The organism is [Anoxybacillus] calidus, assembly GCF_013760845.1.
In the GTDB taxonomy this organism is placed as follows: domain Bacteria; phylum Bacillota; class Bacilli; order Bacillales; family Anoxybacillaceae; genus Paranoxybacillus; species Paranoxybacillus calidus.
This window is the reverse complement of sequence record NZ_JACDUU010000001.1, coordinates 1-57671: the sequence shown is the minus strand read 5'-3', so window position 1 is coordinate 57671 and position 57671 is coordinate 1. Positions and strand designations below refer to the sequence as shown.

Annotated in this window: 57 protein-coding genes, 1 other RNA gene and 2 other annotated features (1 of these 60 running past the window's edge); of the genes, 7 read left to right on the top strand and 51 right to left on the bottom strand. The window is 40.0% G+C overall.

Features of this window, described 5'->3' with window-relative positions; all coding sequences use genetic code 11:
• The 3 genes from HNQ85_RS00290 to HNQ85_RS00280 form a co-directional block, all read right to left on the bottom strand.
• Positions 1–47: the 5' portion of a PLP-dependent cysteine synthase family protein gene (locus HNQ85_RS00290; RefSeq protein WP_181535104.1), read on the bottom strand. It extends 877 nt beyond the left edge of the window; only the first 47 of its 924 coding nucleotides appear in the window; it begins with the start codon at positions 45–47; the stop codon falls past the left edge of the window.
• Positions 48–111: 64 nt separating this feature from the next.
• Positions 112–810, bottom strand: a complete 699-nt coding sequence (gene mtnN / locus HNQ85_RS00285; protein WP_181535102.1) for a 5'-methylthioadenosine/S-adenosylhomocysteine nucleosidase — start codon at positions 808–810, stop codon at positions 112–114.
• A gap of 16 nt (positions 811–826) precedes the next feature.
• Complete coding sequence (locus tag HNQ85_RS00280; protein WP_181535100.1) at positions 827–1468, bottom strand: class I SAM-dependent methyltransferase; 642 nt, start codon at positions 1466–1468, stop codon at positions 827–829.
• A 181-nt stretch (positions 1469–1649) separates the two neighbouring features.
• Between HNQ85_RS00280 and HNQ85_RS00275 the strand changes: the two genes are divergently transcribed.
• Positions 1650–1856, top strand: a complete 207-nt coding sequence (locus HNQ85_RS00275) for a YrzA family protein (RefSeq protein ID WP_181535098.1) — start codon at positions 1650–1652, stop codon at positions 1854–1856.
• A gap of 107 nt (positions 1857–1963) precedes the next feature.
• Here the strand turns inward: HNQ85_RS00275 and HNQ85_RS00270 are convergent, their stop codons facing one another.
• From HNQ85_RS00270 to HNQ85_RS00125, 30 genes are all read right to left on the bottom strand, one after another.
• Complete coding sequence (locus HNQ85_RS00270) at positions 1964–2617, bottom strand: YrrS family protein (RefSeq protein WP_246326752.1); 654 nt, start codon at positions 2615–2617, stop codon at positions 1964–1966.
• Between the two features lie 107 nt (positions 2618–2724).
• Positions 2725–4494: a peptidoglycan D,D-transpeptidase FtsI family protein gene (locus HNQ85_RS00265; RefSeq protein ID WP_181535096.1), complete on the bottom strand. Its 1770-nt coding sequence runs from the start codon at positions 4492–4494 to the stop codon at positions 2725–2727.
• A gap of 47 nt (positions 4495–4541) precedes the next feature.
• Positions 4542–5018: a transcription elongation factor GreA gene (gene greA, locus HNQ85_RS00260; RefSeq protein WP_181535094.1), complete on the bottom strand. Its 477-nt coding sequence runs from the start codon at positions 5016–5018 to the stop codon at positions 4542–4544.
• Positions 5019–5139: 121 nt separating this feature from the next.
• Positions 5140–5775, bottom strand: coding sequence for a uridine kinase (udk, locus tag HNQ85_RS00255; protein ID WP_181535092.1), 636 nt, complete (start codon positions 5773–5775; stop codon positions 5140–5142).
• A gap of 7 nt (positions 5776–5782) precedes the next feature.
• The gene (locus HNQ85_RS00250) at positions 5783–7051 is read right to left on the bottom strand and encodes a peptidase U32 family protein (RefSeq protein ID WP_181535090.1); all 1269 of its coding nucleotides are present in this window, start codon (positions 7049–7051) and stop codon (positions 5783–5785) included.
• A gap of 25 nt (positions 7052–7076) precedes the next feature.
• A complete protein-coding gene (locus tag HNQ85_RS00245) occupies positions 7077–8006 on the bottom strand; it encodes a peptidase U32 family protein (RefSeq protein ID WP_181536452.1) in 930 nt (309 codons plus the stop codon).
• A complete protein-coding gene (locus tag HNQ85_RS00240) occupies positions 8006–8656 on the bottom strand; it encodes an O-methyltransferase (protein WP_181535088.1) in 651 nt (216 codons plus the stop codon). The genes HNQ85_RS00245 and HNQ85_RS00240 overlap by 1 nt, the downstream gene beginning before the upstream one ends.
• A gap of 138 nt (positions 8657–8794) precedes the next feature.
• The gene (gene mltG / locus HNQ85_RS00235; protein WP_181535085.1) at positions 8795–9892 is read right to left on the bottom strand and encodes an endolytic transglycosylase MltG; all 1098 of its coding nucleotides are present in this window, start codon (positions 9890–9892) and stop codon (positions 8795–8797) included.
• Between the two features lie 111 nt (positions 9893–10003).
• Positions 10004–10300, bottom strand: coding sequence for a DUF1292 domain-containing protein (locus tag HNQ85_RS00230; protein ID WP_181535083.1), 297 nt, complete (start codon positions 10298–10300; stop codon positions 10004–10006).
• A gap of 15 nt (positions 10301–10315) precedes the next feature.
• Positions 10316–10732 (bottom strand): Holliday junction resolvase RuvX, encoded by a 417-nt coding sequence (gene ruvX / locus HNQ85_RS00225; protein ID WP_181535081.1) that lies wholly within the window; start codon positions 10730–10732, stop codon positions 10316–10318.
• A gap of 3 nt (positions 10733–10735) precedes the next feature.
• On the bottom strand, positions 10736–11002 hold the full coding sequence (locus tag HNQ85_RS00220; protein WP_181535079.1) for an IreB family regulatory phosphoprotein: 267 nt from the start codon (positions 11000–11002) through the stop codon (positions 10736–10738).
• 76 nt (positions 11003–11078) lie between these two features.
• Positions 11079–13715, bottom strand: a complete 2637-nt coding sequence (gene alaS, locus HNQ85_RS00215; protein WP_181535077.1) for an alanine--tRNA ligase — start codon at positions 13713–13715, stop codon at positions 11079–11081.
• 49 nt (positions 13716–13764) lie between these two features.
• Positions 13765–13992 (bottom strand) — a binding site (T-box leader).
• Positions 13993–14036: 44 nt separating this feature from the next.
• Positions 14037–15098 carry an AI-2E family transporter gene (locus tag HNQ85_RS00210; protein WP_181535075.1) on the bottom strand — a complete coding sequence of 354 codons (1062 nt, stop codon included), beginning with the start codon at positions 15096–15098 and terminating at the stop codon, positions 14037–14039.
• 167 nt (positions 15099–15265) lie between these two features.
• Positions 15266–15397 carry a YrzQ family protein gene (locus tag HNQ85_RS00205; protein ID WP_181535073.1) on the bottom strand — a complete coding sequence of 44 codons (132 nt, stop codon included), beginning with the start codon at positions 15395–15397 and terminating at the stop codon, positions 15266–15268.
• 12 nt (positions 15398–15409) lie between these two features.
• On the bottom strand, positions 15410–15601 hold the full coding sequence (locus HNQ85_RS00200) for a hypothetical protein (RefSeq protein ID WP_181535071.1): 192 nt from the start codon (positions 15599–15601) through the stop codon (positions 15410–15412).
• Positions 15602–15615: 14 nt separating this feature from the next.
• On the bottom strand, positions 15616–16089 hold the full coding sequence (locus tag HNQ85_RS00195; RefSeq protein ID WP_181535068.1) for a PRC-barrel domain-containing protein: 474 nt from the start codon (positions 16087–16089) through the stop codon (positions 15616–15618).
• A gap of 26 nt (positions 16090–16115) precedes the next feature.
• Entirely contained in the window at positions 16116–18479 is a 2364-nt protein-coding gene (gene recD2, locus HNQ85_RS00190; RefSeq protein ID WP_181535065.1) for an SF1B family DNA helicase RecD2, read from the bottom strand.
• 22 nt (positions 18480–18501) lie between these two features.
• Entirely contained in the window at positions 18502–19167 is a 666-nt protein-coding gene (locus HNQ85_RS00185) for a tetratricopeptide repeat protein (RefSeq protein ID WP_181535063.1), read from the bottom strand.
• Positions 19168–19241: 74 nt separating this feature from the next.
• A complete protein-coding gene (gene mnmA / locus HNQ85_RS00180) occupies positions 19242–20357 on the bottom strand; it encodes a tRNA 2-thiouridine(34) synthase MnmA (RefSeq protein ID WP_181535061.1) in 1116 nt (371 codons plus the stop codon).
• Positions 20358–20372: 15 nt separating this feature from the next.
• Positions 20373–21518 (bottom strand): cysteine desulfurase family protein, encoded by a 1146-nt coding sequence (locus HNQ85_RS00175; protein ID WP_181535059.1) that lies wholly within the window; start codon positions 21516–21518, stop codon positions 20373–20375.
• Positions 21519–21549: 31 nt separating this feature from the next.
• Positions 21550–21966 (bottom strand): cysteine metabolism transcriptional regulator CymR, encoded by a 417-nt coding sequence (cymR, locus tag HNQ85_RS00170; protein WP_181535057.1) that lies wholly within the window; start codon positions 21964–21966, stop codon positions 21550–21552.
• Positions 21967–21976: 10 nt separating this feature from the next.
• Positions 21977–22648, bottom strand: coding sequence for a YczE/YyaS/YitT family protein (locus HNQ85_RS00165; protein ID WP_181535055.1), 672 nt, complete (start codon positions 22646–22648; stop codon positions 21977–21979).
• Between the two features lie 102 nt (positions 22649–22750).
• Positions 22751–24043: a replication-associated recombination protein A gene (locus HNQ85_RS00160; RefSeq protein ID WP_181535053.1), complete on the bottom strand. Its 1293-nt coding sequence runs from the start codon at positions 24041–24043 to the stop codon at positions 22751–22753.
• A 62-nt stretch (positions 24044–24105) separates the two neighbouring features.
• A complete protein-coding gene (locus tag HNQ85_RS00155; RefSeq protein WP_181535051.1) occupies positions 24106–25008 on the bottom strand; it encodes a TetR/AcrR family transcriptional regulator in 903 nt (300 codons plus the stop codon).
• A 137-nt stretch (positions 25009–25145) separates the two neighbouring features.
• Positions 25146–28241 carry an efflux RND transporter permease subunit gene (locus HNQ85_RS00150; protein WP_181535049.1) on the bottom strand — a complete coding sequence of 1032 codons (3096 nt, stop codon included), beginning with the start codon at positions 28239–28241 and terminating at the stop codon, positions 25146–25148.
• A gap of 153 nt (positions 28242–28394) precedes the next feature.
• Positions 28395–29348, bottom strand: coding sequence for an ABC transporter permease (locus HNQ85_RS00145; protein WP_181535047.1), 954 nt, complete (start codon positions 29346–29348; stop codon positions 28395–28397).
• Positions 29341–30255 carry an ABC transporter ATP-binding protein gene (locus tag HNQ85_RS00140; RefSeq protein WP_181535045.1) on the bottom strand — a complete coding sequence of 305 codons (915 nt, stop codon included), beginning with the start codon at positions 30253–30255 and terminating at the stop codon, positions 29341–29343. Before HNQ85_RS00140 ends, HNQ85_RS00145 begins: the two co-directional genes overlap by 8 nt.
• Positions 30256–30957, bottom strand: coding sequence for an ABC transporter ATP-binding protein (locus HNQ85_RS00135; protein WP_181535043.1), 702 nt, complete (start codon positions 30955–30957; stop codon positions 30256–30258).
• A gap of 2 nt (positions 30958–30959) precedes the next feature.
• A complete protein-coding gene (locus HNQ85_RS00130; protein ID WP_181535041.1) occupies positions 30960–31334 on the bottom strand; it encodes a GntR family transcriptional regulator in 375 nt (124 codons plus the stop codon).
• Positions 31335–31339: 5 nt separating this feature from the next.
• Entirely contained in the window at positions 31340–32119 is a 780-nt protein-coding gene (locus tag HNQ85_RS00125; RefSeq protein WP_181535039.1) for a hypothetical protein, read from the bottom strand.
• Positions 32120–32298: 179 nt separating this feature from the next.
• On the opposite strand from HNQ85_RS00125, the gene HNQ85_RS00120 reads away from it, so the two are divergent.
• The gene (locus tag HNQ85_RS00120) at positions 32299–32931 is read left to right on the top strand and encodes an RsfA family transcriptional regulator (protein WP_220129048.1); all 633 of its coding nucleotides are present in this window, start codon (positions 32299–32301) and stop codon (positions 32929–32931) included.
• A 35-nt stretch (positions 32932–32966) separates the two neighbouring features.
• On the opposite strand, the gene HNQ85_RS00115 is transcribed toward HNQ85_RS00120, so the two are convergent.
• The 5 genes from HNQ85_RS00115 to HNQ85_RS00095 form a co-directional block, all read right to left on the bottom strand.
• Positions 32967–33731, bottom strand: coding sequence for a tRNA threonylcarbamoyladenosine dehydratase (locus HNQ85_RS00115; RefSeq protein ID WP_181535037.1), 765 nt, complete (start codon positions 33729–33731; stop codon positions 32967–32969).
• Between the two features lie 148 nt (positions 33732–33879).
• A non-coding RNA gene (gene ssrS / locus HNQ85_RS00110) (6S RNA) lies at positions 33880–34065 on the bottom strand.
• Positions 34066–34124: 59 nt separating this feature from the next.
• Positions 34125–35900: an aspartate--tRNA ligase gene (aspS, locus tag HNQ85_RS00105; protein ID WP_181535035.1), complete on the bottom strand. Its 1776-nt coding sequence runs from the start codon at positions 35898–35900 to the stop codon at positions 34125–34127.
• A gap of 12 nt (positions 35901–35912) precedes the next feature.
• Positions 35913–37184 carry a histidine--tRNA ligase gene (gene hisS, locus HNQ85_RS00100; protein ID WP_181535033.1) on the bottom strand — a complete coding sequence of 424 codons (1272 nt, stop codon included), beginning with the start codon at positions 37182–37184 and terminating at the stop codon, positions 35913–35915.
• Positions 37185–37251: 67 nt separating this feature from the next.
• Positions 37252–37484 (bottom strand) — a binding site (T-box leader).
• A gap of 63 nt (positions 37485–37547) precedes the next feature.
• The gene (locus HNQ85_RS00095) at positions 37548–37724 is read right to left on the bottom strand and encodes a hypothetical protein (RefSeq protein WP_181535031.1); all 177 of its coding nucleotides are present in this window, start codon (positions 37722–37724) and stop codon (positions 37548–37550) included.
• A gap of 155 nt (positions 37725–37879) precedes the next feature.
• Here HNQ85_RS00095 and HNQ85_RS00090 point away from each other — a divergent pair, with 155 nt between their 5' ends.
• A complete protein-coding gene (locus tag HNQ85_RS00090; protein ID WP_181535029.1) occupies positions 37880–39316 on the top strand; it encodes an N-acetylmuramoyl-L-alanine amidase in 1437 nt (478 codons plus the stop codon).
• A 43-nt stretch (positions 39317–39359) separates the two neighbouring features.
• Here HNQ85_RS00090 and dtd read toward each other — a convergent pair whose 3' ends face one another.
• From dtd to recJ, 4 genes are all read right to left on the bottom strand, one after another.
• Positions 39360–39812: a D-aminoacyl-tRNA deacylase gene (gene dtd, locus HNQ85_RS00085; RefSeq protein ID WP_181535027.1), complete on the bottom strand. Its 453-nt coding sequence runs from the start codon at positions 39810–39812 to the stop codon at positions 39360–39362.
• A 14-nt stretch (positions 39813–39826) separates the two neighbouring features.
• Entirely contained in the window at positions 39827–42028 is a 2202-nt protein-coding gene (locus tag HNQ85_RS00080; RefSeq protein ID WP_181535025.1) for a RelA/SpoT family protein, read from the bottom strand.
• A gap of 180 nt (positions 42029–42208) precedes the next feature.
• A complete protein-coding gene (locus tag HNQ85_RS00075) occupies positions 42209–42721 on the bottom strand; it encodes an adenine phosphoribosyltransferase (RefSeq protein WP_181535023.1) in 513 nt (170 codons plus the stop codon).
• Positions 42721–45078 (bottom strand): single-stranded-DNA-specific exonuclease RecJ, encoded by a 2358-nt coding sequence (gene recJ / locus HNQ85_RS00070; protein WP_181536450.1) that lies wholly within the window; start codon positions 45076–45078, stop codon positions 42721–42723. Before recJ ends, HNQ85_RS00075 begins: the two co-directional genes overlap by 1 nt.
• Positions 45079–45516: 438 nt before the next feature.
• On the opposite strand from recJ, the gene HNQ85_RS00065 reads away from it, so the two are divergent.
• Entirely contained in the window at positions 45517–46929 is a 1413-nt protein-coding gene (locus HNQ85_RS00065; RefSeq protein ID WP_181535021.1) for a short-chain fatty acid transporter, read from the top strand.
• A gap of 91 nt (positions 46930–47020) precedes the next feature.
• Here the strand turns inward: HNQ85_RS00065 and HNQ85_RS00060 are convergent, their stop codons facing one another.
• From HNQ85_RS00060 to HNQ85_RS00050, 3 genes are all read right to left on the bottom strand, one after another.
• Complete coding sequence (locus HNQ85_RS00060; RefSeq protein WP_181535019.1) at positions 47021–47260, bottom strand: hypothetical protein; 240 nt, start codon at positions 47258–47260, stop codon at positions 47021–47023.
• 61 nt (positions 47261–47321) lie between these two features.
• On the bottom strand, positions 47322–49568 hold the full coding sequence (secDF, locus tag HNQ85_RS00055; protein ID WP_181535017.1) for a protein translocase subunit SecDF: 2247 nt from the start codon (positions 49566–49568) through the stop codon (positions 47322–47324).
• A 110-nt stretch (positions 49569–49678) separates the two neighbouring features.
• Complete coding sequence (locus tag HNQ85_RS00050; RefSeq protein WP_181535015.1) at positions 49679–49972, bottom strand: post-transcriptional regulator; 294 nt, start codon at positions 49970–49972, stop codon at positions 49679–49681.
• Positions 49973–50079: 107 nt separating this feature from the next.
• Between HNQ85_RS00050 and spoVB the strand changes: the two genes are divergently transcribed.
• On the top strand, positions 50080–51642 hold the full coding sequence (spoVB, locus tag HNQ85_RS00045) for a stage V sporulation protein B (RefSeq protein ID WP_181535013.1): 1563 nt from the start codon (positions 50080–50082) through the stop codon (positions 51640–51642).
• A 220-nt stretch (positions 51643–51862) separates the two neighbouring features.
• Positions 51863–52240 (top strand): TIGR04086 family membrane protein, encoded by a 378-nt coding sequence (locus tag HNQ85_RS00040; RefSeq protein ID WP_181535011.1) that lies wholly within the window; start codon positions 51863–51865, stop codon positions 52238–52240.
• 46 nt (positions 52241–52286) lie between these two features.
• Here the strand turns inward: HNQ85_RS00040 and yajC are convergent, their stop codons facing one another.
• From yajC to ruvA, 6 genes are read right to left on the bottom strand one after another with little or no spacing between them, the layout of a single operon-like run.
• Complete coding sequence (yajC, locus tag HNQ85_RS00035; RefSeq protein WP_181535009.1) at positions 52287–52550, bottom strand: preprotein translocase subunit YajC; 264 nt, start codon at positions 52548–52550, stop codon at positions 52287–52289.
• 27 nt (positions 52551–52577) lie between these two features.
• Positions 52578–53717, bottom strand: a complete 1140-nt coding sequence (tgt, locus tag HNQ85_RS00030; RefSeq protein ID WP_181535007.1) for a tRNA guanosine(34) transglycosylase Tgt — start codon at positions 53715–53717, stop codon at positions 52578–52580.
• Between the two features lie 27 nt (positions 53718–53744).
• The gene (gene queA, locus HNQ85_RS00025) at positions 53745–54773 is read right to left on the bottom strand and encodes a tRNA preQ1(34) S-adenosylmethionine ribosyltransferase-isomerase QueA (RefSeq protein WP_181535005.1); all 1029 of its coding nucleotides are present in this window, start codon (positions 54771–54773) and stop codon (positions 53745–53747) included.
• Positions 54774–54800: 27 nt separating this feature from the next.
• The gene (locus HNQ85_RS00020) at positions 54801–55007 is read right to left on the bottom strand and encodes a DUF2905 domain-containing protein (protein ID WP_181535003.1); all 207 of its coding nucleotides are present in this window, start codon (positions 55005–55007) and stop codon (positions 54801–54803) included.
• Complete coding sequence (gene ruvB / locus HNQ85_RS00015; protein WP_181535001.1) at positions 55004–56005, bottom strand: Holliday junction branch migration DNA helicase RuvB; 1002 nt, start codon at positions 56003–56005, stop codon at positions 55004–55006. Before ruvB ends, HNQ85_RS00020 begins: the two co-directional genes overlap by 4 nt.
• 12 nt (positions 56006–56017) lie before the next feature.
• Positions 56018–56626 (bottom strand): Holliday junction branch migration protein RuvA, encoded by a 609-nt coding sequence (gene ruvA / locus HNQ85_RS00010; protein WP_181534999.1) that lies wholly within the window; start codon positions 56624–56626, stop codon positions 56018–56020.
• Between the two features lie 156 nt (positions 56627–56782).
• Here ruvA and HNQ85_RS00005 point away from each other — a divergent pair, with 156 nt between their 5' ends.
• Positions 56783–57553, top strand: coding sequence for an aminoglycoside adenylyltransferase domain-containing protein (locus HNQ85_RS00005; RefSeq protein WP_181534997.1), 771 nt, complete (start codon positions 56783–56785; stop codon positions 57551–57553).
• Positions 57554–57671: the final 118 nt, after the last annotated feature.

The window sequence follows — 57671 nt, the reverse complement described above, 5'->3', positions numbered from 1 at the left end:
ATTGGGGTGTGTCCGACTAATTCATGAACATTTTTATAAACTTTCATGATGTCACTCCTTATATGTGTACATGGAAAGAGGAAGGATTCTCCTCCCTCTTTTCACGCATATTTAGTTCTTTAATGCTGTTAACATCGATAACACTAAATTTGAGGAATGAAGTGCTGCTGTGTGTAAAAACTGCTCAAAGGAAATGTTTGACTCTTTTCCAGCAATATCAGACAATGCACGAATAATAACAAACGGTACGTTAAATTGCGTACAAACTTGCGCAATCGCCGCCGCTTCCATTTCTACTGCATATAAGTCAGCAAATTTCGTACGCACGAAATCAACGCGAGCTGGATCATTCATAAATGAATCCCCTGTTGCGATTAACCCTTTCACAACTTGAATATTGGTAATTTGTTGCGCACTTTTCTCTGCCACTTCCACCAATTTCTTATCTGCTGTGTAACGTGCTGGCATCCCTGGCACTTGACCATATTCATAACCAAATGCTGTTACATCGACATCGTGATGAGCAACTTCAGTAGAAATAACGATATCACCGACATTTAATGTTTGTAAAAATCCACCCGCAGAGCCCGTGTTAATGACATAATCCGGCTTAAAGCGCTCAAGCAAAATCGCCGTTGACATTGCAGCATTCACTTTTCCAATTCCTGACTTTAATAAAACAACATCCACATCATTAATCTTTCCTGTGTAAAACTCGGAATTAGCGATTACTGTGTCTTCGCGGTTTGCGATTTGTTCCCGTAAAATTGTTACTTCCTCTTCCATTGCGCCAATAATTGCAATTTTCATTTCCTCTACCTCTTTCCTACTGTTTTACAGCCTCCATCAACCAGACGAATTTATTTAAGCGGGTAAATTCAACAGAAAAGCCACCCGCTATAAACATGCGCTCAAGCGCATCAAGCGTTGTATAATACTCTCTTTGCAAATCTTCAGCAAGGTTATGGAATCCGCGCTCAAGCGCTTCATTAATCGTCTGCTGGAACGCCTCCTGGTTCGCAAATGCCGTATCAGCAAACACTATTTTACCACCTTTATGAAGCAACTTTCCATAGTTTACGATGGCTTGTGCTTTTTCTTCGTCTGTTAAATGGTGAAACGCATATGTGCTGACAATTGTATCAATCGTCTCTTTCGGAACAGGGAATTGTAAGAAATCTCCATCTTGAATCGACACACTGTTCCCTAGTTTTTCGAACGCTTTTTCCCTCATTGGTGCTGAAGGCTCTATGCCATACACTGTTTTTCCGGCATCGAGAAGTTTTTTTGTTAAATTCCCAGTACCGACACCAAATTCCAACACTACGTTTCCTGATTTGTTAACAACTGTATTTAAAATCGCTTCATATCCTTCAAATACCTCGCGATATTGTTCGTCATGACCTTCAACGGACTCGTCATATGAATTTGCCCATGTTTCAAATAGCTCAAGAAATTCTCTTCCCATGATGTCACACCTCATAAATATTATAATTCTTATAGATATAGTATGAATTAGTAATAAATCTGTTCTCAATGTATCATAAGTTTTGAGTTTATTCAATCAGAATCTCTTTGCTCTATTGGAACTCAAGTAGGAAATTTGCTACACTTTGCTTGTAAAACGACAAAAAAGTGAGGGGGATACAATGAATTTTACGTTAGACATCATCGAAGATAAAATTGAATTTTTTGAAGCAACTGACATCCAAACGTTAGAGAAAAAAATTAATGAGCAAATTGAGCATAATAAAGCCATTTTGTTAGAAGTTCATCACGTTTCTCATCAAATGCATATCGGACCAAATGGGGAACGTTTTTACAGTGCAGTCGTTCACTTTAAAGCAAAAAAATAAGAGGCTAAGGAAAGTGTCAGACGCCTCACCTCAATCGATCATACATCACGTTTTAGAAACACGTGATATACGGTGGATGACGAGTGAGGTCAGACACTTACTAGCCTCTATTCTCTATTTCGTAATTGTTGAACTTTCACTGGTTTCCAACCTTGCTGCTCCACCCACTCAATATACACTTTATAATTCTGCTGCTTATCCTTCGTGGAAATGGTAGCAACAGCTTTGTTCGGTCCATTATTGCCGATAAACCAAACAATCATTTCTGATTGAGATAGGCGAGTAGCATAGCTGATTGCATCAAGCATTTCTTTCCAGTCAACAGATTCTTTCTCAAAGGTTGTTACATGTGGTTCTGATTGCGTTGTACCAATCGGCTGCCATGATGGGTTGACAATTTCTTGAATAATATTTGAATTTGGATCTCCTTCAATCACGGTTACTTCTTCGTTCGTTTCCTGTTCGCTTTCCTCTTCTAATTCTTCTTTATTGTCGTTTTTCACATTCTCATTAAATTCGACTTTTACGCTTTCTTTGTCCTCTTTCTCCTCTTTTTCTACTGTTTCTTCTTTTTTCTCGTTCACTGGATGGCTCGCTTTCTCTGGTTCTTTGTCATTAGAAAATATTAATTGCCAGCCAAAAAAGAGAATGAGAGTGAACACGAAACCAATTAATGTATTTAAAATGCGGTTTACTTTTCTTCGTTTTGCCCGTTGCTCATAGCGGGCTCCTTGGAAAGATGTTTTTGGTTTTGTCAACAACCTTATCTTACCCCTCTCCTTTTTTAAATCGTTTTCTATTTTATCATTCGTACGTCTCCTTATAAACTATTTCGCAGCAATTCCATATTTATGTCCTATTTAGATATTTATGAATGTTGTTCATTAAACTCATATATCCTCTTGACAACATCATAAAAGACATCATTTGTCACAGCTTTATTGCTCGTTTGTTCTAATTCTACTACAACAAGTGCATATTTCGGTGAATCAGCAGGGAAGAAGCCTGCAAACCACTTATTAATGAGTTCTTCGTCATGAGATGTTATTTTTCCTGTTTCTGCCGTTCCAGACTTCCCCGCAACTTCATAAGGCAATGTTTGAAACCTTCTTCCTGTACCTTCCTCATGAGTCACGACACTTCTCAATAATTTCTGTAATGTTAGAGCCGTATTGTATGAAATAGTTTCATTTGAAAATTTTTGCTCAGGGAAGGAAAAAAATGTTGTTCCATTTTTATAAAGGATTTTGTTTACTGCTCGCACTTGCTTCGCTTCCCCGTTTCTTGCAATGGTTGCCATCATATTGGCTACTGCTAGCGGTGAGATACGAACATCTTTTTGTCCAATTGCTGTCTGGGCCACTGCTAGCGGAACATATTTGTCCTTATTATCATGCCAGATGATTCCCTTTTTTTCTTCCGGAAGCTGCTTAAAATTTTCAAAATGATAAACATGACCTTTCCAACTAACTAGTGGATATAACCCGAGTTTTTGTGCATATTTCTCAATGATGTCTTTATCTTGTTCAACAAGCTCTTTTCCTAACGTCCCGAATGTATTGTTACAGCTTAAGGCAAAACTATCAGCAAAATTAAGCATTCCATAGTTATGATTTTCTTCAGGTTTTCCATCGATTGTTTTACTGCAGTCAAACGTTCGATAAGGAGAGACAAGACCTTGTTCGATCGCCGCAGCAGCAATGACCGTTTTAAAAATAGAGCCTGGAATCTGTGGAAGAATCATCTGATTGCCGGAATCATTATCCGCATAAGGGTCATGTGTATTGATTTCCGGGACGCTGACCATCGCTAAAATATCATTTGTTTCAACATCAAGCAAAACTAGACCACCTTTTTTTAAACCATGTTCTCTAACAACCTCTTGAGCGATTTCTTGTAAATCGCGATCAATTGTCGTTTGAACCGAAACCGGATAAAATGGATTCGCTGGTTCGCTGTACTTCACCTGAAGTCCAAATAAAGGACCGCCGTCACCATCAACATGATATAACAGTCTTGTTTCTCCATCCGGAATTAAAAATTCATCAAAAGCCCCTTGCAGTCCGGAAATGCCGATTTTCGTTTTCGGAGATAAATGCATTTTATCAGGATAACGCGACCGTAACAAATCTGGATTTTCTCTTATTAATCCAATTAAATGTTCGGCATATTTCTTTTCCAGTGGATATTGCTTTTTTACCGCAAATACCCCAGGAATACGTAGCTGATTAATCTTCTTCATTTGTGTCTCCGTTAATCGCAAAGGCTCATTATTCATCATAAAAATAAATGGTTGTTTTTGTTCTTGTAATGCTTGCTGAATCACATTAGCTGAAACATTTATGATCGTAGCTAGTTTTTCAATCGGCCAATCCATTTTTTTTAAAAACGGAAATAAAACTAAAGTTGGAATGTAATCATGCATCAATGGTTTGCCATTTCGGTCAATAAATGTTCCTCGGCCATCATCAAGCACCATTTCTTGGGTTCTTTGTGCGACACTTGCTTCAATGAGATTCACTTTTTCTTTAGAAAAAGACTCCGTGCTGACAAGTTGTATTTGTATAATTCTCCCAATTAATAAAGCGATACCAAGTTGAATAGTAAATAAAATAAACCAGACTCTTTTCGTTAACATAAAAAACACCTCGTCTTCATTTTCGACGAGGTGTCACCGTTTAAAACCTATTTTACTGCTACAATTTTTACAAGCATTTCGCCGCCAGGCGTTTGTACCGTTACTTCATCGCCAACTTGTTTTCCAAGAAGAGATTTTGCAATTGGCGAATCGTTTGAAATTTTTCCTTCAAATGGATCAGCTTCTGCACTTCCTACAATTGTATATGTTTCTTCTTCTCCATCAGGCAGTTCGATAAAAGTTACAGATTTCCCTAATGTAACAACATGTGGATTTTCTGTATCTTCTTCAATAATTTTGGCGTTACGAATCATATTCTCAAGCGTTTGAATTCGCGATTCAACGAATGCTTGCTCATCTTTTGCAGCATCATACTCAGAGTTTTCAGAAAGGTCGCCAAAGCTGCGAGCAATTTTAATGCGCTCAACCACTTCCTTGCGTTTTACCGTTTTTAAATATTCTAGTTCTTGTTCTAACTTTTCCTTTCCCTCCTTCGTCATCGGATACTGTTTTTCTACTGCCATATCCCTTCACTCCTTTAATTTTTTCTACATATGTAAAATGTACGAACAACGAAAACGGTTGTTCGTACGGTTAACATATCAAAACTGTAAACATATTTTATTTTATATCTATGTTATGTTATTACAAAATTGCTTTTTGTTCAAGAATTGTGCGAATTTTTGTTACCATTAAATCAATCGCGACATGGTTATGTCCGCCTTCTGGAATGATAATATCGGCATATCGTTTCGTTGGTTCAATGAATTGGTTATGCATTGGACGAACAACAGAAACGTATTGTTCAATAACCGATTCCAGAGTGCGGCCACGCTCTTTAATATCGCGGAGCAAGCGGCGAATAATGCGAATATCTGCATCTGTATCAACGTATACTTTAATATCCATTAAGTTGCGCAATCGTTCATCTTCTAGTACGAGAATCCCCTCTAAGATGATCACATCTTTCGGTTCTACGTAAATCACTTCATCTGAACGAGTATGCAAAGCATAGTCATATACCGGTTTTTCAATCGGTTCGTAATTAAGCAATTTTTCAAGATGCTCAATGAGCAAGTCATTATCAAAGGCAAGCGGATGATCGTAGTTCGTTTTTAGCCGCTCTTCAAATGGTAAATGGCTTTGATCTTTGTAATAGTAATCTTGCTCTAGCATTAAAATGGAATGCCCTTGAAAATGTTCATAAATCGCTTTTGCTACGCTCGTTTTCCCCGAGCCGGAGCCGCCAGCGACTCCGATGACAACCGGTTTCTTCCCCATGTTAATCTCAATGCCCCTTTCTCATCATGTTGTATGGGAAGACTTCTTTGTCTACTCTAAATTTGACAATTTGCAGCGGATGACGTGCCGCATCTAATTCGTTTCCATCTTCGTCCCAAATTTTCTCAATTTTTTGTGTAAAGTTCTCGATTTGCGGTCCAAAAAATTCTACTTCATCGCCAGGTTTAAAGAAGTTTCGTTGCTGTAATATCACCATTTTTGTTTCCTTGTCGTAGTCTAACACAAGGCCGACAAAATCATAAGTTGTTTTCTTGCTATGAACACCAAACATTTGTTCTTTATAACCAGGAACTCCCTCAAAAAAGGCCGGTGCCGTATCACGATTCGCACATTTGTCAAGTTCCTCAAGCCATTCTTTTTTAATGACGAAATTGTCAGGGTCGGCACAATATGCATCAATCACTTTGCGGTATACACTTACGACCGTTGCCACGTAGTGAATGGATTTCATACGTCCTTCAATTTTTAAACTGTCAATGCCTAATTCAATCATTTTCGGAATCGATTGAATTAAGTTTAAGTCTTTCGGACTCATTGCAAACGGTGCGTCATTCTCATCAAACAAAGCGATTTCTTTTCCAGAATCTAATTTATATAAGTCATAATCCCAACGGCATGACTGACAGCAGCCGCCGCGGTTAGAGTCGCGTGCTGTCATATGGTTACTTAACACACAGCGACCTGAATAAGCAATACACATCGCCCCATGAATAAAGGCTTCAATTTCAATATCGACTTTCTCCTTAATTTCGCGAATTTCTTCTGCGCTTGTTTCCCGTGCTAATACAACGCGCTCTAATCCTTCTTCCTTCCAAAACTGAACAGCTTTCCAGTTTGTTAGAGACTGTTGAGTACTTAAATGCACTTCAAGCTTCGGTGCGATGCGGCGCGCTGTTTCGATAATAAGCGGGTCAGCAACGATAATTCCGGTAACACCGGCTTCTTCTAACCCTTTCAAATATTTATCTAATCCTGGAATGTTTTCGTTATGTGCATAAATATTTGTCGTTACATAAATTTTCGCACCATATTTGTTTGCAAAACGCACACCTTCAGCGATTTCTTCTAATGTGAAGTTATCAGCATTAGAACGGAGACCGTACTCTTGACCGCCGATAAAAACGGCATCCGCGCCATAGAGAATCGCTACTTTTAGCTTTTCTAAGTTGCCGGCTGGAGCAAGCAACTCTGGCTTTTTCGTAATGACGCGCTTTCCGTTAATAATTTCGGAAATTTTATCGTTTTTTACAATCATGTTCTTCTCCTCCTTTTCTTTAAAATTAATAAACCGTCTCTTTAAAGAAAAAGCCTGTATCTAACGGTCGATGCTTCGGCTGAATTTCTTCGATTTCCGCCAGCAATTGATCTTTTACTTTTCGATACTCTTCACGGTTTTCTGCGCATAAATCGATGGCAAGGCGGTATTTTTTCGTTACTTCGGTAATATATTCCCGTTCTTGTAAGATGCCGTCAATTTTAAAGCTATCGATTTCGGCATCAATCATTTCTTCCAATTCATCAATGATACAAATATCATTCGGACTCATAATGTGTGTCCCGTTTTCGTCTTCGAAAATCGGATATTTATTATCGCGCTCTTTATCGTAAAGGAACATTCCTTTTTCATATTTACGTTTTTCAATTTCCATTACTTTTCCTTGATATTCAAAATAGTTACCAATGAGCGAGCGCTTTGATTGGAACATACATGTCATTCCGTGAACTTGCACTTCGATTTCTACTTCAGCATGCTCTTTGATTTCAATGATGGCATCCATGTTAATTTCACGGGCAAGCACAGCGCGTTTTGCCCCTTTACGTCCCCAGTAGTTGCAGGTATACCAGTTCGTCGCTGTTGTTTCTGTGTTCCAATGCAATTTCATATGCGGTGCTACTTCACGCACGGTCATTAAAACAGCTGGATCGCCAAACACGATCGCATCTACGCCCGTATCCGCTAAAAATTTTACATAGTCGCCTAACTCGTCCACTTTATCATTATGGAAAATGGCATTCATTGCTACATACACTTTTACATTATGCTGATGGGCGATTTTCACTGCTTCAACAATATCTTCCCGTTTAAATTCTCCCGCCAAACGCAATCCATAGCGCTGCTCACCGATCATAACAGCATCAGCACCTGCTTCTGCCAAATCGCGAATGTGCGCAACATCAATTGGCGTTACAAGCAATTCTGGTTTTTTCATCATTGTTCACCTCTTTTTCTAGATATCGCTATTCCGTCTCCGAGCGGTAAAATCACCGTATCATAGCTCGGATGAGCCATAAGCCACTCATTGTACTCACGTATCTTCTTTACTAAACTGCGAATCCGCCTCATTTCAATCGGTTCAGCGTGAGCAACTAGACCTTTAAACAATACATTATCGGTAATAATAATCCCGTTTTTGTTTAATAGCGGCTCATACATTTCAAAAAAGCGAAGGTACTGCCCTTTCGCCGCATCGATAAAAATAGCGTCAAAAGGCCCATAATTGGCGACCTCTTCATACAGATGAAGAGCATCGCCAAAGAGTACGTTAATTTGTTTCGCAGTGTTCGTTTTCTCTATATAAAAAAGCGCCTGTTCATATCGTTCTTTGTCACGTTCTAATGTCACAATGTTGGCATTCGGCAACGCTTTAGCCATTCGAATAGCCGAATAGCCAATCGCTGTACCGATTTCTAAAATCTTTGCTGGCTGCACTAATTTTAATATTTGCAACATCGCTTCAATACCGACTAATTCCATGATCGGAACATCATGTTCTTTGGCGTATTCTTCAATTTCCTCTATTTCGTGTTCACGCTTTGGAATGAGCGTTTCTAAATAACTTGTGACTTCCGGTGATAACAAATCGAGTTCCTCCTCGAAAAAATAAGAGTCCAATAACTGAACTCTTGTGAAAAAATGATTCATAACTTTATATATACTATCATAAATAAGATAAGAATGCGAAACTTTTTTCTCTTTTCTAGCCATTCCCTAGCTTTTCTACTGTTTGCCAATATATTTCGCTTTTTCGCGATTATGCTCTTTTAACGTTTTTGTAAAAATCACTTCTCCATTTGGCGTTGCAAGGAAATACATATAATCCGTTTCCGCTGGCTGTAAGGCCGCCCGAATCGACATTTCACCGGCATTGGCGATCGGACCAGGTGGTAAACCGTTATGAATATAAGTATTGTAAGGAGAATTCACTTTTAAGTCTTTATAATAAACGCGATCTTTATGTTTGCCGAGCGCATAAAGAACGGTTGGGTCCGTTTGCAGCGGCATACCTACCCGCAAGCGGTTGTAAAATACGCTCGCAATTTTTTCACGGTCTGTTTTTGCTGTTGCTTCTTCCTCAATGAGCGAAGCCATCGTTAATAATTTATGCGGCGTAAATTCCATTTCTCCCATTTCTACTTCATATTTCATTATGACTTCTTCCGTTTTATCGAGCATCGCTTCGATGATCGTTTCCATTGACGGTTTCTTTTCGTGGAATGAATACGTAGCTGGGAATAAATATCCTTCAAGCGGATAACGAATATTTTTATTTAAAATTTCCTCAGATAAAATCGTCGGATATTTTTTGATTAGTTGTTTTATATAGTTTCGGTCATTCATCTTAGCCATAAATTCCTCTTTTTTGTAACCTGTCTTTTGCGCAACAATTGTGGCAATTTGTGTCAATTGCTTTCCTTCTGGTATCGTAATTTTCAATTTTGTTTCTTTGGCTACCTTTCCGGTCTTCAATGAAGCAATAATCTCTTCTAACGTCATCGCCCGATTGAGTTCATATTCTCCAGCCTGGAAGTCAGCATGATTTTTAAATTTCACATAATAGCGAAAAATGGTTGCATCTTTAATAATTCTTTTTTCTTCCAAAATAGCTGCGATTTCGCTCACAGAAGAGCCGATTGGAATCGACACATGAATCGTTTTTTTATCTTTAGGGTCGACAGGTTTTAAGGCCGATTTTATATATATATAACTTCCACCCACAGCAATCATTAGAAAAAGTAACATCACAGCAGAGACAATCAACACAATTTTCCTGACAAGTTGTGCGTCTTTTTGTTGATTCGTAAACTGATTCACCATCTTCCTCCTCCTCTCACTCGTGATATTATACTACAAATTTTCACATTTTTCGCTATTAGCCGTCTATTTCCTAAAAAAAGGTGACCGTGCGTAACGGTCACCCTTTTCCACTTATTCTTCGTCTCCCTCTTCTTGTTCAGCACAGAACGTATTCCAAACTTCTTCAATCATATCCCATTCTTCTTCTGTTTCGATTGGCTGAAGCTCTCCTTCTTCCTCGCCTTCCCCTGGGATAAAAGCGGAAACGTGAATCTCTGTTTCTTCCTCATCGTCATATTCTGCACCGATTGGGTAGTAAAAAACGTATGATTTTCCAAAGTCTTCAGATTCGAATGTAAAAAGGACCTCACATAATTGTTCATTTCCATTCTCATCGACTACTGTAATATGTTTATCGCCATGTTCCATTATGTTCACCTCAATTTAATTTTTACTATCAAGATAGGACTGCAAAATCATGACTGCCGCCATCTTATCGATCACTTGCTTTCGCTTTTTTCTGCTGACATCGGCGGCAATTAACATACGCTCTGCTGCCATCGTTGAAAGACGCTCATCCCATAAAATCACTGGAAGACCGAATTCTTGTTTTAATATTTCGGCAAATTGCTGACTTGCTTCACCACGTGGACCAACCGTTCCGTTCATATTTTTTGGAAATCCGAGTACAATTGCTTCGACATGATACTCTTCAATAAGCTCCCGAAGTCGCTTAAGACCAAATTGCCCTTGTTCTTCATCAATCTTTATTGTTTCAAGTCCTTGAGCTGTCCAGCCAAGTTCATCACTAATAGCGACTCCTAATGTTTTCGTTCCCAAATCCAAACCTAGTACACGCATATATTAATCCTCTCGGTGCTTGTGTAAATAGGATTTCACTAACTCTTCAATTAATTCATCTCGTTCAATCTTTCGAATGAGCGTTCTTGCATCTCTATGGCGCGGGATGTAAGCTGGGTCGCCAGATAACAAATAGCCAACAATTTGGTTAATCGGATTATATCCTTTTTCTTTCAGCGCTTCGTACACAGTAAACAGCACTTCCTTAATGTCTGTTTCGACTGGCTCCTCTGAGAAGTTAAACTGCATTGTTTTATCAAATGAGCTCATCGCTTTGCACCTCTCTCTCAGATTCGGCAGAATCCGGCATATCCATCTTACATCCATTGTACACCATCTAAGCGAATTATAAAACGGATTTTACCCATTCTTCGACAAATTGAAGAGCTTGATCCACCTTATTTGGATCTTTTCCTCCCGCTTGCGCCATATCCGGACGGCCGCCACCACCGCCGCCGCATCGCGTTGCTACTTCTTTAATTAATTGACCAGCATGATATCCTTTGTCAACTAAATCTTTTGTCACGCCAGCAATCAGATTCACTTTTTCTCCTTGTACAGATGCCAACACGATGACAGCAGAACCTAATTTTTGTTTTAATTCATCGACCATCGTACGCAAATTATTCATATCTGTTGCATTTACTTTACTTGCCAGTACATTTACACCATTTATTTCTTTAGTTTTATTCACAAGATTCGCCGCTTCCATGTTACCTAAGCGGGCAGCTAATGATTCATTTTCGCGCTGCAATTCACGGATTTCGTTCATTAACGTATCAATCCGGCTGACAATATCTTTTGGATTTGTTTTTAATTTTTGTGCCGCTTCTTGTAATAAGGCAATTTGCTCATTCATTAAACGATATGCTGCTTCCCCGGTTACCGCTTCAATGCGACGCGTACCTGCTCCGATTCCAGATTCGGAAACAATTTTAAACAAGCCGATCGCTGCAGTATTTGGCACATGGCAGCCGCCGCAAAGCTCTAGACTGTAATCGCCAACTTTCACAACGCGAACAATATCGCCATATTTTTCACCAAACAGCGCCATCGCTCCCATCGCTTTTGCTTCCTCAAGCGGTTTATAATCAATTTCAACAGTGAGACTGCGCCAAATTTTATCATTGACAATCGCTTCGATTTGTTCTAATTCTTCCGGTTTTACTTGTCCAAAATGAGAGAAGTCAAAACGTAAGCGCTCCGGAGTCACTAAAGAACCAGCTTGGTTAACGTGAACGCCGAGTACATCTTTTAATGCTTGATGGAGAAGGTGTGTCGCTGTATGGTTTTTAATAATATTGGCACGCTTCTGTTCGTTTAGATGCGCTGTATATGTTTCACCTTTTTTGAGCGTTCCTTTTTCGACAATCACATGGTGCAAATGTTGACCATTTGGCGCTTTTTGTACGTCTTTGACATATACTTTCGCTGTATCATTTTCAATCCAACCTTGGTCAGCAATTTGTCCGCCGCTTTCAGCATAGAATGGTGTTACATCGAGAATAATTTGCGCTTCTTCTCCTTCGTTGACTTCATCAACTAATTCGCCGTTTTTCACAATAACTTTCACAACAGACTCCGTGCGAAGTTGATCGTAGCCAACAAATTGGCTTTCCACTCGAATGTCGCCAAGAACGCCGCCCTGTACTTGCATCGAATCGACTTCTTGACGAGCTGCGCGGGCACGTTCACGTTGGCGTTCCATTTCTCGTTCAAAGCCTTCATGATCGACTTTCATACCTTCTTCTTCCGCATACTCTTCTGTTAATTCAACCGGGAAGCCATATGTATCGTATAAGCGGAATACATCTTCACCGGAGATCGTATCGCTACCTCGTTCTTTTTCTTTTTGAATAACGCTTGCTAAAATCGCCAGTCCTTCATGAAGTGTTTCATGGAAGCGTTCTTCTTCATTTTTAATCACTTTTTGAATAAACTCCGCTTTTTCTTTTACTTCTGGATAATAATCGACCATGATTTCTCCGACAACTGGAACTAATTCATACATAAATGGACGGTCAATGTTTAATTTTTTCGCATAACGTACCGCACGGCGCAACAAGCGACGCAATACATAACCGCGACCTTCGTTTGAAGGAAGCGCACCATCACCAATGGCAAATGTCACTGTACGAATATGGTCTGCAATCACTTTGAACGCAACATCTTTGTCAGCATCAACACGATATTTCTCACCAGAAATTTCTTCTGTTGCCTTGATAATCGGCATGAATAGATCTGTATCAAAGTTGGTCGGTACATTTTGTAAGATAGAGCACATGCGCTCTAGCCCCATACCCGTATCAATGTTTTTCTTTGGAAGTGGCGTATATGTACCGTCTGGATTATGGTTAAATTGCGAAAACACAAGGTTCCATACTTCTAAATAGCGTTCGTTTTCACCGCCTGGATATAATTCCGGATCGTTCGGGTCATTTCCGAATTCTTCCCCGCGGTCATAGAAAATCTCTGTATTTGGTCCGCTTGGCCCTTCACCAATATCCCAGAAGTTCCCTTCCAAACGAATAATGCGCTCCTCTGGAATGCCGATTTCTTTGTTCCAAATTTCAAACGCCTCGTCGTCTTCAGGATGAATAGTGACGGATAAGCGATTTGGATCAAAGCCAATCCATTTATCGCTCGTTAAAAATTCCCACGCCCAATGAATCGCTTCGCGTTTGAAATAATCACCGATTGAGAAGTTACCGAGCATTTCAAAGAACGTATGATGACGCGCTGTTTTACCGACATTTTCAATATCATTTGTACGAATCGACTTTTGTGCATTACAAATGCGCGGATTATCTGGAATGACACGGCCATCAAAATACTTTTTTAACGTTGCCACACCGCTGTTAATCCATAATAACGATGGATCATCAATCGGAATTAAAGACGCACTTGGCTCAACTGCATGACCTTTTTCTTTAAAAAAGTCAAGAAACATTTGACGAACTTGCGCAGATGTTAGCTTTTTCATATCCTTTCCTCCTCTTTTCTTTATTTAAAAAAATAAACTCTCATCCCTGCTCAGGGACGAGAGTTTTGCTCGCGGTACCACCCTGTTTATGAACGTAAAAAACGTTCATCACCTCAAAAGCCGTAACGTGACTTCCCCGGCAGGTTTTGCCTGCGCTCTGGATTAGCGTTCTGTTACCCTTCATCTGGAATTTCTTTCAGCCGCGGAAATTCCTCTCTGTGCGCGAACTCGCGCTTTAAGATGGACTGTAACATACTCGATCCTTCATCGCGTTTATGTATCCATTTTCATTCAAATTATAGACAAGTTAAGATTATTTTGTCAATGATTGCTGAACTGTGCTTTCACATGTAATAATGCTACTTTTAAAACAGCTGCGAAAGGTACTGCCAAAATTAATCCTACAATCCCCCCAATTTCCCCACCAAGAAATAACGCAAACATAATGACAAGCGGATGCATGTGAAGACTTTTTCCAACAATAAAAGGAGACAATATATTGCCTTCTAAAAACTGCAGCACAAAAATAATGACAACGACAATCATCACCATCTTAATTGAAATGGTTGCTGCCAAAATCACCGCTGGAACAGCGCCAATAATGGGGCCGAAATACGGGATAATATTCGTAACACCAATAATAATCCCGAGCAATAAAGGATATTTCATTCCGGCAATCCATAAGGCAACAGTGGCAATCGTACCAATAATTAAACAAACAAATAACTGGCCGCGAATATAATTGCCAAGCGACTCATCAACATCTTTTAAAAACGCTATCCCACGAGAACGCCAACGTTTTGGAGTAAGGTACCAGACCGCTTTTTTTATTTGCTCAATATCTTTTAACATGTAAAAGACGATGAACGGGATTAACGCAAAAACCATCGCTGAATTGACGAAACCTTTTAGACTGTTCAAAATCATTGTTAGTAAATTCCCTACTGATTGTTCCGCCTGTACTAATAATGTTTCAATTCGTTCATGAATATCTTCGGGCCAAGCGGATGTCTCATTGTGAATTCGTTTTGTCCATCCTTTGTATGTTTCGATTAATCCCGGCAAATTTTCGCTTAAGTCTCTTAATTGTTGTATAAAAAGAGGAATACCTTTATACAATCCATAGCCAATGCCGCCGAAAAACATGATGTAAATAATTAAAATCGCTAAAACTCTCGGAATTCCTCGTTCATGAATATTTTCAATAAGCGGATGCAGCAAATACGTAATAAATCCAGCAATCGCAAAAGGAGTTATTGCTGTAAATAATAAATCAAATATAGGTACCCAAATCGCTTTTAGGCGAATAACTAAGTAAACCATAACGATGATTAATAAGACTTTCCCTAATCGGACAAATGACAATAACTGTTGTTCGCGCAAAAAATATCCCTCCCACATTATTAGTGTGAGGGAATTCATAACAATTATGCGAATTTCCTCATAAAGCGGGAATTTTATTTAAACTTGAAAAGCGCTTTAACGTATTTTATGATTCACAAACAAAGAGCAGCTGACTTAAAAGCAATAAGTCAGCCGCTGATCATGCTCTAGAAAATCGCTCTTCTTAAACGTCTTCCCATTTTTCTAATTGTTCTGCCGTTGAAGTTATTGCGTTGAGCATATTGATATGCTGCAACACCTAAACCAATCGCCACTAAAGAGGTAACGGTACGGTTCATGCTGCTTCCCCCCTAAAAATTAATGGTCCGTTCATTTTCATCAAATAAATCATCGAGAGAGCTTAAAGTACCGTCTTCTTCCACTTGGTGAGTGTAAATCATTCCTTTAGAAACGGAAAGTTCAATAAAGCAATTCCAGCAATAATACTGATTGACGCCGATTTTTCCTAAGTCTTTACTTTTACAATTTGGGCACTGAAGCACCGAGGCCACTCTCCTTAGACAATTGTGTTCACGATAATCGCTTCTTCCCCGACAGTAAGAGGGACCGTTTGAATCCTTTTTTTCCCTTCCGTTACATCAGCAAAGAAGCCTTCTGTTATCTCATATCCTTCGATTGTGCCCAAATGTTCATGAAAATATACATCATCTAATAACCCAAGTTTTTCGCCTTTAGAAGTAATAACTGGTTTGCCGGCAATCCCTCGGTGCGTATAAAGAGAGTAGCTTTGTTCGGAAAGATTTACATGCTGAATGGCAGAAGAAACGGCGACGATTACCCCGTCTGTTCCTATCGCTGTAATGGCTGACATCGGGATATAACGACAGCGCTCGAAAAATTTTTTGCACTCCATGATTAGCCCTTCTATTTTTCCTGTATTCGTAAAACAAAGGTCACTTACTTTTCCAAGCATTTTGCCCGTTTCCTGTTCATAAACGGGCAATCCTTTTACGAGTGAAAATGTTCGCAAAGAGCTCGCCACCTTTCCGAACATTTTTATGTTGCGCTTTCTTCCATAAAGTCATACGGTGAAACGTTTTCCATGCCAACGTGCGCATCCTCAAGTGGAAGTTCTCCTTCTTCTATCGGCTTTACGATTTCAGTCAGCTTATGTGCCAATGTCGTTTGGCGAGCTCCATCATCGCAGCGAGCGACCCCTAATTTCAGCGCCTCTTCCTCGCCGCATAAAATTAAAAATTGTCTACTTCTTGTCACAGCTGTATAAATTAAGTTTCGCCGCAGCATTCGATAATAGCTTTTGACAATCGGCAAAATAACAATCGGGAATTCGCTTCCTTGTGATTTATGAATCGAGCAGCAATAAGCGTGAGTAATTTGCGTTAAATCCTGGCGAGTATATGTAACCTCATTCCCGTCAAACGAAACAACGACTAAGTCTTGCTTTTCCGTATTTTCTTTTGCGTAAAAGATCGCCACAATTTCGCCCATATCTCCATTAAAGACGTTTTGATCAGGCTGGTTGACAAGCTGCAACACTTTGTCGCCAACCCGATAAATAACCTCACCAAATAAAAGTTCGCGCTTTTGTTCGGACTTTGGATTAAATAACTCTTGAAGCATTTTGTTTAAATTGTCAATTCCTGCTGGTCCGCGGTACATTGGGGCCAGCACTTGAATATCTTTGGCACTATAGCCTTTGCTTTTTGCATTGGCGGCAATTTGGCGAACAACTTCTAACACTTGTGAAGCATTGCATTTAATAAAAGAACGGTCCGCTCTCGGTGCAGCAATGTCAGCAGGAAGTGTACCATTTTTAATATGATGGGCTAGATCAATAATCGAGGAACCCTCTGATTGGCGATATACTTCTGTAAGGCGAACGGTTGGAATGGTATCTGTTTGCAACAAATCTTTCAATACTTGTCCCGGTCCGACAGATGGCAATTGGTCTTCATCGCCGACAAGAATGACTTGAATGCCATCCGGAAGCGATTTAAAAAGCTGGTTCGCCAGCCACGTATCAACCATCGACATTTCATCGACAATCAGCAGTTTACCGTTAATCGGTTCATCTTCATCATGCGCAAAGCCTTCTACACCGTTCCAACCGAGCAAACGATGAATTGTCACCGCCGGTAAGCCTGTCGATTCGCTCATTCGCTTTGCTGCCCGTCCAGTTGGCGCTGCTAGCAAAATTGGGAAAGGATTTTCTTTATCATAATCTTTTGGGTTAAGGGAGAGACCATGTAAGTCGGCAAAAATTTCGACAATTCCTTTGATGACAGTCGTTTTTCCTGTCCCCGGTCCACCTGTCAAAATAAAGACTGGAGAGGCAAGCGCTTTTTGGATGGCTTCTTTTTGCAAAGGAGCATATTGAACGGAAAGACGTTCCTCGAGTCTCCCGAGCGCCAGCAAAAATTCTGATTCAGGAAAAACGGTCACTGCGTCTGTTTGTTGTAACAGTCGTTTTATGTTCGTTACAATCCCTTTTTCCGCAAAATAAAGCGACGGAATATAAAACTTGGCATCTTCCTCAATTAGTTTTCCTTCTTCGATAAGCATTAATAATTGCTGCGAAATGGCCGTTTCCGGAATTTCCTCGTCCCGTTTCGCTTCAAGCAAATGTTTGACATTGACAAGCAGTTGTTCTTCGGTTAAATAAACGTGCCCTTCCTGCAAACAATCGCGTTCGAGAACAAATAAGCAAGCCGCACGAATGCGGTCAGGGTGATTTCCCGAAATCCCTAATTGGTACCCTAAGTCATCAGCACGTCCAAAGCCGATTCCTTCAACATCCTCAACGAGTTGGTATGGATTTTGTTGAATGATTTCGAGCGTTTCATCTTTGTACACTTGATAAATCTTCATCGATAGCTGCGGGCCAAAACCAAATTGGGAAAGAGCAATCATAATCTGCTCTAAGCCTTGATGCTCTTTTAATGCCTCATATAGTTCCTGAGCCTTTGCCTTTGAAAGTTTCGGCACTTTATGTAATGCTTCCGGGTCTGCTAATATGACAGAAATCGCGTTTTCTCCTAAAGTTTCAACAATTGCTTCCGCCGTTTTTTTACCGATTCCCTTAAACAAATCACTGGATAAATATTGAATAACTCCTTCCTTGGTTTTTGGAAAGTCTTTGCGAAAATGGTGGGCAACATATTGCCTTCCAAATTTCGGATGATCTTTAAACGCACCATAAAAAATATAAGTGTCATGTTCATACATCCGAGGGAAATATCCAGTTACAACAACTTCTGCTTCATCAAAAGGTTCATTTGTTTCATCAATTCGAATGCGAACGACGGAATACAAATTACTCTCATTATGAAAAATCGTCGCAACATGAGTTCCTTTAATAAACGATTTTTCAATGAAGTCGAAAGTCTCTTGTTGTTGCACCTGTTTTCCCTCCACTTTTTCATTAATGTTGCTTTAATGCCTTTTCCATTAATTTCTTTCCATGCCCTGCGAGTAAGTGATCAGGCTGAATGGCAAGCGCTTTTGTAAACATGTTGAGTGCTGTCTGTACATCCTCTTTATAGGCGTAGGCAACTCCTAGGTTATAGTAAGCATCGGCATGATTTTCATCTAATTGAATCGTTTTATGGAATTGTTTCATCGCTTCATCAACGAACTCCAACTGCGCTAAACAAAGGCCAAACTGAAAAATCGCTTCCACATCGTTCTCATTTAATTCAACGGCACGCTGCAAATATGGAAGTGCAAGCCTCGGCTGTTCCAAAAACATAAGTGACATGCCAAGCATGAAAAAAACATCAGCATTTTCCATCCCTTTTTGAATCGCTTTTTCAAACATGTCTTTCGCTTGTAAGAATTGTTGGCGGTTATAATAAAGCGAACCGATGCTATAATAAGCAGCTGCTGCAGAGTCATCAAGTTCAATCGCTTTTTGAAAAAATTTGAGCGCTTTCTCCTCTTCGCCGACCGCTGCCAACACGTTTCCGAAGTTAATGTAACCAACGGGATCGTTTGGATTTGCTTCAATCGCTTCATTAAAGCACTTAACCGCTTCTTCATATTTCCCTTGTTGCATATATTGAACTCCTAAAGTGTTTTTATCTTCCATTTCACTTCAACTCCCTTTTTAGTTTAACATACATAAAACCTCAACTCAGCCAAGAGTTGAGGTTTTTTCATTCATTAGCCGACATACCAAAGTTTTTCGCCGCCGCGGAACACTTCATCAATCGTTCCGCCTCCAAGACACTCCTCACCGTTGTAAAAGACAACTGCTTGACCAGGCGTCACAGCACGTACCGGTTGGTCAAAGACCACTTTTACTGTCTGTTCGTCCATAACATGAACAGTAACACCTGTATCCGGTTGACGATAACGAAACTTCGCCGTACATTTTACCGGTTCTGTCGGTATTTTACCAGATACCCAGTTGACATTCGTCGCAATAATAGCATCAGAATATAGTAGTTCGTTATTAAATCCTTGCGCAACATATAAAATATTTTCTTTTAGATTTTTGCCGACAACAAACCAAGGCTCACCGCTTCCGCCAATTCCAAGACCGTGACGTTGTCCAATCGTATAATACATTAGGCCATCATGTGTTCCTTTTACCTCTCCGTCTAATGTTTGCATCGTTCCAGGCTGAGCTGGCAAATAACTACTTAAAAATTCTTTAAAGTTGCGCTCCCCGATAAAACAAATGCCAGTACTATCTTTTTTTGTTGCTGTGGCAAGTCCTGCCTCTTTTGCGATCTCCCGTACTTTCGCTTTTTCAATATTCCCGATTGGGAACATAATTTTTGAAAGTTGCTCTTGTCCTAATTGATTTAAGAAATAGGTTTGGTCTTTATTTTGGTCAACGCCGCGCAACATTTTATATTCGCCATCGCGATATTCTACACGCGCATAATGCCCCATTGCTAAATAATCCGCTCCGAGAGACATCGCGTGCTCTAAAAATGCTTTGAATTTAATTTCTTTATTGCACAGTACATCCGGATTCGGTGTGCGACCTGCTTTATATTCATCTAAGAAATACGTAAACACTTTATCCCAATATTCTTTTTCAAAATTAACGGCATAATATGGAATACCGATTTGATTGCAAACACGCATAACATCGTTGTAATCTTCTGTTGCTGTACATACTCCATTTTCGTCTGTATCATCCCAGTTTTTCATAAAAATACCGATAACGTCATATCCTTGCTGTTTTAAAAGCAATGCCGCGACGGAAGAGTCGACACCTCCTGACATGCCAACAACGACACGAGTATCTTTTGGTGCTTTGTTCATGAGGTAACCTCCATCCTATTTGTTTGTCAGTCTCCGTACAATCTTTACTGTTTCATAAGCGGCTTTTTCGATTTGTTCTTCTGTATTTCCAAGCCCGAAGCTAAAACGAACCGAAGAGCGAATTCGTTCCGATTCTTTACCAAACATAGCAACAAGAACGTGAGACGGATCAATCGATCCCGCTGTGCAAGCAGAACCGCTTGAAGCTGCAATCCCAGCTAAATCTAAGTTTACAAGCATTGACTCAACATTCGTTCCTGGAAAAGCGACATTCAACACATGCGGAAGCGAATTATTTTCGTCTCCATTCACGATGTACGGAATACCTTCCTGTTCAAAAATTCCCAGCATTTTCTCTTTAAATGAACGATACATACTCGCTTTCTCGTTCATTGTTTGCCGCGCAATTTCAACTGCCTTCGCCATTCCGACAATTCCGGCTACATTTTCCGTTCCAGCACGACGTTTCCGTTCTTGTTCGCCTCCATATAAACGCGGAATGAGCTTCACCGTTTCCCTTGCATATAAAAATCCGACACCTTTTGGACCATTGATTTTATGAGCGGAAACAGATAGCAAATCAATATGAAGCTCATTTACATCAATCGGAATAAGTCCGTAAGCTTGTACGGCATCGGTATGGAAGAACGCCTGATGCTCTTTCAACATTTGGCCAATTTCTTTAATTGGCTGCAAAACACCTACTTCATTATTGCCAAACATAATCGAAACAAGAATCGTATCATCACGAAGCGCGCGTTGAAAATCTTCCAAAGAAATTTTTCCGCGCTCATCAACAGGAAGATACGTCACTTCAAATCCTTGTTTTTCAAGGTAATGACACGTGTGCAGAACAGCATGATGTTCAATCGCTGTTGTAATAATGTGCTTTCCTTTTTGGCGATTTGCCATTGCCACACCAACTAAAGCTAGATTATCTGCTTCCGTCCCACCGCTTGTAAAAATAATTTCATTTTCTTTTGCTCCGATGCTTTTGGCAACTGTTTCCCGTGCCACGTCAATCGCGTGACGGCTTTGTCTTCCGAAGAAATGAATACTTGAAGGATTGCCGAAAATTTCCGTCATAAACGGTACCATTGTTTCGACAACATCAGGGTGCATTGGTGACGTTGCGGCATGGTCTAAATAAATCCGTTCCAAAGAAAATTCTCCTTTCTATTCAATCGATTAATTAAATATAAAACATATACGCTTCCTCATCACCGTCACTATATTTGGCTAAATCTTCAAGTGTCGTGCTATCTAATACTTCTTGCACCGCATCGCGAATGCGAATCCATAGTTCGCGTTTGGCTGGCTCTTCTTCTTCCAATTCTTCAACCGGGCTAATCGGCCCTTCAAGAACACGAATCACATCTCCTGCCGTAATTTTGGCTGGATGATCCGCTAATACATAACCGCCATAAGCGCCGCGAATACTTTTCACAAGTCCAGCATTTCGTAACGGTGAAACAAGTTGTTCTAAATAGTGCTCAGATAAATCGTGCGTCTTGGCAATCGATTTTAATGAAATCGGGCGATCGCCATATTTTTTCGCTAGTTCAATCATAATCGTTAATCCATATCTGCCTTTTGTTGAAATTTTCATGATACTCCCCCTACCTACTTAAACCGTTCATTTTCATATGAACTTGTCTCATCAATATTCGGTTAACAAAAGATTGACATTGTGGCAAAGCAATACCAACGACCGAGCCAATCGCAACGCTGAAAATGAATGTGCCGATCGCAACCGGTCCGTCCAGGAGCCAGCCAAAAAAGAGGACAAACACTTCTATGCCGATTCGAATATACTGCACTTTCCATCCTGTTAACTCCGTTAAAGCAAGCATAAGACTGTCGCGGGGATCAGCACCCACTTTTGCCGAAATATACAGCCCTATTCCATATCCTGTGATGACGATACCACAAAGGAACATGATGATTTTTAACCATAACGTATCAGGTGTGCGAATATAAGGAATCAGCATATACAAATCAATAAACAGGCCGACAAATACCATATTTGCAAATGCGCCTATTTGCGGGAAACGCTTTGAAATAAGTGCAGTAGCGGTTAACACAGCAAAACCGACAATAATCGACCACGTCCCGATGGTTAATCCAAATTGACGATACAGCCCGATATGCAATACATCCCATGGTGCGCTTCCCAAATTTGCTTTAATCGTTAACACGATTCCAAAGCACATGACAAGCAAACCAGTAAAATATATTCCCCACTGCATCACAAGATGGGTAGATTTATAAGAGGTTTCATTTTCTGTCATATAAACACTCCATATATAATACAAAACAACTTTGTCAATAAGAAACCTATGTCATTATAGCATAAATCTTTGTCGACTTCATTTTAAGTAAACTTCATCTCTTTATTTTTCACTTCCTTGCCTCTTCAATTCTTCTAAACGTCCATGCACTTTTGCCAAATATTTCTCTTCACCGCTCTCTTTCGGCACATAATACTGCACCCCTAACAACTCATCCGGCAAATATTGTTGATATACCCAACCGTTCGGATAATCATGCGGATATTTATATCCTTTCCCATGACCTAAAATTTTTGCACCTTGATAATGAGCATCTTTTAAATGGTCTGGAATATCACCCATCTTTCCGCTTCGCACATCATCAATCGCTTTATCTAATGCTTTATAAGCAGAATTCGACTTAGCGGAAAGACATAATTCAATAGTCACGACAGAAAGCGGAATTCTTGCTTCAGGCAGCCCAAGACGTTCTACCGCTTCAATCGCTGCCATTACTTTTACTCCCATCATCGGATTCGCAAGACCAATATCCTCATAAGCAATAACGGCTAAACGGCGGCAGATTGCCGATAAGTCTCCTCCTTCAAGAAGTCTTGCCAAATAATAAAGCGCCGCATCGACATCGCTACCGCGGATGCTTTTTTGAAAAGCCGATAAAAGCGAATAATACACATCCCCGCTTTTATCATGATGAAATCCTTTGCCTTCCACACACTCAAGCACCGTTTTTTCATCAACATAAATAAAGCCGTCTCTTTTCTCCGAGGCATAAACAACATCTTCTAAAACATTTAAAGCAGAACGTGCATCCCCGTTTGTCGATAAAGCGATGATTTCCAATAAGCGCTCATCAATTTCAATAGGAATATCCCCGAGTCCCCTTTCCTTGTCCGTTAACGCTCTCTTTAAAAGGATAATAATGTCATCTTTCGTTAATCTTTTTAATTGTTTAATTTGTCCGCAGCGACTTCTAATCGCCGGGTTTACTTCATGAAAAGGATTTTCTGTCGTTGCCCCAATTAAAGTAATTAAACCTTTTTCCACGTTCGGTAATAAATAATCTTGCTGCGCTTTATTAAATCGATGAATTTCGTCGATAAACAAAATGACATTTCCGAACATTTCCGCCTGAGTAACAATTTCTTCCATTTCTTTTTTTCCTGAAATGGTAGCGTTAATCGCATAAAATTCCCGTTCAACAGTTCCGGCAATTGCATAAGCGAGCGATGTTTTTCCAATCCCTGGTTCGCCGTACAATAACATCGATGGCACATGGCCATTTTTAATCATTCGATATAAAGATGTATGGGGACCAATGATATGCTGTTGACCAACTATTTCATCAATATTTCGCGGTCTCATTCGTACGGATAAAGGTTCTTTTGCAAACAACATAAATCGTATCTCTCCTTTTTTATCACTGAAAAAGCAAAAGCTCTCTGACACCAGAGAACTTCTTAGTTAGTAAAATAAACATCCATTTTGGCTTTCAGCTCTTTAACAAAACAAGTTAAATCGATACGTTGTAAATTTTGCAGGTAGAGTAATAATGCTTCCACAATAAATTTTCGCACCTCTTGATCATTTCTGGAAAATTCCTGCTTTAAAGTATTTAATGAATGAATGACATCACTACTTACAACATGGTTTTTGTCGCTTTCATCTTCTAATCTTTCAATCATTTCATCAATGTGTCTAATGATTTGTTTCCTAACCTTCTCCTTGCTTATTTTTCCGATATCGATGTAGTCTTTCATCACTTCGTCTGTAAGCAGCGGAGTTTCTTTGTCTGTTAAGCTTTGTATCATAGCATCTAGCCGCTTGATCAAAAATGGTGCGAGCTTATCCAAACGAATTTCTTTTTTATCAATGGCAATGTAAAACAAATATTCTTTCAACATTCCATTTAACATGGTAGCAAGGTCTAAAGCAAAGTTTTTTACCGATTCTCCGTAAATGTCAATAATGGCGTTGCGGTACCAATTCAGTGTTTCGGCACGAATGCGAAAGACAAGTTTATGAACATCATCATTCACTTTCACCACTTGTTCTGTCATTTGCATGCGAATAAAATCTTTATGGTGATCAAATTCGCGAATTTGCACTTCAAGCTGTTTCATAAACTTTTCCTTTGAAGATAACGTGTCATCTTCTGCTACTTGCGAGATTTTGTCAAACAACAAATCGTAATAATAGCTAAAAATCGACATCGCAATCTCGTCTTTTGATTTAAAGTAGTTATATAAAGAACCTTTAGCTAACCCGCTATTTTCAGCAATTTCTTGCATAGAAGTCGCATGATATCCTTTTTGGGCAAACAACCTCATTGCTGCTGCAATAATTTGGTCTCTTCTGCTCAATGTTTCCTTCCTTCCTTATTAATGCATTCTTTGTATTATTATAGCGCTTTCTTTGCTTCTCATTAAAGAGAAAGTTCTGTATAAATAACGAAAAAAGGACGCTTGGCTACAGCGTCCCCCTTTATAATTACGCATTATTATTTATTTGTTTTTTCTGCCTTCACTTGACGCATAAAGAAGATTTCATACATAACCGGAATAATAATTAACGTTAACAATGTAGATGATGTTAAACCGCCGATTACTGTGATTGCTAAGCCTTTAGAAATTAATGTTCCAGAAGATTTCGTTAACGCAAGCGGAATTAACGCAGTAATCGTAGCGAATGCCGTCATTAAAATTGGGCGCAATCTCGTCTTACCAGCTTCAATGAGCGAGTCACGAATGGCCATTCCTTTTTGTTCACGGTTTTGTCCGATACGGTCCACAAGTACAATCGCGTTTGTTGTAACAATACCTATAAGCATCAGCAAGCCGATCATGACGCTGATGGACATCGGTTCATCGGCAATGTACAAGCCAAGTAGCGAACCAATCGGTACGAAAATAAGCGATGAAAGAATAATAAATGGAATACGTGCTTTTCCAAACGTAATTAACATCGTGATGTATACAAGACCGATGGCAACAACCATCGCTAAACCTAACTGCTTAAATGTTTCAACCGTCTCGTCGCTGCCGCCGCCACCTTCAAAAGAAACTTCTTTCGGCAAATCAACTTCTTTTTTCACTCCATCAATCACTTCTTGTGTGACTTTTTGAATATTATCGCCGACGATTTGCGCGGAAACTCGAGCAAATACTTTCCCATCTAATTTCTGAATGGCTGTATACGTTTCAACTTCTTCAACTTTAGCCAACTCTGTTACAGGAACAAGCCCCCGTTTTGTGAAAATGACCGTATCCTTTAACGCTTCAACCGAATCAATATCTTTATCATAGGAAAGTTGGACCGTACGATTAACGTCGTCAAGCTTTAGTGTTCCAACTTCAACCGGTTTTGTTTGGTCGGTAATCGTTCCGAGAATTTGGAAGCCGGAAACACCGTACTCTGCTGCCTTTTCTGCATCGATATCAACGACGATTTGTTTTTGTTTGTCTGAGAAATTATTCGTTACATATTTTAAATCTTTACGTGAATTTAAGTAATTTTCAACATCTTTCGCTGCTTTTTGCAGGGCTGCTAAATCATTCGAGTACAGATCGATATTCACGTTATTATTGGAAGGAGGTCCTCCCGCATCCAATTCTTGCACTCCAAGTTTTGTACCTGGGGCTTCTTCATCAGCAATATCCTGCATGTTTTTCTCAAGTTTTTTAATAAATTTTGCAGCATCTACACCATCTTTAAGAATAATAAAGTAGTTCGCTTGGTTTTGCCGCTTTAATCCCGTGCGGAAATCACGGCTGCCGATTCCGGCTGTGACTTCTTTAATTTCTTTTTGCTTATCAAACATTTTTTCGATTTTTAATGAAACATTATTCGTTTTTTCAAGCGATGTAGACGAAGGCAGTTCAATACTTGCCACTAATGTTTTTTGTTCCTCATTTGGAATAAATGTAAAGCCTAAAGCTGGAACAATCGCGAATGATCCAATAAGCAGCACGACAGATAAAGCTAAAATTAAAATTTTATGATTTAATGACCATTCAATTGCACGCGCATAAATGCGTTGCAATGCGCCTTCCTTTTCTTCAGGCGGAACTTTTTTAAACGAGAATTTCGCCAAAATTGGCACAATCGTAACAGCAACAATTAATGACATTAATAATGCAAAGACAATCGTTAAGGCAAACGGCAAGAAGAATTCACCGGTAATTCCGCCAACAAATCCGAGCGGCAAGAAAACGACAATTGTTGTTATCGTTGAAGATGTAATCGCCTTTAAAATTTCTTTTGTAGAATCTTCCACGAGCTCATCTGTGATTCCTTGTTTTGATCTGCGGACGCGGCGGAAAATGTTTTCGATAACAACAATACTATCGTCAACAACGCGGCCAACAGCAACCGCCATTCCCCCAAGTGTCATAATGTTTAGGGAAATATCCATTCTTTGCAGGAAAATCGAAGCAACCAACAATGATAATGGGATCGAAACAATCGCAATAACTGTAGCACGGACATTTCGTAAAAATACTAACACCGCTACAGATGCGAATAACGCTCCGAGCAATCCTTCACGAACTAACGTTTCAATCGATTGTTTAATTCCCTCAGCAGAATCAAAACCGATAGCATAATCAAACTCATCTTTATAAGAATCTAACACTTTAATAACTTTTTCCGCTACCTCGACAGTATTGGCATCTTGCTTTTTCGTAATGGCCATAGAAAGAGATTCATTTAAGTTATAACGTGTAATTTCTGGTTGTTCAGTAACGGTTTCAATTTTTGCAATATCCTTTAGCGTCAATGGCGTACTTGATGCTTGCGCTTGTGCTCCCGGAGCATTTTGACCGCCTGGAAAGCCTTGTGATGTACCTTGAACTGTTTGTGTAAGCGGCGAAGATAACGGTAAGTTCTCCAATTCTTTTACTGTTTTAAGCTTTTCTTGAACACGTACAGGAATTTGCAGCGTTTCTGTATTTACATTTCCCGCTGGAAACGATAAAAACTTTTCATTAATCTGATCCTTAATTTGTGATAAACTTAATCCCGCTTGTAGAGCTTTATCTTTATCGACTGTAATCTGCACAATTTCTTCTTTTGTGCCACCAACAGATACAGAGTTAATGCCATCAATTTTATTTAACTCCGGAATGACATTTTGCTCTATTAGTTTTTCTAAATCAACACCTTCTTTAGCGAACAAGGAGATGTTGAAGATTGGAAACGTCCCGAATGAAAAACGGTTAATGTTTGTTTGTACATTTTCTGGTAATTTCGCGTCTTCAATAAATGAGTCGACTTGTCGTTCGACTTCATCCATATCTGTGTCAAACGGAAATTCAAGATTAATAATCGCAATGCTCTCAAAGGAGGAGCTTTGCATTTTTTTCATGCCCTCAATCGACTTGAATTTTTCTTCTAGTTTAGAAGTAACCTGTTCGTTAATATCTTCTGGGGATGCACCAGGATAAACCACTTCAACGGATAGCTGCGGATATTCAATATTCGGCAATAAGTCTACCTTCAAGGAAGAAAAAGAGTACAATCCTCCGAGAATAAGTAGAAAAGAAATAATAAACACGGCTACCGCATTTTTTAAGCTAAACCTTGTTAAGAAGTTCATAGTTTCCTTCCTTTCCTAAAGACTACATTACGACCGTTCGGTAGTTTACTAAACTGACTGATCAGTCATATCACTATAACAATATAAACGAATCATTAAAAATTTTCAATAAATAATGCGCTCTATGTTCAAAGCTGAGATTCTTTCTTACAATTACGCAGCAATGTCTCGTTTTTTAAAGATTAACCACGTTAAACTGTTAAACGCTGCAAAATAAACAAGAAGCATCATAATCGAAAAGGACATCGTCATTCCTTCAACAGGCGGTATTCCGTCAATGTATTGCATTAAATTTGTATTCGCAAACAATGAATATTTTGCCCACTCAAATTTTGCAGCAAGAAGCATCGTAATTTGCGAACCAGTAAACATTAAGAAAATTGCCAAGCCTATCGCGAATGAGCTGTTGCGAAACACAGTTGAAATCATAAAAGCAAATGTCACCATCATCACGAGATTGACAGAGTTGAGTCCATAGACGCTTAATACATGAAGAATCATACTTGTTTCGACAACTCTTCCATCTTGATAAGCTAAATACGGGTCACGAACATTTTCCACACCAAAAACGACCGCACTGACTATAAACGAAGATATTAACAAAAATAATAACATACACACTGCAAATAAAATGGTTGCGGCATACTTTGAAAGTAAAATTTTCGAGCGACTTGCCGGGCGAATTAATAGCAGTTTAATTGTTCCCCATGAAAACTCATTAGCAACGCTTCCGGCTGCGATAACAATCGTAAATAAAGTAATAAACTCAATTAGGTTCGATGACTCGACAACAAATCCCCAAAATGAATTGGATGCAATCGGCTTTAACTCATGCTCTAGACGATATTCATTAATTCTCAATTGTTTTTCTAATTGTTTGTTATAAGCTTTCGGCATATTCCCTTCCGAAAGCTGCGCCTTCAATGTTTGATTCTCCGCTATAATTTGTTTCTTCCAATCTCCTGTTGCTTCTTCTTTATGCGTTCCCTTGATCATCAATGCTCCTGCTATTGTCGCCAATGCAAGCAACCCAATCATCACCCATGTGCTCATCCGACGATAAATTTTCATATTTTCGTTTTGAATTAATGAAATAAAACTAGGCAATTTCGTTTCCTCCAGTCATCTCTAAAAATCTTTCTTCTAACGACTTCGCGACAGTTTGAATACCGTATACTTTTACACCTTTGGAGACCAAAGCTGCATTAATCGCTGGGATTTGCTCACGCTCAACAGAAATCTCAATCCCTTGTTTTGTTACTTGTCGCAACGCATTCGAATATATCTGCCTAATAATACTTACTGCCTCCTCAACAGGGTTCACATTTAACAAAACTTTCTGGGAACTATTGACTAAATCTTGAACGGATTCGATTCCTACTAATCTTCCATGCTGTATAATTGCAAATCGGTCACACATCATTTCCATTTCTGATAAAAGATGGCTAGATACAATAACAGCTAATCCTTCCTGTTTCGCTAACTTACGCAAATAGTCGCGAATTTCACGAATTCCAGCTGGATCAAGCCCATTAGTCGGTTCATCTAAAATAAGTAGAGAAGGTTTGTGCAACAAAGCTTGTGCCAAACCTAACCGCTGTCTCATTCCAAGCGAATATGTCTTCACTTTATCGTGAATTCTCTTTTCTAAACCAACCAGTTCAACAACCTCATTGATTCGTTCTTTTGTGACTCCCTTTACCATTCGTGCATAATGAAGCAAGTTTTGATATCCAGTTAAAAACTTATACATCTCCGGATTCTCAACAATAGCTCCAACATGTTGAATCGCTTTTGCAAAATCTTTTTTTATACTGATCCCGTTAATTAGCACTTCGCCACTCGTAATTCCCATAAGCCCCACAATCATACGAATCGTTGTCGTTTTTCCCGCTCCGTTTGGCCCAAGAAATCCAAATACTTCACCAGCAAATACATCCAGCGATAAATCGTGAATAATCGTTTTTTTTCCAATGTCTTTCCGTAAATTTTTAATTTGTAACACAGGTTTCATTTATTTCCCTTCCCCTTTATACATTTTTTTCAGCCAATCGACGACGCTTTGATGATTCGTTTCTCTTAATTGATCAACCAAAGCTCGTTCAATCACCTTTCCGTCGCGGATTAATATAACCTCATCCAGTAAAAATTCGATTTCGCTCACCTCATGTGTTGTTATGATCACGATTTGTTTTTCTAAATTGATAAAGGAGATAAGCCCCTTTACAATCGACTCTCGAACCATAGGGTCAAGTCCGGATAATGGCTCATCCATAAGCAAAACAGGTACTTCTCTCGCAAGAGTTAACGCAATTTTGACACGACCGCGGCTTCCTTTCGATAAAGTTTTAAGCTTTTTATTCGGGTCTAACTGCATAAAATCTAGTATTTCATTCGCTTTTTCCTTATTAAAATCGATAAACTGTGAAGCGTAAAAATGGATCATATCTCGAGCAGTAAAGTTATGATAGTAAGCATCTAATTCTGATAAATAAGCTACCTTCTGGCTTATGTTTCTTGTTACCTCCTGTCCATCAACGAGCACCTTTCCTTTTGTCGGAAAAGCTAAACCGGCAATTAATTTTAATAGCGTAGATTTTCCGCTTCCGTTAGCTCCCAACACTCCAACGATTTTTCCTTTTTCTAACTGTAATGAAACATTTTCTAGTGCCACAAGGTTGCCGTACCTTTTCGTTACGTTCTGCAGTTCAATCATCGTTAAACTCCTCCCTCTTTCTGATTAATATCTTTTAAGGAGGTAATAATCTCATCCATGGTAAACCCTAGCTCTTTCATATTCCGAACAAATTCAGACATAATTTCCTGCTTTAACTGCTCCCTTAAACGCTTTATAACTTCTTTGTTTTCCGTTACAAACGTTCCTTGACCGCGCCGCGTTTCCACAATCCCCATCCTTTCAAGTTCGCTATAAGTTCGTTGCACCGTATTGGGATTGACCCCCGATTGCACTGCCATTTCCCTTACTGATGGAAGCTTCTCTCCAAGCCCAAGTTCATTTCGAATAATTTTTTTATTAATCCTCTCTGCAAGCTGCATATATATCGGTTTGGATGCGTCAAATTCTTCTGTCATTGTGGCTACACCTCAACTTTTCTATCAATCAACCAGGCAGATAAAATAAATAATCCAATAGCTATAATGCTATAATACACAAATGTCCCAATTGGAATTTGCCCCACTTTTTCCATCATTACGTATTTTTTCTCTAAAGCGATATTTCTAACGACAGCTATATCAAAATAGCCCCACTTCGTTAGCTTTTCATATAACACGGTCTTTTGAAACAATTTCCCCATCCCAGTAACGAAAAAGCTAATCATGACAATGACTAGCCCGCCGAACCTTGTCATAAATCGTTTAAGCAGCTGGTAAATCGTCCAATAAAACACTAACCAAATCGCTAAATAAATGGAAAGCAAGGCAACGTTAATGCCAACCAATAAGCCGCTTTTTAATACAAGCATTGTCTCCCATGTTTCTTCTGAAAAGTATACGCCGCGCAATTTTAATAACCCGATGTACGCAAACATTCCAGAAACAGAGAAAGAGAAGAGAAAACCTACCATTCCTGTTAACAGTTTCGCCAGCAGCAAACTGAACGCTGAATGAGAAGTATGGAGCCACAAATGTAAATGTTTTGCCTCTGTTTGCAAACTTAAATACATAAAAACGGTTAAATAAAAAATATGCAAAGCAACGATCACAATCGATGGTACGAACATAATTTGCGGATCGTTGTATTTCAGAGAAAATATATAGGCAATTAGATGGCCAGCAATTACTAATGCGATACTAACTAAAATTCCAGTTTTAGAAATATGAAATTCTTTTCTTAACAGACCTTTCCATTGATTCATTTCGTAGCCCCCAAACAATATTAGTGAATTAGTGTTCTAGTTAGATAGTACACTATTACACCAAATAATGTCAATTGGATGATTCATTCATTTTTATAAAAACAGAGAATGTTTAAAATTTATGTAGTGTGGAAAACCTATTAGAAACTCTATGAAATGACGTGCACAGGGGTGACATAATGAAAACACGGCAAGATGCATGGACGCATGAAGATGATTTACTGTTAGCAGAGACGGTGTTGCGCTACATTCGTGAAGGTGGCACTCAGCTAGCTGCTTTCGAGGAAGTAGGAGATAAGCTTAATAGAACCGCAGCGGCTTGCGGCTTTCGCTGGAACGCAGAAGTAAGAAAGAGATATGTGGAAGCAATTGAACTGGCAAAGAAACAGAGAAAAGAGCGAAAAAGAGCATTAGAAAGCGCCGCGAAGAAGCTTCAGCGAACAGAACAACATTCGTCACAACTTATTTCATCTTGTCTTCTTCCTGCTCCAAATGCGATTACACTCGAGCAATGTATTGCTTTTTTACAATCGTTAAATCAAACAGATATTCAATCTCAAAAACTTAGAGAAGAAAACAATCGACTCAAAAAGCAAAATGAGGAATTACAACAGCGAAATAAAGAATTAGAGAAAAAGCTAACTGATTTGATGGAACAACAAGAGATGATTCAAGAAGATTATCAAGCGCTCATCAAAATTATGGAGCGAGCCCGCAAAATGGTGTTGATGGAAGAAATCGAAACACAACAATCGGCCCATATATTCCGTATGGACAAAAATGGGAATTTAGAACATGTTGCGACACAATAATAAAAAATCGCGAAGCAAAATGCTTCGCGATTTTTTTACTCCTCACCAACGCGATGAATTTTAACATCCTTTAATACTTCTCTTACCACATAGGAAGCCATAATAAGCCCTGCAACGGATGGAACAAAGGCATTGGAAGACGGCGGCATCTTTGCTTTCCGAATTGTCGCTTGATCATTTCCCACTTCCTTACGCACATCCTCACGAATAATAATTGGCTTTTCATCAGAGAAAACAACAGGAATGCCTTTATGAATCCCTTCTTTACGTAATCTTGTGCGGATAACTTTCGCGATTGGATCTGTGTGCGTTTTCGAAATATCAGCAATACGGAAGCGAGTAGGATCCATTTTATTGGCTGCTCCCATACTCGAAATAATTGGAATATCTCGTTTTAAACATTCTTTCATTAAATGAATTTTATACGTAATCGTGTCAGACGCATCGATAACAAAATCCAAACCATAACTGAAAAATTGTTCATATGTTTCTTCCGTATAGAACATTTTTAGAGCAATCACTTCACACTCAGGGTTAATATCAGCAATACGTTCTTTCATTAAATCGACTTTCGGACGGCCCACCGTAGAAAGAAGCGCATGAATCTGGCGGTTAATATTCGTAATATCGACATCATCTTTGTCAACTAATACTAATCGGCCGACACCTGAGCGTGCCAATGCTTCAACAGCAAATGAACCGACTCCGCCAATTCCTAATACAGCTACTGTCGTATTTTTAAGTTTTTCTAAACCTTCCTTACCAATGGCTAGTTCGTTGCGAGAAAATTGGTGTAACATCTGCACCCTCCGTTATAATCCTCAACATTTTTAAAGTCGATATTATACTACACGATAAATATAAGTATTTCAATCGGATTTTTTTGTCACTTCTATAACAAAAAACCCTATGCAAAGCGTAGCTTTACATAGGGGAATCGTTCTTTATGTAAGTCCCAATCGTGCCGTCGCGATGCCTTCGTTTTGAACCCGCTCACGGCAGGTGGGTGCCCTGTTTCAAGGTTTGCACGTCCTCACTGCCAGAGGCATGTACGCCGCTTGAAAACCCCGGGCTCCCGTATAACTTATTGTTCGGTCAAAACAACAGGTTATACGACGAACACATCAGGACTCATGTTGTGACTGTATCATAACATAAATGGAAAGCGATTTCAAGCAAGAGATATGAGGGTTTTATTCATTTTTTTCCAAATTTAACGATAAATGCAACTCCTGAAGCTGCGCTTCGTCAACCGCACTTGGTGCTTCTGTTAACAAGCAGCTTGCGCTTGCTGTTTTAGGGAAAGCAATCGTATCACGAAGGTTTGAGCGGCCAGCAAGCAGCATAACAAGACGGTCAAGTCCTAAGGCGATGCCACCATGTGGCGGTGTTCCATATTCAAACGCTTCTAATAAAAAGCCGAATTGCGCACGTGCTTCTTCTTCCGTAAATCCAAGCGCCTCAAACATTTTCACCTGAACAGCGCGTTCAAAAATACGCAATGAACCGCCGCCAAGTTCATATCCATTTAAAACAAGGTCATATGCTTGCGCACGTACTTTGTCTGGTTCTGTTTCTAACAGCGGTAAATCTTCGCGTACAGGCATTGTAAATGGGTGATGCGCTGCATAATAACGACCTTCTTCTTCATCATACTCTAACAACGGCCAGTCAGTCACCCACAAGAAGTTGAACTTTGTCTCATCAATTAACTTTAGATCTTTGCCAAGCTTTAAGCGCAATGCACCGAGAGAGTCCGCAACAACGCTTTTCTTATCAGCAACAAACAACAATAAATCTCCTGTTTCTGCATCTAACGCTTGCTTAAAGCCTTTTTGCTCTTCTTCAGTAAAGAATTTCGCGATCGGACCTTTTAAGCCGTCCTCTTCCACCTTTAACCACGCAAGTCCTTTTGCACCGTAACGGGAAACAAATTCTGTTAAACCGTCAATATCTTTACGGGAATATTTATCTGCGGCTCCTTTCACATTAATCGCCTTTACTTGTCCCCCGTTTTCAACTGCGCTCGCAAATACTTTAAAGCCGCAACCTTTTACTTGTTCGGATAAATCGACAAGTTCCATCGCAAAGCGAGTATCTGGCTTGTCAGAACCATATCGGCTCATTGCTTCATCATAAGACATTCTTGGGAACGGAATTGGCAAATCAATTCCCTTTGCCACTTTCATGACACGTGCCATCATTCGTTCCACCATCGCCATAATGTCCTCTTGGCTCATAAAAGATGTCTCAATATCGACTTGTGTAAACTCCGGCTGGCGGTCAGCACGCAAGTCTTCGTCACGGAAGCAGCGCGCAATTTGATAGTAACGTTCAAAGCCGGCAACCATTAATAATTGTTTAAAAATTTGCGGCGATTGCGGCAGCGCATAAAATTCACCAGGATGAACACGGCTTGGCACTAAATAGTCACGCGCACCTTCTGGAGTACTTTTTGTTAAAATCGGTGTTTCTACTTCTAAAAATCCTTCTTCATCGAGAAAATCACGGATGGCTTTTGTTACTTGATGTCTCATTTTAAACGTGTTAAACATAACAGGACGGCGCAAGTCTAAATAGCGATATTTAAGGCGCACATCTTCCGATACATCTGTTCGATCATCAATCACAAACGGCGGTGTTTTCGCCTCGTTAATAATCGTTACACGTTCAGCTTGAACTTCGATCTTACCTGTAGGAAGATTGGGATTAATGGTTCCTTCTTCACGGGCAACAACAATTCCCTCTATATCAAGAACATACTCTCCACGCACAGTCTCTGCTACTTTTAACGCTTCCTCGGATACTTCCGGACTAAATACTACTTGAACAATACCAGTGCGGTCACGAAGATCGATAAAAATGAGTCCACCAAGATCACGCCGCTTCTGCACCCATCCTTTTAGACTTACTTTCTCACCAATTGCTTGTTCCGTCACTTCACCGCAATAGTGCGTTCTTCCAAACATGTTTCTTCCTCCTTACACCAATTTCTCGCGCAAATATTCGGTAAATGAATCGAGTGACACTTCCACTTGTTCGCCCGTAGCCATATCTTTTACGTTTATGACGTTCTTTTCTAACTCTTCATCTCCAATAATGGCTACATATTTTGCTTGCAAACGATCAGCGGCTTTAAATTGTGCTTTTACTTTGCGGTCCTGATAGTCTTTCTCTGCTGCAATACCTGCTTTTCGTAACTTGTCCACGATCACAACCGATTCATCTTTCGCTTTTTCACCCAACGCAACCACGTAACAATCAATCCCTTGAGCTACTGGAAGCGTGATGCCTTCTGCTTCGAGCGCTGCTAATAATCGTTCAATACTCAAAGCAAAACCGATTCCCGGCGTTTCTGGCCCACCGATTTCCTGAACTAGTCCATTATAACGGCCACCGCCGCACAATGTCGTAATTGCGCCAAATCCTTCCGCATTGCTCATAATTTCAAAAGCAGTATGATTATAATAATCAAGTCCGCGGACGAGGCGAGGATCTACTTCAAACTCTACTCCTAACTTTGTTAAGTACATTTGAACCTTATCAAAATAATGACGTGATTCATCATTTAAATAGTCAATGATAGAAGGCGCTGTTGCCATCAACTCATGGTCACGGTCTTTTTTGCAATCTAAAATGCGCAACGGATTTTTTTCTAATCGTGTTTGACAGTCTTCACAAAATTCGTGAATGCGTCCTTTAAAATGATTAACAAGCGCTTCACGATGGGCGATTCTGCTTTCCTTATCTCCCAAACTATTAATGACAAGCTTTAATTTCTTCAATCCTAATGCTTGATAGATTTCCATCGCTAAGGCAATTACTTCCGCATCAATCGCTGGATCGTTGCTTCCGAGCGCCTCTACACCAAACTGAACGAACTGACGGAATCTTCCTGCCTGTGGACGTTCATAACGAAACATTGGTCCAACATAATATAGTTTAATTGGCTGGTTCGGATCTCCATACATTTTATTTTCAACAAATGAACGGACAACCGAAGCCGTTCCTTCAGGACGGAGTGTTATACTTCTACCGCCGCGGTCTTCAAATGTATACATCTCTTTTTGGACAATATCTGTCGTATCGCCAACACCGCGCAAAAACAACTCCGTATGTTCAAAAATCGGTGTGCGAATTTCTTTATAGTTGTAACGCCGACAAATGTCTCGCGCCATTTGCTCGATATACTGCCACTTTTCTGCTTCACCCGGCAGAATATCTTGTGTTCCTCTCGGAATTTGAAACGCCATGCTTCAACCTCCTAAGTTTCTACATTTTTATGTAATGTAAAAGCAAAAAACTCCCACCCCTATGAAACATAGGGACGAGAGCGAATTTTCCCGTGGTGCCACCCTAATTGAAGCCGCATGTGCTTCCACTTCATCCGTTAACGCTCGGAATGCGTTCTCTTCTACTAGACTACTCTCGTTCAAAGAGAAACCTACGGAGTGTTTGTTCGTTAAGTCATCATGCAGAAATGCTTTCAGCCTAAGGCATTTCCTCTCTGTTCATGTGTATTCTTAACTACTCTTCTCCATCATCGGTTTTGTATGTAAGAATTTTTCTTTTATCTTACGAATGAACTCGCATTTTGTCAAGAATTGCAGCAACATTTAAGAACGATATAATTGTTTTTTTAACTTTCGGACTTCTCTTAAAGTTAAACCAAACTCTGAAGCAAGTTCAAATGCAGCTAAATCCGCCTCCCGTTTCATAAATTCATGAAAATCAATATGAAACAAATCACTCGTTCGTGCCTGTGCAAACTCCCCTTTTGCGCTGTTTCTCACTGCGTCTCACCCTTTCTTGCTTGAAAAAACTCACTACTTATCTTTCCCGTTATTTGCAAAAATAAAAGGATTTTTTTAACTTTTAACGAATTTAAAAACGAGCTTAATTTCCGGCTTGGCTTTCATTGACAAGAAAGGAGGCTTCTCTTTTAGCAGTGAAGGATATAAAAAAGGGTACATACGTTTTGCTCGCTATTTTCCTTCTCTTCTCCATCCATGTATCTAGTGTGGGGGCGGAGACAAAAACGGCCACCATCACCGTTAATCATCTCAATGTGCGCGAAGGTCCAGGACTTCATTACAGAGTAATAAAACGCGTAAATAAAGGAGAAACATATACAGTCATCGAACAGAAAAACGATTGGATTCAACTTCGGCTAAACGCGAAAGAAACAGGATGGATTTCCTTACAATATGCAAGCGAAGCAGCAAACACAATCCAAACAGCCATCTCAGCTGTTGATCATCTTCGGGTTCGCACAGGTCCAGGAACAAAATATGACGTTATCGGTTATTTAAAGCAAGGACAGACGGTAGAGGTGCATCAAAAAACAAAAGACTGGGCGAAAATTCACTCATCTAGTCTATCAGGCTGGGTTTCTGCCAATTATCTTTCTCCACAAACTTCGCTAGAAAAACAGCTGATTGGCATCGTTACAACGAATCGGTTGAATGTACGTGATGAACCTTCAGAAAAAGGAACGATTATTCAAAAACTGAATGATGGTGATCATATAAATATCGTCGGGCAACAAGGCAATTGGCTGAAAATCGTTCTTGAAAATCAACAGACTGGATGGATATCCAGCACATATGTTTCACTGCAAAACCGTATTGCTTTAGAGCCTACAAATTCATACATTCAAATTCTTCATCCCAAGACAAACATTCGGATAAGTCCATCGCTGGATGCCCATATCGCCGCAACAGCGAATCGCGGTGAAACGTATCGCGTCATTCGTAAAGAAGGAAGCTGGTATTATATCGAACTTACCGATCAAAGAACCGGCTATATCGCAGAGTGGGTGGTTTCCACAGTGAACAAAAAGAGCGGCACGATCAAAAATAAAACGATTGTACTCGATGCCGGACATGGCGGAAAAGACAGCGGCACAATTGGCAAAAACGGCACTCTAGAAAAAGTATTAACGCTGCAAACCGCGAAATTGCTACAGCAAAAACTGAAACAAGCTGGGGCAAACGTCATTTTAACAAGAAATGACGACTTATTCATTTCCTTGCCAAACCGTGTGAAAATAGCTTCCAAATATGAAGCCGATGTTTTTATTAGCATTCATTACGACAGTTCACGTGATACAACTGTAAACGGAATCACCATTTACTATTATGACAACAAGCGGGATCATCCTCTCGCCGCATCGATTTATTCACAGTTAACAACGATTCACCATGTGAAACAACGTGGAATACGCTTTGGCGATTTTCATGTTCTTCGTGAAAATAACCGACCGTCTGTTTTATTAGAACTTGGATATTTGAGCAACCCGACAGAAGGACAGCTCATCGTTTCACCTTATTATCAAGAAAAAGTAACAGATGCTATTGCTGAAAGTTTAAAAAACTATTTCTAGTAGTATCACTAACACTCAAACAAAAAGGCGAATAACGATTCCGTTACTCGCCCTTTTGTTTACTTTCAACAATTAATGTCACAGGTCCATCATTTGTAAATTGCACATCCATCATTGCCCCAAATTTTCCAGTCTCCACTTTAATTCCCTTTTGCCGTAACTCTTCATTAAAAATCTGATAAATTTCCAACGCATGATCAGGCTTAGCAGCTTCCATAAAATTCGGACGTCTGCCCTTGCGGCAATCTCCATACAGCGTAAACTGCGACACAGATAAAATCGCTCCTCCGACATCTAAAACGGACAAATTCATTTTCCCAGATTCGTCTTCAAAAATTCGCAGATTGGCAATTTTGTCCGCCACAAACGCTGCATCTTCCCTTGTATCATTATGAGTGACACCGACAAGCAACATAAGACCAAAGTCAATTTGCCCTACCGTTTCACCTTCGACAATCACTTTCGCATTTTTTGCACGTTGCACAACCACTCTCATTAGACATACCCTTTCTAATTATTCATTACTCGCTGAACAGAATAAATATCTGGAATTTGCTTAATTCGTTCGACTACTTTTTGTAAATGGCTCAAGTTATGAATGGATATGGCCATATGAATCGTCGCAATTTTATTACGGTGATCCGAACGACCGGAAACAGCCGAAATGTCTGTTTTCGTTTCATTGACAGCTTGAAGCACTTCATTCAATAATCCACGACGGTCAAATCCAAATATTTCTATTTCAACGTTATACTCTCGATTTGCTTTCGCATCGCTCTCCCATTCAACTGAAATAAGACGATCTGCCATTTCTTCCGAAGAAATGTTTGGGCAATCAGCACGATGGACAGAGACACCTCTTCCTTTTGTAATGAAGCCTATGATTTCATCTCCCGGAACAGGATTACAGCAGCGGGATAAACGGATTAACAAATTGTCTACTCCCTGTACCTGTACGCCATAATCGCGTTTTTTGCTTGGTGAAACACTTTTTACTTCGTGTACGGCTTCTTTCAATTTTTTTTGCTGCTCTTCTAAATCACGCTGTTTGCGCCATTTATCTGTTAAACGATGAGCAATCTGTGCAGCAGTAATGCCGTTATACCCCACTGCCGCATACATATCTTCCTCATTAGAAAAATTGAACTTTTCCGCCACTCGTTTGACGTTTTCCGGTGTGAGCACTTCTTTGACATCAAAGTCTAAGTTTCTAATTTCCTTTTCAACTAGTTCTTTTCCTTTTTCTATATTTTCTTCACGGCGTTGTTTTTTGAAAAACTGACGAATTTTATTTTTCGCATGGGAAGTTTGCGCTAGCTTCAACCAGTCTTGACTTGGACCATAAGAATGCTTGGAAGTTAAAATTTCAACGATGTCGCCAGTTTTCAATTTATAATCGAGCGGCACCATCTTTCCGTTTACTTTTGCACCAATCGTTTTGTTGCCGATTTCCGAGTGAATTCGGTAAGCAAAGTCAATCGGCACCGAACCGGACGGAAGCTCAATGACATCTCCTTTTGGCGTAAACACAAACACCATGTCCGAGAATAAATCCATCTTTAACGTTTCCATAAACTCTTCAGCATTTGTCATATCATTTTGCCATTCTAAAATTTCCCGGAACCATGAAAGCTTCTCTTCAAAACTGTTCGGCTTTACGCTTTTTCCTTCCTTATATGCCCAGTGAGCCGCGATTCCGAATTCAGCGATTTGGTGCATCTCAAATGTTCGAATTTGCACTTCCAAAGGTTCACCTTTCGGACCAATGACCGTTGTATGCAGCGATTGATACATATTCGGCTTCGGCATGGCGATATAATCCTTAAAGCGACCCGGCATCGGCTTCCAGCATGTATGGATAATACCAAGCACCGCGTAGCAGTCTTTGATGCTATTGACAATGATGCGAACCGCCAATAAATCATAAATCTCATTGAATTGTTTATTTTGCATCACCATTTTGCGATAAATGCTGTAAATATGTTTCGGGCGTCCAGAAATTTCTCCTTTTATAGACACCTCATTTAAACGCTCACGAACTTCTTGGATTACTTCCTCAAGATATTGCTCACGTTCAGCACGTTTTTTCTTCATTAAATTGACAATTCGATAATATTGCTGCGGATTTAAATAGCGCAATGCTGTATCTTCTAACTCCCATTTAATTTTCGAAATTCCGAGCCGATGCGCTAAGGGAGCAAAGATTTCCAATGTTTCATTCGCAATTCTCCGCTGCTTCTCAAGCGGTAAATGCTTCAATGTCCGCATATTGTGAAGGCGGTCCGCTAACTTAATTAAAATGACACGAATATCCTGCGCCATCGCTACAAACATTTTGCGATGATTTTCTGCTTGTTGTTCCTCTTGGGATTTATATTTAATTTTCCCTAACTTTGTTACTCCGTCAACGAGCATGGATACTTCAGAACCAAACTCTTTAAGTAAATCCTCTTTCGTCACGTCCGTATCCTCGACCACATCATGCAAAAACCCAGCTGCAATTGTCGCTGGATCCATCTTCAAATCAACTAAAATACCGGCAACTTGAATAGGATGAATAATGTACGGTTCACCCGATTTTCGATATTGGTCCTTGTGAGCCTCCTTGGCAAATTCGTACGCTCGTTGAATAAATTTAATATCTTCAGCAGACAAATAATGGCTTGCATTTTCAATTACTTGTTCTGCTGTTAACACCTGTTCATTGGCCATGAAATAATCACCTTTTATAGTTCAATTGTACGTATTGCACGAAAAAATAACTATTGACATTATTATCATGAAAAATTTTTTAGATGTAAAGAGTTAGCATAAAGAAAATATACCCATTCTAAAAAAATGGAAATAGTTTTATATATAAGAAAGAGCACCCATTAAGAGTGCCCTCAACAATTAAAATTGCATTAATGCTAATACATCATAGCCTTCTAATTTTTTTCGTCCTTCTAAATAAGTAAGTTCGATCAAGAAAGCAATCCCTGCTACAACTCCGCCTAATTGCTCAACAAGCTTGATCGTTGCTTCAATTGTGCCACCTGTTGCCAATAAGTCGTCAGTAATTAAAACGCGTTGTCCTGGCTTAATGGCATCTTTGTGCATTGTCAGTACATCTTTTCCATATTCTAGACCATATTCAACACGAACGACTTCGCGCGGAAGCTTTCCTTCTTTGCGTACAGGCGCAAATCCTACCCCAAGCGCATATGCAACCGGGCAGCCAATAATAAAGCCGCGCGCCTCTGGTCCAACGACAATATCAATTTCTTTTTCCCGCGCGTACTGCACGATTTGGTCAGTCGCATATTTATAAACTTCACCTTTATCCATAATCGTTGTAATATCTTTAAATTGAATACCAGGTTTTGGGAAATCAGGTACAATTGTGACATATTGTTTTAAATCCATTAGATTTTTGCCTCCTCATAATTTAACGAACCTTTTATCTCATCAAACCAGCGCTTTAATTGCTGATAAGATGAATATAAAAATATATTTTCAAGCTCAAACTGAGCTTGCTTAAAACAATAAGTCGGCGATTCCGTTAAATCGCGCTTATTCGGATTGTTTGTGAGCGTTACAATGCCATTTTCCATTGTAACAAAACCTAGCTCTAAAAATACCTTCACCATAAAGTGAATCGTTTCTTTTGTCCATCCGCGCGAGCGTGCCAAATCATCGCCATACCTTGCTAAATCAAATGGGCTTCGCTTCATTAAAAACAGATAAAGCCATTTAAAATGATCGCGAGTGGGCATCGTGCTGAAAAAGTGATTCTCCCTCTGATAGAATAACGCATAAATTCGTTCAGGTAAACTAGGAGTTAATAAAACTTTTATCATTTCTGAAGATGGCGGCAAATCCAATAAGACGACATATTTATTTTTTAATTCCACTTTTTTAGCATTTTCCAATGAATCAATATAACATACTTCTTGTTTTAATTCATGCAGCGGCAATGCTTCCATTGTTTCTTGATGAAAAGCAATCAGCGTACGTTTTTCTTTAGGAAGCGATAAAAGAAAAGGATGAACATGACGCATACCGCGGATATCAAAAAGCTGCCATTCTTTCACAGAAACATCATGAATGAATAACTGTGGCTTGCGGAAGTTATTCCACTCATTAATTGATAACTCTCCAACAATGGAAACTTTAGAATGAGGAGCAATTTCTTCTTGTAAATAACCATATCCAAAGCCGATGCTGTCAATCGTCGCTCCGTCTTGTTCAAACACCGCTTTTAAATGAGACTGATCAGCCCCAACGCGGCGAAGCATTTGGATGGAGACATCTTCAATTAACACTTTAGGCTTCGGATTTTCCATGCCAAACGGAGCAAGCATTTGCAACTGTTCAATCGTTTTTAATGAAATATCAGCAAGCGAGCATTTTATATCAACTTGCGTAATCGGCGTAAAATCTTCCTCCGTCAATAATTCGCTAGCTAATAAATTTAATCGTGTTCGTAATTCGTCAATATGTTCGGTACTGAGCGTCATCCCTGCAGCCATCGGATGTCCGCCAAAATGCGGTAAAATATCGCGGCATGTCGATAAATTAGCAAATAAATCAAAACCAGGGATGCTTCGCGCCGAACCTTTAGCAAGTCCTTTCTCTTTGTCGATGCTTAACACAATAGTTGGACGATAAAAAACTTCCACAAGCCTTGAGGCTACAATTCCGATAATCCCCGGATTCCAGCCTTCTTTCGCAACGACAAGCACCGCGTTGTCCTTTGGTGGATAATTACTTTCTACTATTTTTATCGCCTCTTCCGCCATTTCATTGACAAGCTGCTGCCGCTCTTTATTTAATGCATCGATTTCCTCTGCAAGCATCTCAGCTTCTTCTTCATCTTCTGTCATTAATAAATGAACAGCGGGATCAGCCGTTCCTAATCTTCCTGCTGCATTAATGCGGGGCCCAAGCATAAAACCGACCGTATCTTCATTTAACTGGTCAATGCTAACACCGCATTGTTTAATTAAAGCTTTCAATCCAACTCTTTTCGTTGTTTGCAGTGATCGTATCCCTAAAGAAGCGATCAAGCGGTTTTCTCCTAGCAGTGGAACAAGATCGGCAATCGTACCAATTACAGCTACATCTAATAAATGATGCGGTACCTTACCAAGAAGAGCATGTGCGACTTTAAAGGCAACGCCTACTCCGGCAAGTTCCTTAAACGGATACGTGCTTCCCGGCTTTTTCGGATGAATAATCGCATAGGCCTCCGGCAATATTGGTCCCGGCTCATGATGATCGGTAATAATTAAGTCCATTCCTAATTGTTTCGCTAACTTCGCTTCATTCAGTGCGGCAATTCCTGTATCGACTGTAATAATAAGTGAAAAACCGCTTTCTTTCGCCCATCGGAACGCTTTTTCATTTGGGCCGTATCCCTCTGTAAAACGATTAGGAATATAAAAATCGACACAAGCTCCTAGTTCTCTCAATGCACTTACCATAACCGTTGTGCTGCTAACACCATCGGCATCATAATCGCCAAACACAAGAATTTTTTCTTGCGCAGCAATCGCTTGGCGAATCCGCTCGACAGCGCCATCCATTCCATCGAGCAAAAATGGATCATAAAACGACTGCTTTTCGACATATAAAAAAGCCTCCGCCGCCTCAACCGTATCCACACCACGGTTTACTAATAACGCGGCAACAAGCGGGGCAATATTTAACGCTTCCGCAATTTTATTTACTTTTTCCATATCAGGGCTTTGTACAGCCCAACGAGTTTTTGAAGTTAACATTGTCTCCACACCTCAACTCTCCTAATTATACAAAAGGAAAAGAGGCGGAGCAATGAATCACTCCGTTTTTTGATTTCAAATGATACGGATTTATGTACACTATACCATTCGGTAACGTTAACCGTTTTTCTTTAACATACTTTCTAATCTTATGTCCTAGCAATTTTTAAGTCATGTCCATGCTCTCTATCATGCAACTCATTCATTTGCTTCACTTCAGGAGTTGCTTATCTTTTACAAATTCACCCAGAATCAGTCTATCTTCTCATATTTCCTCTCGATTAAGTGTTCATTCGAGGTTCTGAAAACTTTCATTCTAACATATATGGTTACAAATAGTTTTTTTAGAAAAATGATAAATCACTAAATCATCATCCAGAGACAAACAAGAACCAAACATATTTTTCATAACAAATTTTTATGAAAGGTGTGAGATGAATGATAAAAAAAGAAACGGATGGAGTTAAGGAAGGTTTCATGGCCCGCATAGGTTTTTCACTGGCTGATTGGAGTGAAAGATGGTTCCCAGATGCTTTTGTTTTTGCTTCAATCGCGGTTGTTTTTATCTCGATTGTTGCCTTATTGATGGGACGGACTCCTGCACAAATTGGGGTCGATTTTGGCACCCACTTTTGGGATTTGATCCCTTTCGCAATGCAAATGGCCTTTATCATCATTACCGGTTACGTCGTAGCTTCTGCTAAACCCGTTCATAAACTGATTGTAAAACTTTCTTTAATCCCTAAAACCCCGAAGGGCGCAGTTGCCTTTGTGGCCTTCTTTGCCATGGTAACATCTCTCATCAGTTGGGGGTTTAGCTTGATTTTCAGCGGAATCCTTATAAGAGAAGTGAGCAAAAGGGTGAAAGGAGTCGATTATCGGGCAATCGGAGCTGCAGGGTACCTTGGGCTCGGAAGCGTTTGGGCTTTAGGACTTTCTTCTTCAGCAGCATTAGTGATGGCAACCAAAGCCTCGATTCCTCCTGCATTATACGAAATTAGTGGAACGATTCCAATGTCAGAAACAATTTTCACGTGGCAAAATTTAGTTATGATTATTGTGCTTATCATTTTGTCAGTTGGGATCGCTTTTTTATCCGCTCCCAATGAGGATAAGGCAAAGACGGCAGAAATGGTCGGTATCCGTTATGGCGAAATAGAAGTTGTTAATGTGGAGACGAAAGCGGAAAGACCAGGAGAATGGTTAGAATATAGCCCAATCTTAACCCTTGTTTTAGTTGCGATTGGTTCAATCTATATCATTCACGTTATTACGAATAAAGGGCTGATTGCTGCACTTGATCTTAATAATTATAATTTTATGTTTTTAATGTTAGGGATGCTTTTACATTGGACACCTAGAAACTTCTTGAACGCAGTCGCTAAATCGATTCCTGCTACTGGTGGGGTGCTCATTCAATTCCCTCTTTATGCAGGAATCTTTGGAATCTTAATGAACTCCGGACTCGCTGAAGTATTAGTGAAGTTTTTTCTTTCCATCTCAACTGAAAATACTTTCCCGATCATTGTCGGAATCTACTCAGCCATTCTCGGGCTTTTCCTTCCTTCAGGCGGCGGAAAGTGGATCGTGGAAGCCCCATATTTGCTCGAAGCCGCAAAAGAATTACATGTCAGCATGGCATGGGTTGTACAAGTATATAATGCGACCGAAGCTTTGCCCAATTTGATAAATCCTTTCTGGATGCTACCTTTAATGGGGGTCATGGGTGTCAAAGCAAGAGATCTTGCTGGATATTCCATTTTACAATTGATCTTTCATATTCCTGTTGTACTCTTCTTAGTCTGGATATTGGCAAAAACAATGCCGTATGTCGCTCCAATTATCGAATAATTGAATGTTTGAACTACTCCCATTTTATATTCCATACCAAAAGATAAAAGATGCCCCATGTTTCCATGGGGCATTTTTTGGTTAACACATATCACATTAAACAGCGCTCGGCTCGCAGCGTGTCAGCTGCTTGAATCAGCATCTTCGCTGACATGCGCCGAGTAATCGCAGGCGCAGTTTCTGGAAAATAACCTTCCTCCGTCGACATGCAAGCATGTCTCGTCGGAAGAACATTTTCCTTCAGCGCTAGACGCTCGCCTCCGCTTTTCGGATTGTCTAGCTCGGCGACCAACCGCTCGGGGTCAAATAACCTTCTCCCTTGAGGTGACAAGCACCTCTTCGGTCGAAGAACATTTGCCCATCGCGGTTAGGCGGGTCGCCTTCGCTTTTCTTTACACTTGCGGCTCTAAATCGCTCTCTGTTTGTTTTTTTCCTTTTTTTAATTGTTTTCCTTTCCAAACGACCCATAATTGAGCAGCGATAAATAAAGAAGAGTAGACGCCGAACATTAATCCGACTAATAACGCTAGTGAGAAGTTGCGAATGGCTTCGCTACCAAAAATAAGCAAGGCCATTACCGTGAAAATAACCATTAATACCGTATTCACTGAGCGAGTAAGCGTTTGTTGTATCGCTCTATTCACGATGTATTTTAAATCATCAACCGTTTTTACTTTCCGTTTTTTCATGAGATCGCGAATGCGGTCAAATGTCACGATCGTATCATTAACCGAGTAACCGACGATCGTTAACACGGCCGCAATAAACGTTAAATCGACTTCTAAACGCGTTAAACTGAAAAATGTAATAATGATAAAGGCATCGTGCAACAAGGCGACAATAGCGGCCAACGCCATATACATTTCAAAACGAATCGTCACATAAATAATGATGCCAAGTGACGAAATTAACACAGCAATAAGCGCATTTCTCGCCAATTCTTTTCCAACCGTCGGAGAAACAGTGCTCACGTTCGGCTCAAAACCATATTCTTGTTTAAAATGGCTCTTTAACTCAGAAATTTCTTTTTTGCTGAGAACGCCAATAAAACGGGCAACTCCGACTTCTTGATTGTTACCTGATAATACGATATCTTTCGGTTGTAAGTTGAGCTTTTTAAACTCGTCTTCCAATTGTTGAACTTTTAATGGAGAGTGACTCATCACTTCGACGCGTGTACCACTCGTAAAGTCAATACCAAGGTTTAATTTCATTGTTAAAAGCATAATAATACCAGCAAGAGTTAGCGCAATAGAAAGAGTAAAAAACTTTTTACTAGGTTTCATAAAATCAAGGCGGTCAAACTTTGTCGGTACCTCAGTATGTTCATTCGTTTCAGCAATATTTAAAATTTCCGTTTCCTTTACACCAAAATATCCTGGCTTTTTATTAAAAGCGCGGCTTTGCACTAACAATCCGAGCAATAAACGCGTCCCGTAAACGTTGGTAATAAAGCTCACTAAAATGCTAATAATGAGCGTCGTTGCAAAACCTTTGACAGAACTTGTCCCATAGATGAATAAAACAACCCCTGCAATAAGCGTCGTAATATTTGCGTCAAAAATGGTCGCAAATGAACCTTTATTCCCTGTACGATAGGCTGACATAATCGATTTGCCAAGTTTGATTTCTTCTTTGATTCGCTCATATGTAATAATGTTCGCATCGACAGCCATCCCGACCCCTAAAATAAGGGCAGCAATTCCCGGCAATGTCAAAACCCCGTTCATCCAATCAAAAGTGAGCAAAGTAAGATAAATATAAACGGATAATGTAATGACTGCGACGATGCCTGGTAAACGATAGAAGAAAATCATAAATAAGAAAATAGCAGCAATTCCGATAATCCCTGCAAAGACTGTTTTTTGAAGCGCATTTTCGCCAAACTGCGCACCGATAGACGTCGAATAAATTTCTTTTAATTCAACCGGCAATGCCCCTGCATTTAATAAATTTGCTAATTCTTTCGCTTCTTCAACGGTGAAATTGCCGACAATCGACACATCTGTTTGATCAAACACTTGATTGACGGCCGCAGCAGAAATAAATTTTGGCTTCGCTTTCCCAGCCTCTTTTTGGTACGAATCTACTCCTTCTTTAAAATCAAGCCAGATGACTAATAAGTTATTCGGCGGTCCCATTTTGGAGACCTTTTCCGTCACTTGTTTAAATTTATCCGCATCCTTCAATTTAATTGCGACACTTGGCTTACCGTTTTCATCGAACGTTTGCTTTGCGCCACCTTCTACTAGGTCGCTTCCATCCATTAACACATTGTCATTCACATCGCGGAACGTTAATTTTGCCTGGGTCGCTAGAATTTCACGCGCCTTGTTTTGATCTTTTACCCCGGCAAGCTGTACACGAATGCGGTCTTTTCCTTCAATTTGAATATTCGGTTCGCTCACCCCGAGCACATTGACGCGTTTATTTAAAGCCTCAACTGTACTAACGAGAATTTCTCTATCAATTTTCTCTCCTTTTTTCGTCGGTTTTACTTCATATAAAATTTCAAAACCGCCTTGAAGGTCCAAACCGAGCTTAATGTTGTTGAGAATGCCTTGAATCGTCGTCCCCATCGTGCCGCCCAAAAGCAACAGCAGCAAGAAAAAGGCAATGATGCGACTTCGTTTAACCATTAGCAAAAATCCTCCTTATATAATAAAAGAATCTGGCTGACACAACCAGAATTCTGCCAACAACCTCATTATGAAACAGTTCACCACTCCTGTCAATTTATGTTCAAAAATCAAAATAATTCTTCCAACGCTTCAAGATTATCTTCAGCAAACCAATTTGTTTCTTGATGAGCTTGCACAGTCATATATGTCATATACTCGCTTACGCTGAGTGTAAGAATATCATTGACGATTTCGAACAACTTTTTTTCCTCTTTTAGTTTTTTCCATTTTTTATAAAATAAACAATCCCATATCTCGTCAATCGTGACTTGTTCATAACCAAGCAATTGAAATTCCTCTTTTTTACATATTAAAGCAGGCATTACTTGTTCGCGCAGCGCTTTCATTTGCTCCTTTTCCATTTTCTATTTTTCCTCCATCCCCACAATACTTGTCATGCTTGTTCATACTAGCCGCATATAGTTAATTGTATAAAATATCACCTGGTTTGAGAAGGTAGGGAATCGGTATGTCCAAATTTTTAAAAGGGACGCTTATTCTTATTGTCGCAGGTCTTATCACAAGAGTTCTCGGCTTTATTAATCGAATTGTTGTTGCCCGCATGATTGGGGGAGAAGGTGTTGGCTTATACATGATGGCTGTTCCGACACTCGTTTTAGTCATTACCATTACGCAAATCGGGCTGCCAATTGCCATTTCAAAGCTTGTTGCCGAGGCGGAAGCGGTCGGAGATCAAAAAAAAGTAAAAAAAATTCTTGTCGTTTCTTTGGCAGTTACAGGAACATTAAGCATTTTCTTTTTTCCAGCCATGATTTTATTAGCTCCTGTCTTGTCAGAGACGTTATTTACCGATTCACGCACATACTATCCGCTTCTCGCCATTTCGCCAGTTGTTCCAATCGTCGCTGTCTCCTCTGTACTACGAGGATATTTCCAAGGAAAACAGCAAATGAAACCATACGCCTATTCCCAGCTTATTGAGCAAATTGTCCGAATTAGTTTAATTGCTGTTTTTACAAAAGCGTTATTGCCGTACGGAATCGAATATGCAGCAGCGGGAGCGATGTTTTCCTCTGTTATCGGAGAACTTGTTTCACTCATTTATTTATTATTTATGTTTCGGTTGAAAAAACACATTAAGGTAAGAAAACAATTTTTTAAAAGCGTGAAAGCTGGAAAGGATACGTTTCTTGATTTAATGCGGATTGCGCTCCCTACGACCGGCAGCCGCTTAATTGGTTCTCTTGCCTGGTTTTTTGAGCCGATTGTTGTCGCGCAAAGTTTAGCGATCGCCGGAGTCACTACCGCTTTAGCAACAAAACAGTATGGAGAATTGACTGGATATGCCTTGCCGCTATTAATGCTGCCATCGTTTATCACTTATTCGTTATCTACTTCGCTTGTTCCAGCGATTAGCGAAGCCGCTGCCAACAAACAAACATTGCTGATTGAGCACCGCCTTCAACAAGCGATGAGACTGTCGCTTGTAACAGGGGGGCTGGCTGTCGTTTTGCTATACGTCTTTGCCGAGCCGATGATGCAATTAATGTACGGCTCAAGCAATGCTGCCATTTTTGTTAAAGTGATGGCTCCATTTTTCATCTTTTACTACTTTCAAGGTCCTCTTCAAGCTGTGCTGCAAGGTCTTGACTTGGCAAAAGCAGCAATGATGAATAGCTTAATTGGCGCTGTTGTAAAAACGATTTTTATTTTTGTGTTGGCAACAAGACCGAGCCTTGGAATTATGGGAGCAGCTCTGGCAATTATGGCAGGGATCGTTCTTGTGACAATACTTCATTTTGCCACAATCGTGAAAGTCATTTCCTTTTCATTGTATATAAGGGAATACGTAAAAACATTTATGAGCATGGGGATATGTGGAATGATCGGAGATTTTATGTTTAAACATGGGCTGACATCCGCTTCGCTAAACATAAGAACGCTTTTCGCTATCATGATCACAACGATTGTCTATCTATTCTTATTATTACTGTTAAATCTCATTAAAAAAGAAGAAGTAGCGCGCATTCCAATGATTGGACCATTTTTATCCCGTTCTAATCGTTCGTAAGAGAGGCTGTCCCAAAAAGTGTCAGACCCCACAACAAAATATATAGGACATCCACATTGGATAAATGAGCTACGCGTGAGATCAGACACTTATGAGACAACCTCAAATTTCACTTTATCCCGTTCACTCCGATGAAAAGTAACAAACTTTTGCTTCTAAACGTGTCCAAATAAGAATATGTTTTTCATAAAGACAGCTTTGCATGAAAGGGGGAACGGGTATGGTTAGATTAGGAAAAGCGGTTTTATACGGAGTGGCGACCATTTTTGTATTAGCCCTCATTGTCAGCTTCGTGCTGTCGCTCATCTTAAAGTTTACAAATGCTTCTGAGGCTACATTTGCATGGGTCGCTTTTACTTGTTCGCTCATTTCTTTCTTTGTCGGCGGATTTGTCGCAGGGGGAAAAGGGAAAGAAAAAGGCTGGTTAGTTGGCGGATTTACAAGCATCTTATTTACCCTTCTCATCTTTTTGTTTCAGTTTTTAGGGGTTGATAAGCTATTCACCGCCCAGCAATGGCTATACCATCTAGCATTTCTTATTGCAGCCATGTGCGGCGGAGTCATTGGCGTGAATATAAGCGCTTCAAGAAATTTGTGATTAAAAAAAGAGGCGGCCTTCTTTTTGGAGAAGCCACCTCTTTTTTTTATTTATCAGTAACTACTTCACGCACTGCTGAACGTTCATATGTAAGACGAGAACCATCACCAGCGCGAATGACAACTTTGTCTTCATCAACAGAATCGATAATGCCATGCAAGCCGCCAATTGTAATGATTTTGTCGCCTTTTTTCAAGTTCGCTTGCATTTGTTGAATCGCACGCTGGCGTTTTTGCTGTGGACGAATCAACAAGAAATAGAAAATCGCAAAGAATAAAAGAAGTGGTAGAATATTCATTAATGTTTGCATTTATTTCCCCCCTTTCAAAGCAAATCTCTAAAAGTTTTTCGCATTTGGCTTATTAAATCCATAGCGTTCAAAAAATTCTTCACGGAAATCGCCAAGACGATCTTCACGAATCGCTTGTCTAACTTGCTCCATCAATTTTATCAGAAAATATACGTTATGATAAGAAGTTAAACGAATTCCGAATGTTTCATCACATTTAATCAAGTGACGAATATAAGCCCTTGTATAGTTGCGGCATGTGTAGCAGTCACAGTTTGGATCAAGCGGCGTAAAATCTCTTGCATATTGCGCATTTTTTATGATTACTCGCCCTTCGCTTGTCATCACGGTTCCATTCCGGCCAATGCGCGTCGGCAAGACGCAGTCAAACATATCAATACCGCGAATCACCCCGTCAATGAGCGAATCTGGTGAACCAACTCCCATTAAATAACGCGGCTTATTCGCTGGTAAAAGCGGAGTTGTAAATTCAAGGACTCTATTCATGACCTCTTTCGGCTCTCCTACCGATAAACCGCCAACCGCATAGCCAGGGAAATCAAGGGAAACTAAGTCTTGCGCGCTTTGTTTGCGCAAATCTTCAAATTCACCGCCCTGAACAATTCCAAATAATCCTTGTTCGTTTGGACGTTTATGTGCTTTTAAGCAGCGCTCTGCCCAACGGCTTGTCCGCTCGACTGACTTTTTCATATATTCGTAGGTTGCCGGATACGGCGGACATTCATCAAATGCCATCATAATGTCAGAGCCCAAAGCGTTTTGAATTTCCATCGCTTTTTCAGGGGATAAAAATAATTTATCTCCGTTTAAATGATTCCGAAAATAAACCCCTTCTTCTTCGATTTTGCGAAATTCACTTAAACTGAAGACTTGGAATCCACCCGAATCCGTTAAAATACCACGGTCCCAGTTCATAAACTGATGCAGGCCGCCTGCTTCTTCTACGATTTCATGACCAGGACGAAGCCATAAATGGTATGTGTTGCTTAAAATAATGCCTGCTCCCATCTCTTTTAATTCTTCAGGAGAAAGCGTTTTTACCGTAGCAAGCGTCCCAACCGGCATAAACATCGGCGTTTCAAACGATCCGTGCGGCGTATGGATGATTCCTAATCTCGCTCCTGTTTGTTTGCACGTTTTAATCAACTCGTAACGAATCGGTGTCAAATGAATATCTCCTTTCTATCGATCCTCTTAAATAATCAACATGGCATCACCAAAGCTAAAGAAACGATATCTCTCTTTCACCGCTTCTTCGTAAGCACGCAGCACATTTTCCCGCCCGGCCAGCGCGCTGACAAGCATGATTAATGTGGACTTCGGAAGGTGAAAATTCGTCACCATGCCATCAATCGCTTTAAACTCATAGCCCGGATAAATAAAAATATCCGTCCATCCACTTTCAGCAACAAATGTGCCGTTATGTTTTGAAGCAATGGTTTCTAAAGTCCGCGTTGAAGTTGTACCAACAGCAACAATCCGACCACCTTTTTGCTTGACCTCATTTAAAAGCCGTGCCGTTCCTTCCGTCATTTGATAAAACTCCGCATGCATATCATGCTCTTCCACATTTTCCACGCTGACTGGACGAAACGTTCCAAGACCAACATGAAGCGTAATAAAAGCGATATGTACACCTTTCGCCCGAATGTCATCAAGCAGCTGTTCGGTAAAATGCAGGCCGGCAGTCGGCGCCGCCGCCGAACCGCGCTCGCGGGCAAATACGGTTTGATATCGTTCACGGTCATCTAATTGTTCTTTTATGTAAGGAGGAAGCGGCATTTCCCCAAGTGACTCTAATACCTCATAAAAAACCCCATCGTAAGCAAATTCTAAAATTCGTCCGCCGTGCTCTAATGTATCGATACACGTCGCTTTCAGTCTTCCATCCCCGAAAGAAATCGTTGTCCCTGCCTTTACACGCTTTGCTGGTTTTACCAGCGTCTCCCACCGATCTCCTTCCATTTGTTTTAAAAGAAGCACCTCGATTTTTGCTCCTGTATCTTCTTTTTCTCCATAAAGACGTGCTGGTAATACGCGTGTATCGTTTAAAACGAGACAATCTCCTTCTTTTAAGTACGATAAAATCGCGCGAAACGTTTCATGCTTCGTTTTTCCGGTTTTTTTATCAAGTACCATCAGCCTGGATGCTTCCCTGTCTGGAAGCGGTGTTTGCGCGATTAATTCCTCAGGCAAATAAAAATCAAATAAATCTACTTTCATATCTTTTCACCCGTTTCTATTGTTGAATTAGCGGAATCGGCCAAGAACGTAAAAAATGAATGATAAAACAACGCTTAACAAAATTGAAGTAACAATCGGAAAATAAAAGGTCGTGTTCCCTTTTTTAATGACAACATCTCCAGGAAGTCGGCCAAGTTTCATAAATTGCATCAGAAATCCCAAAATAATAAGGACAACTCCAATCATCATAATCGTTTTTGGAAGGCTGTTCATGATTTGGGCACCTCCATTCCAAAATGCTCGTATACTAAGTTAGTGACCATACGCCCGCGCGGGGTACGTTGTAAAAAGCCGATTTGCAGTAAATACGGTTCATATACATCTTCAATCGTTTGCGCCTCTTCACCAATCGTCGCAGCAATTGTATCCAAACCGACAGGGCCGCCACGAAATTTTTCAATAATTCCTTTTAACAATTTATGATCGATATGATCTAGTCCTAAGCGGTCTACTTGAAGCAACTGTAACGCTTCCTGCGCTAAGATAAACGTGATCGTACCATCGCCGCGCACTTGGGCAAAATCGCGAACGCGTCGCAAAAGCCGGTTCGCAATTCTTGGTGTCCCCCTTGAACGTCGGGCAATCTCAAAGGCAGCTTCTTCTTCAATTTCTACATCAAGAATATCCGCCGTTCGTTTCACAATTTGTGCAAGCTGTGCTGGCAAATAATACTCAAGACGGCTTAAAACACCAAAGCGGTCACGAAGCGGTGCGGATAATGCTCCCGCTCTGGTCGTCGCACCGACTAGCGTGAATGGCGGGAGGTCAATGCGCACCGAGCGTGCTGTCTGTCCTTTACCGATGACAATATCTAAACAATAGTCTTCCATCGCCGGATACAGCACTTCTTCCACAGAACGATGAAGTCGATGAATTTCATCAATAAATAATACATCTCCAGGCTCTAACGACGTTAAAATCGCTGCTAAATCTCCCGGACGCTCGATCGCAGGACCGGATGTCGTACGCAGATGAACGCCCATTTCGTTGGCAATAATCGCCGCTAAAGTCGTTTTTCCAAGCCCGGGAGGCCCGTATAAAAGCACGTGATCAAGCGTCTCCCCACGCATTTTCGCCGCTTCAATAAACACTTTCAAGTTATCTTTTACTTTATCTTGTCCGATATATTCACTTAAAAACTTTGGGCGGAGACTGTATTCAAGCGAAATATCCTCGCTATTTGCGTCACTGGCAACAAGACGCTCTTCCATTCTTCTTCTCCCCTATTTTAATAATTTTTGCAGTGCCAGCTTAATATATTGATCGGTTGACAAGTTTTCCTTCATTAACGCCGGCAGTACCTTTTGAATTTCCCGCTCGGCATAGCCAAGCACTTTTAACGCTTCAATCGCTTCATCCAACGCTTGGGAGTTCGATGAAACAGGATATTCATCTTCCGGAGTGAACAGATCTGGAAATGCACTTGGAATGACATCTTGCAGTTTTCCTTTTAAATCAAGAATCATTTGCCTTGCTGTTTTTTTCCCGACGCCCGGAAACTTGCATAAAAACTTTTCATTTTCTTCCTCAATCGCCTCGACAAGCTGTCGCGGCTCTCCAGCAGCTAAAATCGCCAACCCGCCTTTTGGGCCAATTCCTGATACTTGAAGAAGCTTTGTAAACAACGTCCTCTCTTCACGTGTATGAAATCCATAAAGAGCGATTACGTCTTCCCGCACATATTGATATGTATAAACTGTTACAACATCCTCTTTACTTTTCCGAAAAGAAAACGGATTCGGTGTCAAAATTTGATACCCAATTCCGTTATTTTCAATGACAATATATTCAGGACAAACATAGTCAACATAGCCGCGAATAAACTCAATCAAAACCGTACTCCTCTCCTTTTCATCACTGCCTTACATTGTATCACATAATCAGCGAGAAAAGAATAAAACTGCGAATGTATATTCTTCTTTACATGAATTTTTTACATGGTATTTGCTATAATAGTTGCAATTAAAACGTTAGGAGAAGAAACTTGAATGGACATACAATATTATTTGCAAAAAATCGTTCGTTTGTTTAGAGAAAAGATGGTGGACAATTTAGTTGGTATTTATTTACACAGTTCATTAGCGATGAGATGTTTTCATCCTGATAAAAGCGATATTGACTTTTTAGTGATAGCCAAAAAAGAACTGACATTCAAAACGAAAAAAAGCATCGCGAGAAAATTGCTCACTTTGCACGAAGAACTTCCCAATAACGGCGGTTTGGAAATGAGCATTCTTTTAGAACGTTATCTAAAACATTTTGTTTATCCAACTCCATTTGAGTTGCACTACTCTTCTTTTCATAAAGAAAAATATAGCCAAGATGAAAACTATATTTGCGGCGGCTTGGAAGATCCCGATTTAGCGGCTCACATCGTTGTTACTTATCATAGAGGCATCGTGCTCTATGGGAAGCCAATTAAAGAACTGTTTCAACCTATACCGAAAATATATTATATACAGTCTATTCTTTCTGATGTGAGTGATGCCAAAGATGCGATAGTCAAAGATCCTGTTTATTATACGTTAAATCTATGCCGAGTCTTATATTTCCTTAAAGAAGGTGCCATCTCTTCTAAGAGAGAAGGAGGAGAATGGGCGATAGCATCATTGCCTTCTAAGTACAAGCACTTACTTATCGAATGCTTGAATCAATATAGCGGGATGTCTCCTAATCGTCTAGAAATAAGTAATGATGAATTAATTGAATTTGCAACACATATGCTTAACGAGATACACAGTATTCAAAATGTTTCCTAAAAGAAAAAAGGGCTGACCCATAATGGTCTTACCCCTGTCAAGTAGACAGAATAAAAGAAAGTCTATGCAACCTTTCTCCGATATTCCACCGGAGAAAGGTTGTTCAATTTCTTCTGGA

What these genes read in the sequence shown, in the direction of transcription:
- mtnN (WP_181535102.1), bottom strand. Translation starts at nt 810, where the DNA reads ATGAAAATTGCAATTATTGGCGCAATGGAAGAGGAAGTAACAATTTTA.
- HNQ85_RS00280 (WP_181535100.1), bottom strand. Translation starts at nt 1,468, where the DNA reads ATGGGAAGAGAATTTCTTGAGCTATTTGAAACATGGGCAAATTCATAT.
- HNQ85_RS00275 (WP_181535098.1), top strand. Translation starts at nt 1,650, where the DNA reads ATGAATTTTACGTTAGACATCATCGAAGATAAAATTGAATTTTTTGAA.
- HNQ85_RS00265 (WP_181535096.1), bottom strand. Translation starts at nt 4,494, where the DNA reads ATGTTAACGAAAAGAGTCTGGTTTATTTTATTTACTATTCAACTTGGT.
- greA (WP_181535094.1), bottom strand. Translation starts at nt 5,018, where the DNA reads ATGGCAGTAGAAAAACAGTATCCGATGACGAAGGAGGGAAAGGAAAAG.
- udk (WP_181535092.1), bottom strand. Translation starts at nt 5,775, where the DNA reads ATGGGGAAGAAACCGGTTGTCATCGGAGTCGCTGGCGGCTCCGGCTCG.
- HNQ85_RS00250 (WP_181535090.1), bottom strand. Translation starts at nt 7,051, where the DNA reads ATGATTGTAAAAAACGATAAAATTTCCGAAATTATTAACGGAAAGCGC.
- HNQ85_RS00245 (WP_181536452.1), bottom strand. Translation starts at nt 8,006, where the DNA reads ATGAAAAAACCAGAATTGCTTGTAACGCCAATTGATGTTGCGCACATT.
- mltG (WP_181535085.1), bottom strand. Translation starts at nt 9,892, where the DNA reads ATGGTGAATCAGTTTACGAATCAACAAAAAGACGCACAACTTGTCAGG.
- HNQ85_RS00230 (WP_181535083.1), bottom strand. Translation starts at nt 10,300, where the DNA reads ATGGAACATGGCGATAAACATATTACAGTAGTCGATGAGAATGGAAAT.
- ruvX (WP_181535081.1), bottom strand. Translation starts at nt 10,732, where the DNA reads ATGCGTGTACTAGGTTTGGATTTGGGAACGAAAACATTAGGAGTCGCT.
- HNQ85_RS00220 (WP_181535079.1), bottom strand. Translation starts at nt 11,002, where the DNA reads ATGAGCTCATTTGATAAAACAATGCAGTTTAACTTCTCAGAGGAGCCA.
- alaS (WP_181535077.1), bottom strand. Translation starts at nt 13,715, where the DNA reads ATGAAAAAGCTAACATCTGCGCAAGTTCGTCAAATGTTTCTTGACTTT.
- HNQ85_RS00205 (WP_181535073.1), bottom strand. Translation starts at nt 15,397, where the DNA reads ATGAACCGTACCGTTACCTCTTTAGTGGCGATTGGTTTAGGTGTTGCA.
- HNQ85_RS00185 (WP_181535063.1), bottom strand. Translation starts at nt 19,167, where the DNA reads ATGGAAGATAAAAACACTTTAGGAGTTCAATATATGCAACAAGGGAAA.
- mnmA (WP_181535061.1), bottom strand. Translation starts at nt 20,357, where the DNA reads ATGAACAAAGCACCAAAAGATACTCGTGTCGTTGTTGGCATGTCAGGA.
- cymR (WP_181535057.1), bottom strand. Translation starts at nt 21,966, where the DNA reads ATGAAAATTTCAACAAAAGGCAGATATGGATTAACGATTATGATTGAA.
- HNQ85_RS00165 (WP_181535055.1), bottom strand. Translation starts at nt 22,648, where the DNA reads ATGACAGAAAATGAAACCTCTTATAAATCTACCCATCTTGTGATGCAG.
- HNQ85_RS00160 (WP_181535053.1), bottom strand. Translation starts at nt 24,043, where the DNA reads ATGTTGTTTGCAAAAGAACCTTTATCCGTACGAATGAGACCGCGAAAT.
- HNQ85_RS00150 (WP_181535049.1), bottom strand. Translation starts at nt 28,241, where the DNA reads ATGAACTTCTTAACAAGGTTTAGCTTAAAAAATGCGGTAGCCGTGTTT.
- HNQ85_RS00140 (WP_181535045.1), bottom strand. Translation starts at nt 30,255, where the DNA reads ATGAAACCTGTGTTACAAATTAAAAATTTACGGAAAGACATTGGAAAA.
- HNQ85_RS00135 (WP_181535043.1), bottom strand. Translation starts at nt 30,957, where the DNA reads ATGATTGAACTGCAGAACGTAACGAAAAGGTACGGCAACCTTGTGGCA.
- HNQ85_RS00130 (WP_181535041.1), bottom strand. Translation starts at nt 31,334, where the DNA reads ATGACAGAAGAATTTGACGCATCCAAACCGATATATATGCAGCTTGCA.
- HNQ85_RS00125 (WP_181535039.1), bottom strand. Translation starts at nt 32,119, where the DNA reads ATGAATCAATGGAAAGGTCTGTTAAGAAAAGAATTTCATATTTCTAAA.
- HNQ85_RS00120 (WP_220129048.1), top strand. Translation starts at nt 32,299, where the DNA reads ATGAAAACACGGCAAGATGCATGGACGCATGAAGATGATTTACTGTTA.
- HNQ85_RS00115 (WP_181535037.1), bottom strand. Translation starts at nt 33,731, where the DNA reads ATGTTACACCAATTTTCTCGCAACGAACTAGCCATTGGTAAGGAAGGT.
- aspS (WP_181535035.1), bottom strand. Translation starts at nt 35,900, where the DNA reads ATGTTTGGAAGAACGCACTATTGCGGTGAAGTGACGGAACAAGCAATT.
- hisS (WP_181535033.1), bottom strand. Translation starts at nt 37,184, where the DNA reads ATGGCGTTTCAAATTCCGAGAGGAACACAAGATATTCTGCCGGGTGAA.
- dtd (WP_181535027.1), bottom strand. Translation starts at nt 39,812, where the DNA reads ATGAGAGTGGTTGTGCAACGTGCAAAAAATGCGAAAGTGATTGTCGAA.
- HNQ85_RS00080 (WP_181535025.1), bottom strand. Translation starts at nt 42,028, where the DNA reads ATGGCCAATGAACAGGTGTTAACAGCAGAACAAGTAATTGAAAATGCA.
- HNQ85_RS00075 (WP_181535023.1), bottom strand. Translation starts at nt 42,721, where the DNA reads ATGGATTTAAAACAATATGTCACAATTGTACCTGATTTCCCAAAACCT.
- recJ (WP_181536450.1), bottom strand. Translation starts at nt 45,078, where the DNA reads ATGTTAACTTCAAAAACTCGTTGGGCTGTACAAAGCCCTGATATGGAA.
- HNQ85_RS00065 (WP_181535021.1), top strand. Translation starts at nt 45,517, where the DNA reads ATGATAAAAAAAGAAACGGATGGAGTTAAGGAAGGTTTCATGGCCCGC.
- secDF (WP_181535017.1), bottom strand. Translation starts at nt 49,568, where the DNA reads ATGGTTAAACGAAGTCGCATCATTGCCTTTTTCTTGCTGCTGTTGCTT.
- HNQ85_RS00050 (WP_181535015.1), bottom strand. Translation starts at nt 49,972, where the DNA reads ATGGAAAAGGAGCAAATGAAAGCGCTGCGCGAACAAGTAATGCCTGCT.
- spoVB (WP_181535013.1), top strand. Translation starts at nt 50,080, where the DNA reads ATGTCCAAATTTTTAAAAGGGACGCTTATTCTTATTGTCGCAGGTCTT.
- HNQ85_RS00040 (WP_181535011.1), top strand. Translation starts at nt 51,863, where the DNA reads ATGGTTAGATTAGGAAAAGCGGTTTTATACGGAGTGGCGACCATTTTT.
- yajC (WP_181535009.1), bottom strand. Translation starts at nt 52,550, where the DNA reads ATGCAAACATTAATGAATATTCTACCACTTCTTTTATTCTTTGCGATT.
- queA (WP_181535005.1), bottom strand. Translation starts at nt 54,773, where the DNA reads ATGAAAGTAGATTTATTTGATTTTTATTTGCCTGAGGAATTAATCGCG.
- HNQ85_RS00020 (WP_181535003.1), bottom strand. Translation starts at nt 55,007, where the DNA reads ATGAACAGCCTTCCAAAAACGATTATGATGATTGGAGTTGTCCTTATT.
- ruvB (WP_181535001.1), bottom strand. Translation starts at nt 56,005, where the DNA reads ATGGAAGAGCGTCTTGTTGCCAGTGACGCAAATAGCGAGGATATTTCG.
- HNQ85_RS00005 (WP_181534997.1), top strand. Translation starts at nt 56,783, where the DNA reads ATGGACATACAATATTATTTGCAAAAAATCGTTCGTTTGTTTAGAGAA.